The 57,671-nt window shown below is 34.2% G+C and carries 57 protein-coding genes and 1 pseudogene (1 of these 58 running past the window's edge); 49 read left to right on the top strand and 9 right to left on the bottom strand.

Annotated elements, in window-relative coordinates; all coding sequences use genetic code 11:
* The 23 genes from BUB48_RS05865 to BUB48_RS05755 form a co-directional block, all read left to right on the top strand.
* A protein-coding gene (locus BUB48_RS05865; RefSeq protein WP_139249928.1) for a type 2 periplasmic-binding domain-containing protein crosses the window boundary here: on the top strand, positions 1 to 592 show its 3' portion. It extends 68 nt beyond the left edge of the window; the window shows 592 of its 660 coding nt (coding positions 69-660); the start codon falls outside the window, past its left edge; it ends in the stop codon at positions 590 to 592.
* A gap of 421 nt (positions 593 to 1,013) precedes the next feature.
* Positions 1,014 to 3,158 carry an ABC transporter substrate-binding protein gene (locus tag BUB48_RS05860; RefSeq protein ID WP_073025320.1) on the top strand — a complete coding sequence of 715 codons (2,145 nt, stop codon included), beginning with the start codon at positions 1,014 to 1,016 and terminating at the stop codon, positions 3,156 to 3,158.
* A gap of 485 nt (positions 3,159 to 3,643) precedes the next feature.
* A complete protein-coding gene (locus tag BUB48_RS05855) occupies positions 3,644 to 5,203 on the top strand; it encodes an ABC transporter ATP-binding protein (RefSeq protein WP_073025319.1) in 1,560 nt (519 codons plus the stop codon).
* Between the two features lie 143 nt (positions 5,204 to 5,346).
* On the top strand, positions 5,347 to 7,494 hold the full coding sequence (locus BUB48_RS05850; RefSeq protein ID WP_073025318.1) for an extracellular solute-binding protein: 2,148 nt from the start codon (positions 5,347 to 5,349) through the stop codon (positions 7,492 to 7,494).
* 20 nt (positions 7,495 to 7,514) lie between these two features.
* Positions 7,515 to 8,963 (top strand): Cys-rich peptide radical SAM maturase CcpM, encoded by a 1,449-nt coding sequence (ccpM, locus tag BUB48_RS05845; protein WP_084524394.1) that lies wholly within the window; start codon positions 7,515 to 7,517, stop codon positions 8,961 to 8,963.
* Entirely contained in the window at positions 8,963 to 10,081 is a 1,119-nt protein-coding gene (locus BUB48_RS05840) for a TIGR04066 family peptide maturation system protein (RefSeq protein ID WP_084524393.1), read from the top strand. The genes ccpM and BUB48_RS05840 overlap by 1 nt, the downstream gene beginning before the upstream one ends.
* A 459-nt stretch (positions 10,082 to 10,540) precedes the next feature.
* On the top strand, positions 10,541 to 10,858 hold the full coding sequence (locus tag BUB48_RS05830; protein WP_175548373.1) for a hypothetical protein: 318 nt from the start codon (positions 10,541 to 10,543) through the stop codon (positions 10,856 to 10,858).
* Positions 10,859 to 10,908: 50 nt separating this feature from the next.
* On the top strand, positions 10,909 to 11,136 hold the full coding sequence (locus BUB48_RS05825) for a hypothetical protein (RefSeq protein WP_073025314.1): 228 nt from the start codon (positions 10,909 to 10,911) through the stop codon (positions 11,134 to 11,136).
* A gap of 10 nt (positions 11,137 to 11,146) precedes the next feature.
* Positions 11,147 to 11,395: a hypothetical protein gene (locus tag BUB48_RS05820; protein ID WP_139249927.1), complete on the top strand. Its 249-nt coding sequence runs from the start codon at positions 11,147 to 11,149 to the stop codon at positions 11,393 to 11,395.
* A 51-nt stretch (positions 11,396 to 11,446) separates the two neighbouring features.
* On the top strand, positions 11,447 to 11,884 hold the full coding sequence (locus BUB48_RS05815) for a hypothetical protein (protein ID WP_073025312.1): 438 nt from the start codon (positions 11,447 to 11,449) through the stop codon (positions 11,882 to 11,884).
* A gap of 154 nt (positions 11,885 to 12,038) precedes the next feature.
* Positions 12,039 to 12,362, top strand: coding sequence for an extracellular solute-binding protein (locus BUB48_RS05810; protein ID WP_073025311.1), 324 nt, complete (start codon positions 12,039 to 12,041; stop codon positions 12,360 to 12,362).
* 51 nt (positions 12,363 to 12,413) lie between these two features.
* Positions 12,414 to 12,839: a hypothetical protein gene (locus BUB48_RS05805; protein ID WP_207648320.1), complete on the top strand. Its 426-nt coding sequence runs from the start codon at positions 12,414 to 12,416 to the stop codon at positions 12,837 to 12,839.
* Between the two features lie 36 nt (positions 12,840 to 12,875).
* Positions 12,876 to 13,175: a hypothetical protein gene (locus BUB48_RS05800; RefSeq protein WP_073025309.1), complete on the top strand. Its 300-nt coding sequence runs from the start codon at positions 12,876 to 12,878 to the stop codon at positions 13,173 to 13,175.
* 253 nt (positions 13,176 to 13,428) lie between these two features.
* On the top strand, positions 13,429 to 13,890 hold the full coding sequence (locus BUB48_RS05795) for a hypothetical protein (protein WP_139249926.1): 462 nt from the start codon (positions 13,429 to 13,431) through the stop codon (positions 13,888 to 13,890).
* Positions 13,848 to 14,003, top strand: coding sequence for a hypothetical protein (locus BUB48_RS18035; RefSeq protein ID WP_175548372.1), 156 nt, complete (start codon positions 13,848 to 13,850; stop codon positions 14,001 to 14,003). Before BUB48_RS05795 ends, BUB48_RS18035 begins: the two co-directional genes overlap by 43 nt.
* A 3-nt stretch (positions 14,004 to 14,006) precedes the next feature.
* Positions 14,007 to 14,270 (top strand): hypothetical protein, encoded by a 264-nt coding sequence (locus tag BUB48_RS05790; protein WP_073025307.1) that lies wholly within the window; start codon positions 14,007 to 14,009, stop codon positions 14,268 to 14,270.
* A 214-nt stretch (positions 14,271 to 14,484) separates the two neighbouring features.
* On the top strand, positions 14,485 to 14,910 hold the full coding sequence (locus tag BUB48_RS05785; RefSeq protein ID WP_073025306.1) for a type 2 periplasmic-binding domain-containing protein: 426 nt from the start codon (positions 14,485 to 14,487) through the stop codon (positions 14,908 to 14,910).
* 237 nt (positions 14,911 to 15,147) lie between these two features.
* Positions 15,148 to 15,882 (top strand): LytR/AlgR family response regulator transcription factor, encoded by a 735-nt coding sequence (locus tag BUB48_RS05780; RefSeq protein ID WP_073025305.1) that lies wholly within the window; start codon positions 15,148 to 15,150, stop codon positions 15,880 to 15,882.
* Positions 15,883 to 16,180: 298 nt separating this feature from the next.
* Positions 16,181 to 17,164 (top strand): sensor histidine kinase, encoded by a 984-nt coding sequence (locus BUB48_RS05775; RefSeq protein WP_175548370.1) that lies wholly within the window; start codon positions 16,181 to 16,183, stop codon positions 17,162 to 17,164.
* 133 nt (positions 17,165 to 17,297) lie between these two features.
* Complete coding sequence (locus BUB48_RS05770; protein WP_073025303.1) at positions 17,298 to 17,441, top strand: cyclic lactone autoinducer peptide; 144 nt, start codon at positions 17,298 to 17,300, stop codon at positions 17,439 to 17,441.
* Positions 17,442 to 17,452: 11 nt separating this feature from the next.
* Positions 17,453 to 18,019 carry an accessory gene regulator ArgB-like protein gene (locus BUB48_RS05765; RefSeq protein ID WP_073025302.1) on the top strand — a complete coding sequence of 189 codons (567 nt, stop codon included), beginning with the start codon at positions 17,453 to 17,455 and terminating at the stop codon, positions 18,017 to 18,019.
* 534 nt (positions 18,020 to 18,553) lie between these two features.
* Positions 18,554 to 19,327, top strand: coding sequence for a hypothetical protein (locus tag BUB48_RS05760; RefSeq protein WP_073025301.1), 774 nt, complete (start codon positions 18,554 to 18,556; stop codon positions 19,325 to 19,327).
* Between the two features lie 104 nt (positions 19,328 to 19,431).
* Positions 19,432 to 19,896, top strand: coding sequence for a hypothetical protein (locus BUB48_RS05755; RefSeq protein ID WP_139249925.1), 465 nt, complete (start codon positions 19,432 to 19,434; stop codon positions 19,894 to 19,896).
* Between the two features lie 243 nt (positions 19,897 to 20,139).
* On the opposite strand, the gene istB is transcribed toward BUB48_RS05755, so the two are convergent.
* Together istB and istA are read right to left on the bottom strand one after the other, a co-directional pair.
* The gene (gene istB, locus BUB48_RS05750) at positions 20,140 to 20,886 is read right to left on the bottom strand and encodes an IS21-like element helper ATPase IstB (protein ID WP_073025299.1); all 747 of its coding nucleotides are present in this window, start codon (positions 20,884 to 20,886) and stop codon (positions 20,140 to 20,142) included.
* A gap of 1 nt (position 20,887) precedes the next feature.
* Positions 20,888 to 22,348, bottom strand: a pseudogene (gene istA, locus BUB48_RS05745) (IS21 family transposase).
* Positions 22,349 to 22,540: 192 nt separating this feature from the next.
* Here istA and BUB48_RS05740 point away from each other — a divergent pair.
* From BUB48_RS05740 to BUB48_RS05715, 6 genes are all read left to right on the top strand, one after another.
* On the top strand, positions 22,541 to 24,652 hold the full coding sequence (locus tag BUB48_RS05740; protein WP_073025298.1) for an extracellular solute-binding protein: 2,112 nt from the start codon (positions 22,541 to 22,543) through the stop codon (positions 24,650 to 24,652).
* A 153-nt stretch (positions 24,653 to 24,805) separates the two neighbouring features.
* Positions 24,806 to 25,678: a carbohydrate ABC transporter permease gene (locus BUB48_RS05735; protein WP_073025297.1), complete on the top strand. Its 873-nt coding sequence runs from the start codon at positions 24,806 to 24,808 to the stop codon at positions 25,676 to 25,678.
* A gap of 11 nt (positions 25,679 to 25,689) precedes the next feature.
* On the top strand, positions 25,690 to 26,571 hold the full coding sequence (locus tag BUB48_RS05730) for a carbohydrate ABC transporter permease (RefSeq protein WP_073025296.1): 882 nt from the start codon (positions 25,690 to 25,692) through the stop codon (positions 26,569 to 26,571).
* A complete protein-coding gene (locus tag BUB48_RS05725) occupies positions 26,558 to 27,832 on the top strand; it encodes an efflux RND transporter periplasmic adaptor subunit (RefSeq protein ID WP_073025295.1) in 1,275 nt (424 codons plus the stop codon). Before BUB48_RS05730 ends, BUB48_RS05725 begins: the two co-directional genes overlap by 14 nt.
* Positions 27,833 to 27,848: 16 nt before the next feature.
* Positions 27,849 to 29,237 (top strand): ABC transporter permease, encoded by a 1,389-nt coding sequence (locus BUB48_RS05720; RefSeq protein WP_073025294.1) that lies wholly within the window; start codon positions 27,849 to 27,851, stop codon positions 29,235 to 29,237.
* A complete protein-coding gene (locus BUB48_RS05715) occupies positions 29,218 to 30,315 on the top strand; it encodes an ABC transporter ATP-binding protein (protein ID WP_073025293.1) in 1,098 nt (365 codons plus the stop codon). Before BUB48_RS05720 ends, BUB48_RS05715 begins: the two co-directional genes overlap by 20 nt.
* 87 nt (positions 30,316 to 30,402) lie before the next feature.
* Here BUB48_RS05715 and BUB48_RS05710 read toward each other — a convergent pair whose 3' ends face one another.
* Entirely contained in the window at positions 30,403 to 30,609 is a 207-nt protein-coding gene (locus BUB48_RS05710; RefSeq protein ID WP_139249924.1) for a hypothetical protein, read from the bottom strand.
* A 16-nt stretch (positions 30,610 to 30,625) separates the two neighbouring features.
* Positions 30,626 to 30,763: a hypothetical protein gene (locus BUB48_RS18030; protein WP_175548369.1), complete on the bottom strand. Its 138-nt coding sequence runs from the start codon at positions 30,761 to 30,763 to the stop codon at positions 30,626 to 30,628.
* Between the two features lie 202 nt (positions 30,764 to 30,965).
* Between BUB48_RS18030 and htpG the strand changes: the two genes are divergently transcribed.
* Positions 30,966 to 32,843 carry a molecular chaperone HtpG gene (gene htpG / locus BUB48_RS05705; protein ID WP_073025291.1) on the top strand — a complete coding sequence of 626 codons (1,878 nt, stop codon included), beginning with the start codon at positions 30,966 to 30,968 and terminating at the stop codon, positions 32,841 to 32,843.
* A gap of 78 nt (positions 32,844 to 32,921) precedes the next feature.
* Positions 32,922 to 33,548 (top strand): HDIG domain-containing metalloprotein, encoded by a 627-nt coding sequence (locus tag BUB48_RS05700; protein WP_073025475.1) that lies wholly within the window; start codon positions 32,922 to 32,924, stop codon positions 33,546 to 33,548.
* Between the two features lie 434 nt (positions 33,549 to 33,982).
* On the opposite strand, the gene BUB48_RS05695 is transcribed toward BUB48_RS05700, so the two are convergent.
* Both BUB48_RS05695 and BUB48_RS05690 read right to left on the bottom strand, forming a co-directional pair.
* A complete protein-coding gene (locus BUB48_RS05695) occupies positions 33,983 to 34,966 on the bottom strand; it encodes a lipoate--protein ligase (RefSeq protein WP_073025290.1) in 984 nt (327 codons plus the stop codon).
* Between the two features lie 81 nt (positions 34,967 to 35,047).
* A complete protein-coding gene (locus BUB48_RS05690) occupies positions 35,048 to 36,382 on the bottom strand; it encodes a helix-turn-helix domain-containing protein (RefSeq protein WP_073025289.1) in 1,335 nt (444 codons plus the stop codon).
* Between the two features lie 308 nt (positions 36,383 to 36,690).
* On the opposite strand from BUB48_RS05690, the gene BUB48_RS05685 reads away from it, so the two are divergent.
* From BUB48_RS05685 to spoVAE, 9 genes are all read left to right on the top strand, one after another.
* Positions 36,691 to 38,373 carry an ABC transporter ATP-binding protein gene (locus tag BUB48_RS05685; protein ID WP_073025288.1) on the top strand — a complete coding sequence of 561 codons (1,683 nt, stop codon included), beginning with the start codon at positions 36,691 to 36,693 and terminating at the stop codon, positions 38,371 to 38,373.
* A 129-nt stretch (positions 38,374 to 38,502) separates the two neighbouring features.
* Complete coding sequence (locus BUB48_RS05680; protein WP_073025287.1) at positions 38,503 to 38,934, top strand: hypothetical protein; 432 nt, start codon at positions 38,503 to 38,505, stop codon at positions 38,932 to 38,934.
* 121 nt (positions 38,935 to 39,055) lie between these two features.
* Positions 39,056 to 39,925 carry a DegV family protein gene (locus BUB48_RS05675; RefSeq protein WP_073025286.1) on the top strand — a complete coding sequence of 290 codons (870 nt, stop codon included), beginning with the start codon at positions 39,056 to 39,058 and terminating at the stop codon, positions 39,923 to 39,925.
* 236 nt (positions 39,926 to 40,161) lie between these two features.
* The gene (gene splB / locus BUB48_RS05670) at positions 40,162 to 41,178 is read left to right on the top strand and encodes a spore photoproduct lyase (RefSeq protein WP_073025285.1); all 1,017 of its coding nucleotides are present in this window, start codon (positions 40,162 to 40,164) and stop codon (positions 41,176 to 41,178) included.
* Positions 41,179 to 41,280: 102 nt separating this feature from the next.
* On the top strand, positions 41,281 to 42,159 hold the full coding sequence (locus tag BUB48_RS05665; protein WP_073025284.1) for a class I mannose-6-phosphate isomerase: 879 nt from the start codon (positions 41,281 to 41,283) through the stop codon (positions 42,157 to 42,159).
* Between the two features lie 124 nt (positions 42,160 to 42,283).
* Positions 42,284 to 42,475 carry a hypothetical protein gene (locus tag BUB48_RS05660; protein ID WP_073025283.1) on the top strand — a complete coding sequence of 64 codons (192 nt, stop codon included), beginning with the start codon at positions 42,284 to 42,286 and terminating at the stop codon, positions 42,473 to 42,475.
* A 113-nt stretch (positions 42,476 to 42,588) separates the two neighbouring features.
* Complete coding sequence (gene spoVAC, locus BUB48_RS05655; RefSeq protein ID WP_073025282.1) at positions 42,589 to 43,065, top strand: stage V sporulation protein AC; 477 nt, start codon at positions 42,589 to 42,591, stop codon at positions 43,063 to 43,065.
* Positions 43,066 to 44,073, top strand: coding sequence for a stage V sporulation protein AD (gene spoVAD, locus BUB48_RS05650; protein WP_073025281.1), 1,008 nt, complete (start codon positions 43,066 to 43,068; stop codon positions 44,071 to 44,073).
* A gap of 12 nt (positions 44,074 to 44,085) precedes the next feature.
* On the top strand, positions 44,086 to 44,439 hold the full coding sequence (gene spoVAE, locus BUB48_RS05645; RefSeq protein ID WP_073025280.1) for a stage V sporulation protein AE: 354 nt from the start codon (positions 44,086 to 44,088) through the stop codon (positions 44,437 to 44,439).
* Positions 44,440 to 44,445: 6 nt separating this feature from the next.
* Here the strand turns inward: spoVAE and BUB48_RS05640 are convergent, their stop codons facing one another.
* Complete coding sequence (locus BUB48_RS05640; RefSeq protein WP_073025279.1) at positions 44,446 to 45,498, bottom strand: FAD:protein FMN transferase; 1,053 nt, start codon at positions 45,496 to 45,498, stop codon at positions 44,446 to 44,448.
* Between the two features lie 419 nt (positions 45,499 to 45,917).
* On the opposite strand from BUB48_RS05640, the gene BUB48_RS05635 reads away from it, so the two are divergent.
* From BUB48_RS05635 to uppP, 5 genes are all read left to right on the top strand, one after another.
* Positions 45,918 to 47,720 (top strand): FAD-dependent oxidoreductase, encoded by a 1,803-nt coding sequence (locus BUB48_RS05635; RefSeq protein WP_073025278.1) that lies wholly within the window; start codon positions 45,918 to 45,920, stop codon positions 47,718 to 47,720.
* A 270-nt stretch (positions 47,721 to 47,990) separates the two neighbouring features.
* A complete protein-coding gene (locus BUB48_RS05630) occupies positions 47,991 to 48,377 on the top strand; it encodes a NusG domain II-containing protein (RefSeq protein WP_073025277.1) in 387 nt (128 codons plus the stop codon).
* Between the two features lie 3 nt (positions 48,378 to 48,380).
* Entirely contained in the window at positions 48,381 to 48,905 is a 525-nt protein-coding gene (locus BUB48_RS05625) for a Gx transporter family protein (RefSeq protein WP_408631040.1), read from the top strand.
* 3 nt (positions 48,906 to 48,908) lie between these two features.
* Complete coding sequence (locus BUB48_RS05620; RefSeq protein WP_073025276.1) at positions 48,909 to 49,859, top strand: polyprenyl synthetase family protein; 951 nt, start codon at positions 48,909 to 48,911, stop codon at positions 49,857 to 49,859.
* Between the two features lie 111 nt (positions 49,860 to 49,970).
* Complete coding sequence (gene uppP, locus BUB48_RS05615) at positions 49,971 to 50,756, top strand: undecaprenyl-diphosphatase UppP (protein ID WP_073025275.1); 786 nt, start codon at positions 49,971 to 49,973, stop codon at positions 50,754 to 50,756.
* A gap of 29 nt (positions 50,757 to 50,785) precedes the next feature.
* Here uppP and BUB48_RS05610 read toward each other — a convergent pair whose 3' ends face one another.
* A complete protein-coding gene (locus BUB48_RS05610) occupies positions 50,786 to 52,420 on the bottom strand; it encodes a carbon starvation CstA family protein (RefSeq protein ID WP_073025274.1) in 1,635 nt (544 codons plus the stop codon).
* 82 nt (positions 52,421 to 52,502) lie between these two features.
* Complete coding sequence (locus BUB48_RS05605; protein ID WP_073025273.1) at positions 52,503 to 52,997, bottom strand: hypothetical protein; 495 nt, start codon at positions 52,995 to 52,997, stop codon at positions 52,503 to 52,505.
* Positions 52,998 to 53,450: 453 nt separating this feature from the next.
* On the opposite strand from BUB48_RS05605, the gene BUB48_RS05600 reads away from it, so the two are divergent.
* The 4 genes from BUB48_RS05600 to BUB48_RS05585 all read left to right on the top strand — a co-directional run bounded on the left by BUB48_RS05600 (position 53,451) and on the right by BUB48_RS05585 (position 57,409).
* Entirely contained in the window at positions 53,451 to 54,311 is an 861-nt protein-coding gene (locus BUB48_RS05600) for a 2-oxo acid dehydrogenase subunit E2 (protein WP_073025272.1), read from the top strand.
* A 141-nt stretch (positions 54,312 to 54,452) separates the two neighbouring features.
* Complete coding sequence (locus tag BUB48_RS05595; RefSeq protein ID WP_073025271.1) at positions 54,453 to 55,724, top strand: M14 family metallopeptidase; 1,272 nt, start codon at positions 54,453 to 54,455, stop codon at positions 55,722 to 55,724.
* A 141-nt stretch (positions 55,725 to 55,865) separates the two neighbouring features.
* Entirely contained in the window at positions 55,866 to 56,630 is a 765-nt protein-coding gene (gene aroD, locus BUB48_RS05590) for a type I 3-dehydroquinate dehydratase (protein ID WP_073025270.1), read from the top strand.
* Between the two features lie 194 nt (positions 56,631 to 56,824).
* A complete protein-coding gene (locus BUB48_RS05585; RefSeq protein ID WP_073025269.1) occupies positions 56,825 to 57,409 on the top strand; it encodes a hypothetical protein in 585 nt (194 codons plus the stop codon).
* Positions 57,410 to 57,671: the final 262 nt, after the last annotated feature.

Here is a 57,671-nt window from a genome sequence, read left to right as displayed (position 1 = left end):
ATACGAAAAAACAATAAAAAAGCTGAACACGGAGCTTATGGCAGGAAAAGGGACGGATATTATTAACGGTTATTTTCCCATAAACGATCGTAAAGAGAAAGGCATGCTGGTAAATCTGAAGGAATTTATCAATAGGGATAAAAGCTTTGACATAAAAGATTATAATGAAAATATTATAAATTTATCAAAAGCAGAGTATGGATTTTACAGTTTGTCTGTAGATAAGGTGAGGGTTGACAGCAAGGACAACATACATGCACTTAAACTAAACGGAGAAATTGAAATATATGATGAAAACCTTAACAAGACAAAGGTGCTAAATGAAAAGCAATACAAAGATATTGCAAAAGATGAAAAGGACAACCTCATAGCATTATGTCTCGATTGGGAAAAAAGCACTATAGGGTATATAGAAATAAAAAACTATAAAACCAAATGGGAGAAGGAACACCAATATTCTCAAGTCCCCAACATTATATTTTACAACCTCAGTAACAAAACTTTATATGGATTAGTAAACGGTATAATAATGCAGTATGATTCAGAGGGTAATCCGGTAAAAGAGCTGTTGTATTGCACAAAGCTTGAATAAGCTGTGTATTGATACGGATGCCATATATTTACTATTGGAAGAGGAAATCTATTATTATGTAACCGGTCACAGGAGTGCAGAAGATGCAGCCAAGGTCATACAAAACAAGGTGGAATTGTATCTCAATGAGTAAGAAGCTTTAATGCTTGTCATAGTGTAAAATAGATAGATAAAAATGACACAGATCATTTTTATGGATATATGCATTTTGTCCTTAAAACCCTGCATCTTGTCATATAACTATAGACTTTAGCTTTCTATATGCATATAGTTGAATTAAATTAAGGGTTCGTAGACATTTGAACGATGAAATAAAAATTGCTTATGATGAGCCTGAAGTATTTGATGCTATTGTATCTTAAGAATAATTTTGCTTCAGGCATGAATCAATCATAAAATAAATAATGAAAGGTAGGTTAGTATGAAGCGTGTAATTCTATTCCTAATTATCATAAGCATAATATTCACTACATCATGTGGAGTAAAGCCAACAACCGGCACTAATAAGGAACAGGAGCAATTTACCTATGAAGCAAAAGAATTTTATTCAACCAATGGAAGCAAAGGCATATCATCTATTGCCATGGGAAAGAACGGAGAATTGGCTGCATACAACTTTTATGAAAAGAAGATACACATATTTGACAAAGATGGAATAAAAACTGGAGAAATAGAAGTGGGAGAAAACTGGGACGGGATACTAGCCTTTGACAAGGATAATAGGATATATGTGCTTCTTCAATATCGTCAAAAGAATGAAAAAAACGAGAATATATTGCTTAAGAGACAGTTACAGATATATGATACTCAAGGTTATACAATTGAAAATCAAAGTGAAATAGAAGAAATCAAGGGGGGAAGCAACTATCTTACAGGAGAAATCGTGGAAAGAATGGAAGTAGACAGCCAAGGGAATATTTATTGCCTGAAAGTAAGCCAAGGAGTAGAAATAATGGACAAGAAGCTCAATAGCATTTCTAGGCTTCAAGGGAAGAAGTTTCTGGACATAGATAAAGATGAGGAAGACAATATAATAGGACTATGCTATGAAAGCGGTTCCCAATTATACATAGAGAAAATATCCAAGAAGGATCAGAAGACCATATGGAAAAAGGAACATGAAAGCAATGAAGCACCAAAATTAATATATTATAATGAAACCACCAAAACCCTATATGGGTTGAATGACAAGGGAATATTCAAATATGACGACAAAGGCAAAATAAAAGAGTATATAGCAGATGTTATCCAATTATCAGGCTTGAGCGACATATATAGATTCATCGTGGACGAAGGAGAAAAGATATATACCTTCGGGAAGGATGGCAACCAAAGCAAGTTGCTGTCATATGCCAAGACAGAAAAGAAGGAACAAGAAGAAAAAGAAAAGAAGGAGATATTGCTATATTCCTATTATCCGGAAGAGAATTATATTCATCAATATATGGTAAATGTGATAAGAAAGTTTGAGCAAAAATATCCGGATATAAAAATAAAATTTGAAATTCATAACGATTTACAACAAATCAATACGGAGCTTTTGACAGGAAAGGGTCCTGATATATTGTGTGGAATATATCCTGCTACAGCATATATCACAAAAGGTGCATTTCTTGATTTAAACCAAATGATAAACGGAGACAGCGAATTTAATATGGAGGACTATAATGAAGCGGTCATAGAGGGCTCTAAATATGGAGATGGGCTGTATATAATGCCAATAATATATAGCAAACAATTTTGCATAGGCAATAAAAAGCTGCTGGAGGACAATAATTTAAAAATAGATATAGAATGGACATGGAGGGACTTATATGAAATCATGGGCAAAGTGAAGTCAAAAGGCATATATGCTGCTCCCCAATACCCGGATAAATATATATTATATGAGATGTTTAGGAATAGTTTAAACTACTTTATAGATAGGGAGAAGAAGGAGGCAAGGTTTGACGCAAAGGAATTCAGAGAAACTCTGAAGCTTCTTAAGGCTATAAGCAATGGAAACTTTGATCATCCTGAGGCTAAGCCATATCCTAAGAACGGAAGAAACTTAGAGATTATTCAGAATAACACATTGTTCTATTCGAATTTTTACTTAGGAAGATATGATTTCGCCCATGTTCTTAGTCCATATTCAGAAACTTTGCTCCTTCCATGGCCTAAACCTGAATACGGTAATACAGAAGTATTTTTTGCATATAATGCGGCAATAAACAGCAAATCGGAATATAAGGATGAGGCTTGGAAATTTATTAAACATTTATTAAGTGAAGATATTCAATTTTATATAGGCGAAGATGATTTTACGGTAAATAAGAAAGCTGGCGAAAGACTGTTGGAAGTCCAATTGGAGCAATTGAAGAAGAGGGGCTATGATGCATATGCCAACCTTCAGGCCTTTAAGGATATAAATAATAGCTTAAATAAGAATGAAGCTTTGCAAGTGCCTGATGAGTTGTTCAATACCATCTGGGAAGAAATAGATTTATATCTTTCCGGTAGCAAGAATGAAGAAGAGACCATTAAGGTTGTACAGAGCAAGGTTGAGCTGTATCTTAATGAGTAAAATCAAAATTCCTTCACCAAACAGGTGGAGGAATTTTATTATGTTCAAAAGATAAATATGTATAAATTACATTTAGCATATTCTATTACTTTTATGATTTGTACCTCTTATCCTTAAAACTTTGCCTCTTGTCCTGTATATATTGAATTCCCATAATATTTTGATATATTTAAGTTAGATGATGATATTTAATGATCTAGTTAAGGAAAAGTTTAATGTAAATCACATGGCAGAATAAAAAGCTTATTATAACAGCATAAGTAATATCGTTATATACACTTCATCATACAACAAAAACCTATCAAATCATATGAACTTAAAACAAATCCATAGATATGTTCTATATTAGCTATTATTGCAAACTTTAATGTAGTTTGTTTCATACCCCAAAATATGTCCACCATAGCGTTAATAATTATTTATTGAATCCTTATTGGTATAACAATATTTTAAATCAATTGCTTTATATCTAGGATGTGAATAATGTGAAAGAGAATGCGGCTATTGTTAAGAGGCTTCTGAAGGCCCTATATCCCTTTAGAAGGAAAATACTTCTTATTATATTTTTAATGCTGCTTTCTTCAGCAATAAGCTTTATACTACCTTTGGCAAACAAGTATTTGATTGATGAAGGCTTGATAAAAAATGATTTTGGCAATGTTTTTAAGTATTCTATTATAAGTCTTGTGCTAGTTGCAATAGATCAATTGTTTTCTTTACTGAGATCCAAGAATATAGCTTATGTAAATAATAGATATATCTATTATTGGACCAGCCTTTCTATGCGAAAATTGATGAAGCTTAAATTATCATATCTGAATGAAACTAATTATACCGAAATAATTAACAATTCAAAAATGGATATTATGAATATTTCTCAAATCACAGATGAATCCTTTGTTTACAGATTGTTAAGCCTGCTAAAAATAGTTGGTGGTCTGATAGGGCTGACTATCATCAATTATAAATTAACCATAATGATAATAATGATCATACCTATTAAATATTTATCAACAGTTTATTTAACAATGTTGCGAAAAAAATTGCATAAAAGGTATATGGAATATGCAAGAGATTATTCAAAGTGGTACGGAGATAAGATGTCAGGGATTAAAGAGATAAAACTGTCGGGCATAGAAAATATCATTATGAGACAATTTACAAAATTACAAAGGAATATTATAAAAACCGATATCAAATCTCAAATAGTAGATAGTGCAAAAGAGGCATCTGATTTGTTGTTGTTGCAACTAATGGCTTCAATGATATATATAGTAGGCTCGAAGATGATTGTACGAAATGATTTTACAATAGGAGGTTTATTCGCTTTTGCAACTTATAGTACCAATGTGATTATGCCTATTTCATCCTTGATCAACATAAGATACGATATGTCGAAAATATTGCTATCAGCTAAAAGACTGTTTGATTTCTTAGATATGGAGTGTGAAAATACTTCAAAAGATTCCATAAGAATAAAAAAAGATGAAATTAAGGGTAAAATCGAATTCAGAAATGTTAATCATTCTTATAGAAGTGATAGTGAAGTATTAAAAGATGTAAGCTTTGAAATAAACCCAGGAGAAAAAATAGGAATAGTAGGATTGAATGGTTCAGGAAAAACTTCTATATTTAATATACTTTTGAGACTCTATGATAATGAAAAAGGAAATGTCTATATAGATGGTATTGATATCAGAAACATTAATATAAAAGACTTGAGAAAAGCAATAGCTATAGTGAACCAAGATATCTATATTTTTAATGCCACAGTAAAGGAAAATATTTCTATGTTCAATAAGCACTCTGAAAATCAAATAATGCAAGCTGCAGAAATTAGTTGTGCAAATGAGTTAATAAATAGTCTTTCTGTAGAGTGGAAAGCAATGCTTGGGGAAAAAGGCAGTAAGCTTTCTGGCGGAGAAAGGCAGAGAATAGCACTGGCGAGGGCCTTTGTAAAAGGATGTAAAATAATATTACTTGATGAAGCCACATCAAATTTAGATATGAAGCATGAAAAGCAAATATTAGAAACTGATTATTAAAAGTTGTTTGTATCAAGTTTTTAAATCTATCTATATGATGATTGGAATTAATATGAGGCATAGCTGAAGTATATTGCATATTTCGGTTATGCCGAAAATTATATGTATACTTTAAATACTTGAAGGATTTGGAGAGTGTTAAAATGAAGAGAACAATTCTATTCTTCATGGTTATAAGCATAATATTCACAACATCCTGCGGAGCAAATACTGCCACTGTCAATAATATAGAGCAGGAGCAATTCACCTATGAAACCAACGAAATATATTCAGCCAGTGGAAGCAAAGGAGTATCATCCGTCGCCATGGGAAAAAACGGAGAATTGGCTGTATACAACTACTATGAAAAGAAGATATACATATTTGACAAAGACGGTACTAAAGTCGGAGAAACAGAAGTTGGAGAAGACTGGGAAGGATTACTGGCCTTTGACAATGATAATAAGCTTTATGTGCTTCTTCAACACCGTGAAAAGAATGAGAAGAATGAGAATGTATTACTAAAGAGACAGCTACAGATATATGACAATCAAGGCAATGCAGTTGAAACCCAAAGCGGAATATCAGAAATCAAGGGAGAGAGCAGATATCTTACAGATGAAACCGTGGAAAGAATAGAAGTAGACAACCATGGAAATATATATTGCCTAAAGGTAAGCCAAGAAGTAGAAGTATTGGACAATAAGCTCAAAAATATTGCCATGCTTCAAGGGAAGAAGTTTCTGGACATAGCCTTAGATGAAGAGGATAATTTAATAGGATTATGCTATGACAACGGCTCCCAAGTATATATAGAGAAAGTATCAGGCAAAGACCACAAGAGCATATGGAAGAAAGAATATGGCAGCGATGAAGAACCAAAGGCAATTTTCTACAATAAATCTACCAAGACTTTGTATGGGTTCAATGAAAAAGGAATATTCAAATATGACGACAAAGGGAATATAAAAGGATATATAGCAGATGCCGCTCAACTATCAGGCTTGGACAACATATATAGGTTCATCGTAGATGAAGGAGAAAAGATATATATCTTTGGGAAGGACGGAAGCCAGAGTAGGCTTCTGACATATATCAAGACCGAAAAAAAGGAGCAGGAAGAAACAGAAAAGAAGGAGATACGGTTATATTCCTATTATCCAAACGATGATCATATACATCAAAGCATGATAAATGTGATAAGAAAATTTGAACAAAAATATCCGGATATAAAGATAAAGTTTGAAGCTCATGACAACTTGCAGCAAATCAATACGGAGCTTTTGACAGGAAAAGGCCCCGATATATTATGCGGAAAATACCCTGCCATGGGATATATCACAAAAGGAGTATTCCTTGATTTGAACCAGATGATAAATGAAGACAGCGAATTCAATAGGGAAGATTATAATGAAGCTGTCATAGAGGGGTCAAAATACGGAGATGCTCTGTATATAATGCCGATAACATATATTAAGCAATTTTATATAGGCAATAAGAAGCTATTGGAGGACAATAAGATAGAAGTAGATATAGAATGGACCTGGCGAGACTTATATGAAATCATGGAAAAAGTGAAGTCAAAAGGAATATATGCTGCTCCTATATACCCGGAAGAATATATATTATCAAGACTGGTTAAGGATGGCTTGGATTACTATATAGATTGGGAAAAGAAGGAAGCAAGATTTGACTTCAAGGAATTCAGAGAAACCTTGAGGCTTCTTAAAAACATAAAGAGCGGAAACTTTGAACACCCTGAAGCTGAGCCATATCCAAGAAACGGAAGAAACATGGAGCTTCTCCTTAACAACACCTTGTTCTATCCTGATTTTCATTCAGGAAAGTATGAATCTGTATATATTCATAGTCCCTATTCAGATAATATAATACTTCTTCCAAGGCCTAAACCTGAATATGGGGATACCAAAGCATTTATAGCATATAATGCGGGAATAAACAGCAAATCAAAATACAAGGATGAGGCATGGGAGTTTATAAAGTTTCTTTTAAGGGATGATATCCAATCTTACATAGGCGAAAAAGATATACCTGTGAATAAGAGAGCTGGCGAAAAGGTACTGGAAAACCAACTGGAGCGAATGAGAAAATATGGCTTTGATGCAGATGCTAACTTGCAAGCCTTTAAAGATATAAATAGTAGTTTGAATAAGAATGAGGCTTTAGAAGTACCAGATGAATTGTTTAATACAATCTGGGAGGAGATTAAGACATATCTTTCTGGCAACAAGAGCGAAGACGAGGTTGTTAAGGTTATGCAAAACAAGGTTGAGCTATATCTCAATGAGTAATAGAAAAGGAGGGTGAGAAATTGGATATCAAGGATGCTTTTATACATACTTTTAATACAAGGCAAGGATACTATTTATATGATGTCAATACAAATTCTATTTTAAAGATAGATAAAAATCTGTATGAATATATAAACAAAAGGAAAAATGGATCTTCTGAAATTAAGGAAGATTTAGAAGAGAAAATCAATAAAATGAGAGATCAAGGTTTTTTATCATCAAAAAGAGTAGAAAAGATGGAACATTCTTTTAGCTCATTGCTTCCTTATGTGATAAAAAACAGGCTGAGCTCCATAACCTTACAGGTGACTCAGCAATGCAATTTAAGATGTGAATACTGTGTTTACTCTGGTTCATATAAGAATAGGATACACGATGATAAGAGCATGAGCTTCGATATTGCAAAGAAGGGCATTGATTTATTAATAGAGAACTCTTCTGAATCCAATATGATAAACATAGGCTTTTATGGAGGCGAGCCTTTACTGAGACCAGATTTTATCATGCAGTGTGTGGAATATGCAAAAGAGCAGGCAGAGGGACAAAACATACTATTTCATATGACTACTAATGGAACTTTGCTTAAGGGAAAAATTGCTGATTATATGGCCGAAAACGATGTCCAGATATTGGTCAGTTTAGATGGTCCTGAAGAAATACACGATAAAAATCGTAAGTTTGCTTCCAACGGAAAAGGTACATTCAAAGTTATAATGGAAAACATAGCTGAATTAAAGAAAAAGCATCCTGAATATGTAAAGAAAAATATAAGCTTCAATGCGGTACTGGATGGTACCACAGATTTTCATTGTACTACCAAGTTCTTTTGTGAATATGAGGATATAAAGGATTTCAGGATTAATACTGCTTCAGTAAGCAACCAGTATTCCAACAAAGAAATAAGGATGAAAGAAAGCTTTTATATCGATATCAGTTATGAGCGATTCAAATTTCTTCTCTATAAACTGGGAAAGCTGGATAAAAGATATGCTTCCAAATTATATGAAACTGAATTCGCAAAGTCTATAGTTAGTATAAATGAAAGAAAAAATTATAAAAGTGTATCTAAAAAAGAACATCACGGTGGTCCTTGTGTTCCAGGCTTGAACCGACTTTTCATGGATACTGACGGTACATTTTATCCTTGTGAGAGAGTTAGTGAATTATCTGAGCATATGAAAATTGGCAATATATATGATGGCTTTGATTTGGATAAAATGGATAAAATCCTTAATATAGGAAGACTGACAGAGGATAAATGTAGGAACTGCTGGGCTTATAGGTTTTGTTATTTATGCGCTGCTTTTGCAGATAATATTGAAGGATTATCCAAAGAGAAAAAGCTTTCCAATTGTGTCAGAGTAAGGAACGATATCGAAGAGCGGATGAAAAACTACTGCATGATGAGAGAAATGGGATATGCTTTCAACGATGAAGCAGCATATGCTTTGGAAGGGGAGGTACTGTGATGGATAGGAAAAGAGCGTTGATATATCCATATGACAGTGAATCTGCTTTTTTGTTAAGATTTAATCATCTCAACAAAGTTTTTAACTCTGTAGGAGTTGTTTCCCCAAGAGGATGGGCATTAGTGGGCAAGGATGCAGGAACTGCTGATGGCGGAGGAGAGATTGGGCTTATAGTAGCAAAAGATTTTGAAGAATATAATGATAAGGATTATGATGCTGTTGTTTTGGTAGATTCATTTAAGGAGCTTGATTTCGAAAAAATAGTTTATCCAAAGCTAGAGCTTCAAGTTTCCAAAGGCAAAGGTATCATTAGCCTCACAAAAATTGAATCTTATCACTTAAAACTTTTAGAGGATTTATGTAACAGCAATAATGTGTCATTTCAAAGTTTTGTCGATGATAAAAAGCCGAACATGCCCAAGCTTACCAATATTTTAGATATAGATGTTCCAGTCATATTTGTTTTAGGGCTTGGAGATAGGACTCAAAAATTCAATATTCAGCTTTCGCTATGGGAAGGATTAAAAAGATTAGGTTATAATGTAAGCCAAATTGGGAGTAAAAGTTATGGCAGTATTTTTGGTTTTCATTCTTTCCCGGATTTTATGCTTAGCGATGATATCTCAGAACAGAATAAAGTAATTTTGTTCAATAGGATGGTTAAAAGAATAGAAATTAATGAGAAGCCGGATGTGATAATCATAGGAGTGCCAGGAGGTATTATGGCGATAAACAAAGATATTGCACAGGGATTTGGTATAATTCCCTATATGATTTCTCAGGCGGTAAAAGCAGATGCCTCCATATTGAGCATATATTATGAAGAATATAGTGAAGATTTTTTCAAGGAGATAGAATTATTGGCCAAATATAGATTTAGAGCTACTATAGATTGTTTTAACCTATCTAATATAAAGATAGATTATGCAGAGGTGGAACAGTCTAAGCAAATGAGCTATCTCATGGTTGATAAAGCTTTTATAGACGATAAAAAGAATAAATATAAAGGAGTTAATAAACCATTTTTCAACATTTTCAATGAAAATGATCAAAGAGATATAGTCCAATATATTGTTGATGTGCTTTCTGGAGAAGAAGCAATTGAAGATGTGTTATAAATTAGTTGAGAGATTCAGATAATCGCTTTTTAGCTTTTTGTATTGTGAATGCAGTTCATAAAATATATTTAGTGTGGACATATTAGAATCTTATGCTGATGACAAAGTAAATAAATTAGTTTTTTAAACAATGTAATTTGATATTAATTCATGGTTAATAATTCAGTGGTAAGTCCAAATAAACATAAGGGGTTAAGTTAGAAAGTGATTATTTAAAATTAAATAAATGTAGAAATTCAATTAACTATTTGATCAAGGAGTAATAAAGCATAGCTGAAGTATTGGTCATACTTCAGCTATGTCTCAAATTAAATGATTGATTCAAAGTATCAAAGAAACTTGGAGAGTGTTAGAGTGAAGCTATAACTCTAATCTTTATGGTTATAAGTATAATATTCACTACATCCTGCGGAGTAAAGACTGCAAAAAGCACCTATAGAGAGCCAGATCAATTCACCTATGAAGCCAATGAGATATATTCGACCAATGGAAGCAAAGGCATATCATCAATTGCTTTGGGAAAGAACGGAGAATTGGTTGCATACAACTTTTTATGAAAAGAAGATACACATATTTGACAAGGACGGAATAAAAACTGGAGAAACAGAAGTGGGAGAAAGCTGGGACGGGATATTAGCCTTTAACAAGGATAATAGGCTATATGTGATTCTTCAATATCGTGAAAAGAATGAAAAAAAAACGAGAATATATTGTTTAAGGGACAGTTGCAGATATATGATATTCAAGAAAATGCAATTGAAAATCAAAGTTAAATAGCAGAAATCTAAGGGGAAAGCAATTACATTACGGGAGAAATTGCAGAAAGAATGGAAGTAGACAGCCAAGAGAATATATACTGTTTGAAAGTAAGTGAAGGGGTAGAAATACTGGACAATAAGCTGAAAAATATCGCTACGCTTCAAGGGAAGAAATTTCTGGATATAGCCATAGATGAAGAAAACAATATAATAGGATTATGCTATGACAGCGGTTCACAATCTTACATAGAGAAAATATCCACGAAGGATAAGAAGAACATATGGAATGAAGATTGAAGGTGAAAATATGAAAAGCACAACCATGGCTAGGTTTTCAATTGTTTTATTGTTGTTCTATATTCTATCCATGGTATCAGGATGTAAATATAATGTTGTAGATGATAATTCAGGATTAAAAGAGAACATGAAATATTTTAAAATCGTGGATATAAATGAAGAATTAAGATCGGTCAGCATTTCTGAGATATGCAAAAACAGTAAAGATGAGATTGCTTTTTATGATAAAGAAAATGCAAAAACTGTTGTGATAAACTAGAACAATGAGCTTATAAGGGAGATATCAGATGAATTTAGAGGAGATGTCCATATGAATTTCAGGGCTAATGATAACCTCTATGTAATTGTAGAAAACTTAAGAAAAAATGATAGCGGCGGTATAAACGGATTAATAAGAAAGCTTATAGTATTTGATAGTCAAGGAAATAGATTAGATAATAAATGTTTTACCAGTGAAATAGAGGGAGATCGGGAAACTGTAAAGGGCGATTTTATACGGAAAATATATGTTACTGATAATGACGAAATATACATGCGTAAAGCAGATGGTACTATCGAAGTTTATGACATATTTCTGAATGGAAAAGGAAAATGGGAAACAGCTCAATACAGGGACATATGCTTGGATGAAGCTGATAACTTGATATTGCTATACACTAATAATACTTCAAGTACGGTAGAAAAAATTGATCCCAGAAGAAATAATACTATTTATAAAGTGGAAATGGCTCATAATGATAGTCCTTAGTCCATATATACTGATCAGGCGACCGGGTTCACCTATGGAATTAGAGATGGAATAATATATAAATGTGACTTCGCTCGAAAAACAAAAGAAAAATTATTGAATTGCAGGGACTTATGGCCTATAGAAGATGTATACGGCTTTCTGGTGAGTTCAGATGAATGAGAAAAAATATACAAATACTAAGGTTATTGTAGAAAGATATGATGAGCTGGAGTATGAGCAATATTTACAGAGAATTAATACTGAATTGATGGCTGGAAAAGGTCCAGACCTGATTTATAGTTATTTTCCTTTTGATGAGTATCAAGAAAAAGGAATGCTGTTAAAACTGGATGATATGATAAATAATGATCCTGAATTTGATATGACCGATTACGACCAGACAATAATTAATGTTTATAGAAGCAAAGATGGGTTTTATGTTATGCCGGTTAGCTATATTGTAGATAGCTTTTTAGTCAATAGTACATTGGTGTGAGACAAAGGCATGGAGCTAAATGATAATTGGACATGGTTGGATCTATATAACATGGCAAAAAAAGCAAATGAAAAGCAAAGCCCGAAATGCTATGCCATACCTAAAACACCTGAAGGTTACTTGTTTAGAGAAGTAATTTTCAAAGATATAGACTATTATGTGGATAAAAATGAAAAGTATGCTTTTGATACAAAGGAATTTACTGATGCATTAAAACTCTTAAAAAGAATAATGGATGAGCAAATAGAGCATCCGGATATAGATTTACGTACTGTCATAAAACCTGACGGGGAAATCGAACTTGATGACATTTTATTTCTTCCTATTCAGCTTTTTTCGTATGACAATATAGTAACTTATAATGTCTACTTTAAAAGTATAAATATTTTGCCTGTCCCAAAGGGATTGTATACGGGTGCAAAAGAAATTTGGGATGATTATATTGCTATAAATAAAAGTACGTCAAAGAAAAATTAGGCTTGGCTTTTTATAAAATTTCTTCTTTCGGAGGAAATGCAGTTCAAGATGGGAGAGGATGGCTTTCGTGTAAATCTAAAAGCAAGAGACAATTATATTGAGCAGATTTTTGATAATCAAAATTTATATTCTAATTCAAATGTTTATAGGATTACTTCAGAATATATCCAAAGGCTGCAAGGTATAATAAAAGATTGCAACAAGAACTCTTGGGATAGAGGAGAACTCTTTGATATTATATGCGATGGGGTTAAAGCTTATCTCAATAACGAAAGAAGTGCAGAGGAGGCGGCTAAGATCATACAAAACAAGGCGGAGTTGTATCTTAATGAGTAGAAAGTTTTAATTTTTGCTGTTGAGTGAAATATATTGATAACTTTCAAACCGAAAATATGGGCAGAGATGAAACTATATCAAATTTAAATATGAAGGTCACTGTTGAGGAATTTACTTGTGATGCTGTTTGCATCATGTGTTTTGATGATGATTGGAATTAATATAAGGCATGGCTGAAGTATATAGCATATTCAGCTATGCCAAAATTATGTGTCTATTTCAAAAAATGTATAAGATATGGGAGAGTATTAAAGTGAAACGTATAATTCTATCCTTTATTATCATAAGCTTAATATTCACTATATCTTATGGAACAACTCCTGCTACTGGCACCAATAAGGAGAAAGAGCAATTCACCTATGAAGTCAACGAAATATATTCGGCCACTGGAAGCAAAGGAATATCCTCAATTACCATGGGAAACAACGGAGAATTGGCTCTATACAACTATTATGAAAAGAATATATGCATATTTGATAAAGAAGGAACTAAAATCAGAGAGATAGAAGTAGGAGAAAACTGGGACGGGGTATTGACCTTTGACAAGTATAATAAGCTTTATGTACTGCTACAATCTCTTGAAAAGAAAGACAGACAAGAAAATGCATTGTTTAAAAGACAACTTAGGATATATGACACTCAGAGCAATATACTTTTAGACAGAGCAGTATTGTGGAAACTAAAGGGAACAGTAAAGAACTTATTGGAGAAGTAATAGGTAAGATTGAAGCAGTCGCTCAAGGAAATATATACTGTTTGAAAGCAAGCGGAGAAATAGAAATATTGGACAAGAAGCTGAAAAATATTGATATGCTTAAAGGCAGATAATGTTTGGATATTGAATTGGACGAAGAAGATAATATATTGATCCTAGGCTATGGCAGCAACTTGGAAGCATATATAGAGAAAATATCGGGAAAGATTCAAAAATCCATTTGGAAGAGGACTTATAAACAAACTGATATGCCGGAATCCATATACTATAATCCGAAGAGTAAAACTTTATACTGCTTAACTTCACAAGGCATAGCATGGCTCAATGATGAAGGAAGCATAAAGGGAAATATTGCTGGAAGAGAGCAGCTTGGATATTAGGATAATATATTCCTGCTTATTGTGGATGAAGAAGAAAACATATATGTCCAAGGAAGAAGCAATAATACTCAAAAAATATTGAAGCTTACAAGGACAAAAAATAATGAAGAAGGTATCAACAATAAAAAGAAATAGTTGTATATTCTTATTATCCTTCTGATAGCGATGTCAGCAAAAACATCAGCTAAATATCACCAATCCCTTTGATAAAGGCATGAAGCTTTTACCATGGCCCTGGGGAGAGTATACAGATATCAGGCCCTTTGATGCTTATAATGTATCCATAAACAGCAGATCCCAAGTTAAAGAAGAAGCATGGGAGTTTGTGAAATTCCTTCTTGCTGAAGATACACAATTCTATTTAAGCGAAAGAAATTTTGCTGTAAATAGGAAAGCTGATGAAAAGAGAATTGCTGTTTTTGATGAAGAGTTAGAAAAATATAATCTGTTGGGCGAGGATAATATAAAGGCTATAAGCTATATTAAAAATAGCATAAATAAGAATAGAGCTTTAGGCGTACCCGATGAATTGTTCAATACTATCTGGAATGAAATCAAGATATATCTTCCCGGCAGCAGAAGTATAGAAGAAACTGCTAAGGTAATACAAAATAAAGTTGAGTTGTATCTCAATGAGTAAGTTAAAAAGAGAGGAGCAAAATGCAGCAAATGCAGAAGCTAAGGAGAATTTTAAAGGTTGAGTTAAATAAACATCGAGGGCGATCTACTTATTAAAAAAGATATCAAATTGGTGCTACCTTCTGCTAATTGCAAGTTGAGATATAAAAAAGCTGTATGCTATAATTAAACATAATAGGTGAATTATGTTTAATTAACATTAAATTTGTTATATTTTCTTTATAGAGGTGGTCTTCATATGCTTAATATAGCTATATGTGATGATGAGAAGGAAGTATGTGCCTATATGGAAGATGTATTGATGAAGATTGGACAAGCATTTTGTCAGGAAATCTCTATAGAGATATTCTATTCCGGAGAAAGATTATGTAAATCATTATATAAAGGTATATATTATGATATGATTTTTTTAGATATTGACTTAAAAACTATGAATGGTATAGAAATTGGAGAATTTATAAGAGAAACAATAGCTAACCAAAGTACCCATATAGTTTATATATCAGGAAAAGATAGCTATGCCATGGAGCTTTTTGATATAAGGCCTCTCAATTTCTTAATCAAGCCTCTTAAATATGAAAAAATCCAAAAAGTATTTAGAACAGCTTTAAAGCTTATACATCATAATAATGACCTAATTTTTGAATATCAAAAAGGGCACTGTTTTTATAGAATACCATTATATAATATATTATATTTTGAAAGCATAGGTAAAAAAGTTCGAATTGTTATGAAAGATGGTGTAGAAGAATATTATTCAAAATTATCAATAATTCAAAATCAGATTAAAGGAGCTATTTTTATACCTATTCATAAATCATATTTAGTCAACTATGATCACATAATTGAAGCACAGTATGATAAGGTGAGAATATCAAATAATGTTGTACTTCCAATTAGTCAACGTAACAGAAAGGCTGTACGTCAAAAACTACTCCAGATAAGACAGAGTGAGGTAAATAATAATGCTTGATAGTTATGATATTATTTACCTTCTGTCTAATACCTTTGGTACTTATACAATTTTCAAATTTATGACTTTTTTCTTTGAAACTGATACAGCTAATAAAAAAATAGAATTTATTTCCTATGTATTTTATTACTTAACAATAGCCATTATTTATATTATTTTTAATGACCCAACTATTAACTTAATTTCAAACCTAATTCTATTTTTCTTGTTGACACTTAACTATCCATCCTCATTGAAATCAAGATTGGTTGCAATAGTCTACATTTATGCAATACTGTTATCTGTTGAGGTTTTAGTTGTGTTTGGGTTAAGATTTATAAATTTAAATCAATTAAGCGATAATGCAGATATAGAATTAATAACTTCATTGATTTGCACCAAAATATTTTCATACATGGTTATGCTTGCTTTATCAAATTTTAAAATGATAACAAATGATATATATATTCCTCCTATACACTGGATTGCAATAGTTTTAATACCTATAGGAACTATGTTTTCAACCTTTATGTTGATAACCATAGAAACTCAATACAAAATACAATTAATTCTGATAAGCATTTCAATATTGTTCATTATCAATGTATTTGTTTTTTATTTATATGATGCCTTGATTAAATCTTATCATGAAAGAATAGAAAAAGAATTGCTTCATCAACAGAATAATGCCTATAAAAAACAACTGGACATTATAAATCAATCTAATGAGAATATTAGAATTCTTAGACATGATATAAAAAACCATATATCTGTTTTGCAGATTTTAATAGAAAGAAATGATAATAAAGGAGCTTTAGAGTATTTACATAGGATTTTTTATTATATCAGGGAATCAGATAATCACATAAAATCCGGAAACATGATGGTAGATAGCATATTAAATTATAAAATAGATGAAGCACAAAAGCGTGGCATAAAAGTAGATTTAGAATTAAGTGTACCTAAAGAGCTTAATATACAGCCCTTTGACTTAAGCATAGTTCTCGGTAATTTGCTTGATAACGCTATAGAAGCAGTATCAAAATTGGAAAATAACAAAGTGATTAAAGCTTCTGTTAAGTTAGACAGAAATGTTTTTTATATAAACATTTCAAATCCATTTGATGGAAAACTTATATATGAGAACAAAAATCTTAAAACAACTCATGAAGATAAAGAAAATCACGGATTTGGCTTAAAAAGCGTGAAAAAGGCCATTGGCAAATATAACGGTATAATGAATATACATCATACAGACTCCATGTTTAACGTAGATGTGCTTTTATATAATAATTTGTCATAGTTTTTCGAGATAAAAAGCAAATTATAAGTTTTACCAAGAACATATATGAGTTTTACCATTTTTATATATAAAGTATATTTTTGATGTAAGTTAAAGATAAAGAAATTATTTATTTTATTGGGAGGTAATAGTAATGAGGAAAGCATTAATAAAGTTTAGTGGTGTGATTGCTTGCCTTGCCTTGTTTGTAACAAAAATGAATGTAAATACAGCATGTACATTCCTAATTCATCAACCTAAACTGCCAAAAGGCGCAGAGAAACTTCGAAAGTTCTAATTGCTGTGAACATGAGTTATAAAGTTATAGGCGAGCTTATTGTAAGCGGAACCATAAACGCTGAAGAAAGAGATCTATATGAATATGGTTTGCAGCAAGGATTACTCATAGTTCTTAATATACTTACTATAATAATAATTGGCTTTTTACTCAAAATGATTTGGCAAAGTATTATATTTATGATTGTATATATGCCGTTGCGGTCATATGCAGGAGGTTATCATGCAAGGACACAATCAAGATGTTACTTTTTTTCCATATTATTAACTATATCAGTGCTTTTGGCAATACAACTTATTCCTAGTACAAGGTTTAATATTTTATGTATTGCAATGATTGCAGCAATAATCATCTATGTTCTTGCTCCTGTGGAGGATGCCAACAAGCCCTTAGATAAAAAGGAAGTAGAAATATATAAAAAGCGAACAAGGATAATTCTTGTGCTAGAGTTATGTGCTACGATCTTGATGATGGGGTTGAGAGTCAATGGGGGTTCGTTATGTATATCCGTATCAATGTTTGCATTAAGTATTCTGTTGGTTATTGGAAAGGTAAAGAATATTATAAGTATAGGTTAAGCACTTTTGACTCCCTCAATGCTGCTTTTGCATTCTTCTCGTGTTTCAGATATCCTTGTGTTCATTTCGATTCTTACTCTTCATACTCAATAATTCCTTCACCAAATAGGTGGGGAAATTTTATTTTACAATGGAAATTGTAAGTTATACCAAAAACATGTACAAGTTTTGCAATCTTACTCCATAAAGGATTTTTCTCATATAAGATAAAGTTAATAATTGAAACTATATTTACTCATGGATATCAAGTTTTTTTGCAACATTTGAAGCACTATGTTCCTATTCTAAAATTAGACAGGTAATTTCAATCTTAAAACTTTTATTAATTTGTATGCATTAATGAAGATAAAGTATAACAAAAGCCCTATATAAGCTAGACATATAAGTATTGTAGCCTTATTTTAAAGGCAAAGCAAGTTTATAAGAAATGGGGGTGACTCCATTGGATATGGTATATTGACTTATTTATTAATCACAAATGACAGATAGGTTACAGGACTGACAATGCTAAAAATTAAAATTGGAGGTAGAGCTATGTTAAAAAAAATAGTATTATTTCTTTTAATTATAGTAATTATGAGTAATACTCTTATTTTGAGTGCTGATGTCACATCAAAGAATAATTATAAAAATTCCTATACGACAAGTGATAATTGTAAAATAGTAATACCTTTTAGTAGTGAAAAGGCAAATAGATATGAAATTGAAGCTGCAGAAAAATATAGACGAGAAAGATATAATGAGAATGAAAAAATACAACTATATGGTCCAATTATTGAAGATGGAACCGTAAATATAGTTACTTCAACTCCATGGACAAGTGGAGTATTATATGAAGATGGCTCAAAATCTAGTAATATTCTATCTTCGATATTAAATATTACATTAACAATATCATCTTATTTCACAAAAACTGTTTACAATATAGTGAAGGATGTAGCGCTTATTATGTTCCAAACTAGCTGGTCTGAAGTAGTTACTACAGCTCCTGGTTCTGCAAAACTTTCTCATTCGTACAGTTATATTGATAAGCTAGGTTATGTATATAATGAACCATTGAAAGAATGGATCTTAAAAGTTGATATACAAAAAAGACAATGGTTCAGGCATGAATACGCTTCTTTCAAATGTACCGATGGATATACTCGTTCAGGAACGGTAGACTGTATTCCTACAAATGGCTATTCTCCAATAAAAGAAGATTTGAAATACAATTATAATAATGACAGTTATATTAAAGCTGAAGCATCATATAGATATAAATACAACCTAGGGCCATATAGAGATGTTTTTGTGCCGTTATATTAATGATTATGATAAATAATGATTCAATAAAAACATATAAATTTATATTATTTGCTTTTCTTTTTTTATTACCAATGATGCTTTGGTTATTTAGCATAAATAAGGATATGAAATCAAACAATATTATTATGTACGATGAAAAAGAAATCGATGAGAATCTGCTTATTGATAGCAATAAAAGCGATAATTTTGATTATCATTTATATGTTTATTTGAAAAAAGAAAAAGATGAACATGGTTTTATGAATGTTATTTATAAGTTAAGAATTACTCCAAAGACTGGTAAAATTTATAATAATGTAATGGTTACTGCTTTTTTGGATGAGTCATTAAAAAGTGCATTTGCAGTTCAGAACTTCCTTGGTTTCGGAACCGACGTATCTGAGAATATAACATTTGATTCTTTTAATAAAGGACTTGAAGTCGGACGTTCAACATTGCTGACAGACTATTATGATATCGATACTTTGAAGTACTTTTTGATTAAAGATATTAAGGTTAAAGTTATATGGAAGACAGGGGAAGAATATGTTATACTTTCTCCAGAAAATGTTGAATTAATTTGCGATTAGTAGATATGTTAGTGCTTAATCAAGCCCCTATCTATCTTAGTGTATAAGAAAACAACTTTTACACTAAGATAGATAGGGGCTTTTTATATGTTCATGTACTTAAGGAGCCTTTGTGGTTAAGGGATAAGCTACATTGCATGTAAAGTTGAGAAGATATTGCTATTTTTATATACTATTATTGTTATTGTCAATAAAAATCCCGCAAAAATGGGAAAGAAAATCCACCACTTTGGGTAAAAAAATTTAGTTGGAATCGAATCTTTCTTTTTGTTCTTTCATTCTAAAACTTTCACCTTTAATTAAGACTAAATGGCAATGATGAACAATTCTATCTAGAATAGCTAATGCTAAAATTGAATCATAGAATATATTTCCCCATTCATCAAAAGATTTATTTGAAGTAATGATAACTGAACCTTTTTCATATCTTTTGGAGATAATTTCATAAAAAAGGTCAACAATATGCTCATTTAGCTTCCTAAATCCCAGTTCATCTAGTATAAGTAAGTCTGGAGATAAATAGTACTTTAGCTTTTGATGATATGAGTTATCTGCCTTAGATTCAAATAATACACTCATCATCTCAGATACAGTTGTAAAAATAACTTTATATCCTTGCCTTAGAGCATTAACTCCAAGGCTTATGGCTAAATGGGTTTTACCGGTGCCTGGAGGACCTATAAAAACCACATTTTCTTTTTTTCGTATATATTCACATGTAGCAAGGTTATATATTTCTTGCCTATTTAGAGATGGTTGGAAATTAAAATCATATTCTTCTAATGTCTTAAAAGCCGGAAAGTGAGCTTTTAGTGTGCGTTTTTTATAGCTGTTTTCTTTACGGTTTGACAGCTCATCATCAATAAGTAATTCTAAAAATTCTATGTATGATAAATTTTCTTTTATTGCCTGCTGGTTTCTGGTTTCAAGGGTCTTAATTACACCGGAAAGCTTTAAGTTTTTTAAGTTTTTAATGATCGAAGTATTCATGCTATCTCACCTCCTTCAGACTTAATAGTTTCACATACTCTGAAAGAGGTCTTGATAAATCATCCATATTATCTTTTGTTACAAGGCTTTCAGTATTATCTAGCGCAAGAATATATAAACCTTTTTCATATATACTTTTTATTGTTTGATATTTTAATGAATTAAAGATTAATGCTCTTTTACATGCTTTTTCTATAACTTCATAGCCGTAGTTTTCTGCTAGTTTAAGTACACCATATATTGGTTTGCCCCAGTGATTTTTTTACTCATCTAAAATACAGTCGAAAAATTTTAAAGCATTTGGCCCTATTATCTCCATTTTTTGTCTATACTCTAACTGCAGCTGTATTTTAGTTTTTACTTTATAGTCAGGGTAATAGACAGTATTAGTTGAAAATTGACTTTTACCCTCCATTTTTAGGTGGGTAGCTATTAGTTCATAATTGCTGTATATTTTGTTTAATTTATTACAAACCCATAGAGTAACTTCGCTATTAATAAATCTATACGGAACCGAATAAAAGTTACTTTCATAACATATATGACAATTTGTATTTACTTTTCTTGTAGCCCATACAGAAAAATCATATTTTTCAATAGGAAGTGGCATTAATGCTAGCTTTTCTTCACCTTCAAACACTTCCTTGGGAATTTTTTTAGTAGTACCATGTATTCTAACATTACATATATCGTCTAACCAAGACTTTAATTTATCTGTATATTCTTCATATGTCTTAAAGCTAAGCCCTTTAAAGAAATTATTCTTTACATATTTAACACCAGATTCAATTTTAGCTTTATCAGTAGGGGTCTTTACTCTACATGGTATAGAAGAAAAGCCATGGTATTTACCAAACTCCTTATATTCTCTTTGATATATAGGTTCATAAAAATTAGCTTCAAGTATAGCAGCTTTAAGGTTATCTATCTTAACTATTTTAGGTACTCCACCAAAATATTTAAAGGCATTTTCATGGCATCTAATGAATGTTTCAACTTCTTGATTAAATACTATTTCACAGTACATAAGTCTTGAATAGGAAAGTATCATGCAAAATACCCATGCTTTTTTAAACTTACCCGTAGGGTCAGGTATTTTCCCGATATATCCAAAATCAACTTGAGCTTCTTCACCTGGTAGAGTATTATTTACCATATACACTTTTGTATGTGATTTTTTATATTTACCAACATATTTCTTTACAGTATCATAGGAGCCTGTATATCCATATTCCTGTATATCTTGAAATATTCTTTTTGCACTTAACTCTTGATTAATTTTTGTTTTAATTATTTCTTTATAGGGATCTAAGATAGATGAAACTGGTTTCCTTTTAATTTCTTCTCCCTTTTCGATTCTTATTAATACATTTCTAACAGTTCCTCTATCTATCCCTAACATATTAGCAATTTGAGTTTTGTTATATCCTTTATCAAAAAGGGTTTTTATTGTTGTATACATAGCTTCCCTCAGCACCTTTCTTTCCTCCTTTTAGCTCAGAATCTATATTTTCATTCTTAACTAAAAGGAATTTTTTAGTATCCCTACTGAGGGATTTTCTTTCCCTTTTTTGATGCTTTTATTTTACCATTAACATAATCAGAATTATATGTATATTTTCAATGCTGTTTTCCATGACAGGCTGTAGAGCTGTTGGGTACATCCAATTCCAAGGATACCATGGAAGAAAGACCATACTATTATGAGGCTTTTGATTTAAGTAATGCTATGGATTTGCAATACTTCTCCAGCCTATGTATCAATAGCAAAGGAGAGGTTGCAGTATTTGATGAAGAAAAGGAGAAGATACGTATATTTGATAATAAAGGAGCATTACTGCGAGAAATTCCTGACACCTTTAAAGGAATCATGGCTCTTGCATACGATGATGAGGACAAGCTATATACCCTTTTTCAAAATCAAAATAGAAACGGCAGTGAAGTGACTGGAATGATAATGGAGCTGGCAATATACGACCAACAGGGTCAGAGATTAGGAGATGAGATTGTAAGGGAAATAAAGGGAAACGCAGAATCTTTAAAAGGAAAATATATAAACAAGATGATGATAGATAAAAAAGGAGACATCTATGTTCTTAAAGGTGATGGGACGGTTGAGGTGCTGGACAAAAACTTGAATACTACAAGAAACTGGGATAGAGCTGAATATTCAGATTTTGCTATAGATTATATGGATAATATTATATTGCTGCAAAGAAATACAGGGGGAAAAAGCTATTTACAAAAAATAAATCTCCAAAATGATAAATTTGTATGGGAGAAGGAATTAAAAAATGTGGATGCGCCGGAACATATATATTGCAACTTGGGCACAGGCAAGCTATATGGCATTCAAAACGGTGTCATTTTTACCTATGATTTTAATGGTGATATAGAGGAAAGACTTTTGGATATCAAAGAACTGTCAGCCTTCGATTATATAGATGGATTCATAGTAGATGATGAGGAAGTGATATATGTTCAAAACTATAATGGTAAAAAGTCAAGTATCATCAGCTTCATAAAGCAGGATAAAAACCAGAAGAGCGCCTCAGAGGTAGATAAGAAGAGATTGACCATATACGTAACTTATTATGCTGATAATATTTTTTCAAATGTAGCCTTACAATATGAGAAAGAACATCCAGATGTTGATATAGAGATTAATGTTATCAGTGAGATGTCAGATAAAGAAACTATAAAAAAGTTGAATACAGAGCTGATGGCAGGAAAAGGACCAGATATTATATTTAGTGACTTTCTTCTAACAGATTACATAGAGAAAGGCATTCTTGTGAATCTGGAGGAATTTATCAATAAGAATGAAAGCTTTAATATAGAAGATTATAATGAAAATCTCATAAATGCATCAAAAGCAGAGTATGGGTTTTACTGTCTACCTGTTGATTACAGTATAAATTGTTTTTTGGTGAATACCAAGCTCATGGAGCAAAAGGGAATTGTTTTAAAGGAAGATATGACTTGGGAGCAGCTTTATAATATAGTTGTAAAGGCTAACAGCAGCTCTAAGGAAAAGTTCTATATACTTCCTAAGATGGAGCATGAAGAGTTATATTATTATATAATTTACGAAGATATTAACTACTATATTGATAAAGAAAACAAGGTTGCCAGATTTGACAGTCAGGAATTTATGCAGGCACTGGAGCTTATGAGGCGCATGGTTGATGGGAAATTACTGCATCCTGATTTAGATGTTAAGAAAATTATACGTTCTGACGGTGAGCTTGCACCTGAAGATATATTATTTATTCCTATTTCGTTTTATAGCTATAAGCATATATGGACATATGGTATGTATTATGATGGCTTTCATATAATTCCTGAGATCAGAGGATTAAGCACCGATATAAGAGAAGTGAATGCCCGAAGCATAGCCATCAACAGCAATTCCCAATACAAGGGGGAGGCATGTGAATTCATAAAACTGTTTTTATCTGAAGAAGTACAGTATAAGCTTAGTGAGAGCAATGATTTACCTGTTAATAAAAAAGCAGATGAAAAATCCATGGCAGATATGCTTAGGGAGACGAATGAAATACCTCCCGAATGGTACAGGCCTACAGAGAAGGATATAGGACATCTTAAAGGCTATATGGCAAAAATAAACAAGATTTCCTCCTATGATCAAGAACTGGATAAGCTAATATGGAATGAAATAGAGAAATATATGAAAAATGAAAAAAGTGTGGAAGAAACAGCCAAGGCTGTTCAGAACAAGGTAGAGCTGTATCTTAATGAGTAATCTTATCATTTATTGTCCTATATGGTAAAATTTGATATAATGATTCTGTATAAAGTGAAAAATTCTAGAGGAATAATGTTATCAGTCAGTATGATGGATATGCGGAATACTTAATGCGTTGTGCATAATCATAATACAATGAGGAAGATTATTATGTTTTCGAAATATAGAAAAAAGGAAACTATAATGGCTCTGATTCTTATTGCGCCAAGCCTTATAGGCTTATTGATATTTTATATAATCCCATTTATATGGATGATAATATATTCTTTCTTTGACAGCCCTATAAATGGAAATTTCGTAGGTTTGCAAAACTACATAAATCTGATTAATAATGAAGCTTATAAGCAAGCAGTAAAAAATACAGCTATATTTACAGGAATAAGTGTTCCACTTATCGTTGTCATTTCTTTGTTGCTATCGTTGCTTTTAAATAGCAAAATACATTTCTCCCATGGCTTCAGGACTGCCTTTATTGTGCCGCTGGTAGTGCCTGTGGCTTCTGTCATAATATTCTTTGAGCTGTTATTTGACTACAGAGGATTTCTAAACAGCTTTTTCAAACTATTTGATATAGCTCCCATTGATTGGTTGAATTCATCTTATGCCATGATAGCCGTTATTATAATATATGTATGGAAGAATGTGGGATATAATATAGTTCTATTTCTTGCCGGACTTCAAGGTATACCCAAGGAATACTATGAAGCAGCCAGCATAGACGGGGCAGGACCTGTGGCCAAATTTTTCAATATCACACTGGTATATCTTATGTCTACCACATTTTTTGTAATAATTATATCCATCATCAATTCCTTTAAGGTATTCAGAGAGGTATATCTTCTGGCAGGAGATTATCCGCATCAAAGCATATATATGCTTCAGCATTACATGAATAATGCTTTCAGGAAGCTGGATTATCACAAGCTGGTGACTGCCGCCATATTGATGACTTTGGTGATTTATATATTTGTCTTCATTCTGTTCAAGGTGCAAAAGAAAATTAATGATGCCATAGGCAATTAGGGGGTGGAAGTATGAAAGGATTGAAGCCCAAGATGACAACTGCATTTCTCATGCTTATGGCTCTGCTGATGCTGTTTCCTCTGATTGTCACAGTGACAAACTCTTTTATGAGCAGTTCAGAGATAGCAGATAACTACAGCAGTTACGATGGGGAAACAGAGGAGAATAAGTTTTTTTCCATAAAGTTAATACCCAGATCTGTAACCATAAGACAATATTATGATGTGCTAATCGCTAAATCTAAGTTTTTGAGAATGTTTTGGAATTCTGTTTTTGTAGTTTTGCCTATTGTAGCAGGACAGGTCATCATATCCTCCATGGCCGCCTTTGTTTTTGCCAAGGTGAAATTCAAAGGCAGGGATTTTTTGTTTTTTATCTATATCATCATCATGATGATGCCTTTTCAGGTGACTTTGGTGCCCAATTACATTACCTTGGATTTGTTAGGTCTTATAGATAGATACTCAGCAATAATTTTTCCGGGAGTCTTCGGGGCTTTTGGAGTATTTTTGCTGAGACAGTTTATGATGACAATTCCCAATGAATATATAGAAGCAGCAAGAATAGACGGCTGTTCATTGATGCAGATTTTTTTCAAAATAGTTCTACCCATATCAAAAGGAGGCATTGCATCACTAGCCATATTATCCTTTATTGACAACTGGAACATGGTGGAGCAGCCTTTGATATTTTTGAAGGATGCCAATAAATATCCCCTTTCTATATATCTTGCCAATGTAAACAAAGGGGAACTAGGCATTGCTTTTGCTGCCGCATTAATATATATGCTTCCTATGCTGCTCATGTTTTTATACGGAGAAAATTATCTGGTGGAAGGTATTTCACATTCTGTCATAAATGATAAAGGAGTGGACCAGGTTGAACACATCTGAAATAAAAAAGCCTATATTGGACAGAAAGAAAAGAATATTGGATTTAGCCAAAGTTTTCTTTGGTGTCATCATATTTCTCACTTTTTTCTCCAAAAGCTTTTACAGCTGGACATTGCCTAAAGTCAGAACCGAGACCATAAGCTCCGGCAGTCTGGCTAAAGAAATAACGGGTAATGGCATTATCACAGCTAAGGAAAGGATAGAGCACTATGTGTCCGTAAGAGCTCAGGTAAAGGACATAAGGGTTAGCGTAGGCGATGAAGTAAAAAAAGGCGACGTTATTATGGTGATTGATAAAGGGGACTTGGAGAAGGAACTTGAGAGAAATAATATTGAACTATTAGAGCTTAAGCTTCAGTATGACAGGCTGGTATCTCATAGGGATTCATACTTGGTTAAAGACTATGAGAAAAGGATGAAGGAGCTGGAGGATGACATCTATTACAAAGAAAAGGATTATCTATTGTATAAGGAATTATATGAAAAGGGATTAGAGTCAAGGTACAACTATGAATTAAAGGAAAAAGATTATAATGATGTAAAGTCAAAGCTTGAGAATCTGAAAGAAGAATTGGAACGGGAGATGGAGAATAGCAGCAGGGATATTGAGGCTGCAAAGCTGGATATAATCAAGAAGGAACTGGATATACGAGATATAGAGGAAGATATTAAGAATTGCATTATTGTGGCTCCATCAGATGGCATTGTAAAAGAAATTAACTTCAAAAAAGGCATGATGGCATATGATTCAGTACCTGCGTATGTAATGGATAATATGAAGAGCGGTTTTGAGATGAAAGTGGATTTGAACAGTGAACTTTGCAAGTATATAAGCCTGGGAGATCAGGTTGAGATAAGGATTAAAAACCAGGGGAACAAGATCATAGATGGTGAAATAAAAGCCATAAGTGATAAGCAGAATGATTACCGCATAAAAATTGTGACAGTGGAATTGGAAGATGCAGATTTATCCGGGGGAGAAGCGGGGGAGCTGTATCTAAGGAAGAAAGTTGGTTCCTATGATGTTATAGTGCCCAGGTCTGCAGTTAAAAAGGACAGCCAGGGAGAATTTGTGTATGTATTGGAAGAGAAGGAAGGGCCCTTGGGCGTGGAATATTATGTGTTGAGGAAAAGTGTTACCATTGGGGATTCGGATAACAACTATGTTGGTTTGCGTTCAGGTTTGCTGGGAAATGAAACCGTGGTAGTTTACAGCAATAAGAGCCTGGATGATGGATGCCAAGTAATACTGGAAAAATAAAGCGAGGTGGAGGTGAATGAAAAAACAGGGTTCATATGCAATCATATTTGCTTTTATCTTTTGTATGATTCTTACAAGATCCATATATTTAAAATCTCAGGACGTTCATGGCAGTGTAGGATATGATTGCTTCACCATAAGGCTTAAGGGAGATTCACTGATAGAAAATGCTTTTGATGTAAGTGATATAGAAGAATTGGAAAGGACATTGAATCCGGAGCTTATGACTTGTTATGCCCTTGATAAAGGACAGGTGGCATGGGAGAAATCAAGAAAAGAAGCTGTCATATGCGGCATAAAAGGTGACTTCAACGAATTTTATAATATGAGAGTAAAAAGAGGCTCTTTTCTAAATGAAATTGATTATGACAATGAAAGCTATGTTGCAGTATTAGATGAAGAACTGGCAGCAAGCATCTTTGGTTCAGATGACATTATAGGCTTAGATGTAAAAATATTTGATAAAAAGTTTAAAGTCATTGGAATTACAGGTAATGATACTTCCATAGCCGGCAGGCTTATTGAGAAAGATTTAACATATGCATACATACCTTTGAACACAATGGATGATGCAAATGGAAGCTATAGTATTGCAAATATTGAGCTTAAAGCAGAGAAGGGTTCATTGGATAGATCCGTCATAGAGGATAAAATTACTTTGACTGGCAGAAATACTGATGATTTTTATATTGAGGATTGGAACAGCATAGGCATAATAAGCAGGCAGAGGTTTGACATATTGCTGTTTATCACAGGTATATATTTGATATGGAATCTGTTGCTTGTAATTTATGATATATCTGGAAAGTTTATAGCTCTTATAAAAAGCTATTTGAAAGAAAACTATTTTTCCGATGTAATCAAAATCATATGGGTAAAGTTTTTAATAGCCTTTGGAAAAACGGCAGGAATTTTAACCGCCATAATATTTATATGGAAAGAAATATCTTTTGATTTATATATATTACCGGAAAGATTTCCAGAAGATCCAACCAGCATAAGTGAAATTTTGGGGATTGGGAAAAAAGCCTTAATGGAAACTATCAGGACGGATTATTCTTATATGCATCATAATAACTTGATCATTAGCTTCTTGAATAAGCAGGGAAGCATGATTTTCCTTGTGGCTTTAATTTGCGAGATTTACATATTATTCTTTATGTTGAAAAACATAAGAGCTCATTATGGTAGTATGTTGGAAGCTGTGAAAGGATTGGGATTATGTTATGCAGTTTCAATTCTGCTGTCTTATCTTATCATTTATAGCATGGGTCTTCCTGTAGAGCTTTCTATTAAATCAATGATATTATTGTGGGCAGGATTTTTTACTATAGCTGTGGTTAAAGGAAGCAAATTTGTGGAGTCAGAAAGTGTGGGGGTAAAAAATGAGCAAGGTTGTGCTTAATAATGTAAATAAGATATTTGGCAATGGCTTTCATGCTGTTAAGAATCTGAACCTGAGCATAGATTCTCAGGAATTTGTGGTGCTGGTAGGACCTTCAGGCTGTGGTAAAACAACTATTCTCAGGATGATAGCGGGACTTGAGAAGATAACAGAAGGAGAGCTTTATATAGATGATAAACTGATGAATAATATTGAAGCTAAAGATAGAGATATTGCTATGGTTTTTCAGAATTATGCTCTTTATCCCCATATGTCCGTTTATGATAATATGGCTTTCGGATTGAAAATGAGGAAGGTAAACAAGAAGGAGATATATAATAAGGTCACTGAAACAGCAAAATCACTTGGAATAGATGACCTGCTTACGAGAAAGCCCCATGAGCTTTCAGGAGGACAGAGACAAAGAGTGGCTCTGGGGCGAGCTATCGTCAGAAACCCCAGAATATTTCTAATGGACGAGCCTTTATCAAATCTTGATGCCAAGCTGAGAGTACAGATGAGGGCAGAGATTGTAAAGCTTTACCATAAGTTGAACACAACATTTATATATGTTACTCACGATCAAACGGAAGCCATGACTATGGGGACTAAGATAGTAGTTATGAATGAAGGTGTTGTACAGCAGGTTGCTGATCCCCAGACCATATATGACAAGCCTGCCAATGTGTTTGTAGCTTCTACCATAGGAAATCCTCAAATGAATTTTATTGATGCCCGTGTGGCTAAAGAAGAGGGTGGCATATATCTGAGATTTGGAACCTTTAAGGTGAAGATGTCTGCTGATGTATCAGAATTGCTGCTGAAATCAGGATATATAGATAAAGAGGTAATAATGGGTATTAGACCTGAGAACATAATGCTTGATCAAGAAAACAAGAGAGAAGCTTTGTCATTGAAGTTAGAGCTTATGGAAAATTTGGGTTCTGAGAACATATTATATTTTGAAATTATGGACAGCAGCTTGGTGGTGAAGGCAGAGCCTAAATATAGGGGTGCCATAGGAAGTTATATGAATTTATACTTTGATGTGGATAAAATCCACATCTTTGATAAGGAAACAAAGGAAGCGGTCATTTGAAAATTTGACCAAAAATTATCCAAAGCAGCTTCATAATATGGCTAAAAACACAAGTGCAGCCTGATGCTGCACTTGTTTGTATGGAACTTATTGGGGGAAAATGTCTCTCCACATTCTTCTGTTGAATCTTATGCCTTCATAATCATCATTAAATACTTCGTCATCAAATTTTGTGAAGCTTGGATCGAAATCCAGGGTATAGAAATCTGCATCAAAAATTCTTTTCATGTGAGGATATTTGCTTTCATCATTTTCATCATATAGAATTTCATCTTCAAAATCCTTATACTTCAAGTCAACACCCCACTTTCTACTTATTGACATCATTATCCAAAACATCTCTTTTTGGTTTGGCATCATTTTTTAACTTTGCCATTACTAGGTCGCTATGACTTACTGCTTTTAAAGCTCCGTCAGGTAGCACATTGGGCAAGTTTTTCTGATCCATAATACCCCTCTTTCATTTTTTCAGTCGTTGGAGATATAATTAAAATCATATACTTTTTAACATCAAAATTTGTTATGCTATTCTGTACAGATTATTTTTTGCATCAAGAATCTCAATATACAATGTATTTTTTGATATGATTTGACAGTTGCAAAAAAATACTAAAATATTTAATGCAAAGAACTTTTTCGGAGGGGTGTATATGAACAGAGAGAGTGGAAGCATTTCAATTCAGACAGAGAACATATTTCCAATTATAAAGAAGTGGCTATACTCCGATAAGGATATATTTGTAAGGGAGCTTATAAGCAACGGAGTAGATGCTATAAATAAGCTCAAAAGACTGGCATCCATCGGAGAAGCGGAGATTTCTTCCGAGGAGAAGTTTGAAGTCAAAGTATCCTTCAATAAAGATGAGAAGACTATAAAGTTCATAGATAATGGTATAGGAATGACTGCCGAGGAGGTAAAGAAATATATCAATCAAGTAGCTTTCTCGGGAGCAAAGGAGTTCATAGAGAAATATAAGGACAAGATGGGAGAAGAGGCAGAAATAATAGGACATTTCGGACTAGGATTCTATTCAGCTTTTATGGTGTCCAAGAAAGTAGAGGTTGATACCCTGTCTTACCAATCCGGAGCAGAAGCTGTAAAGTGGATAAGCGAAGGTGGAACAGAATATGAGTTGACATCTTCAGAAAGAGCTTCAAGAGGGACCACCGTAACTCTTTATATAGATGAAGAGAGCGAAGAATTTCTTGATGAATATAAATTGAGGGGAATCATACAAAAACATTGTGCCTTTCTTCCTGTAAAGATATATCTGGAAGATGAGAAATTTAAAAAAGAAGGTGAAGACAGAAAACCTCTTAATGATATTAATCCTCTATGGCTTAAGAATCCTAAGGATTGCACCGAGGAAGAATATAAGGCATTTTATAGAAAAGTGTTTAATGATTTTAACGATCCATTGTTCTGGATACATCTATCGGTAGATTATCCTTTTAATCTCAAAGGAATACTTTATTTTCCCAAGCTTCGCCATGAGTATGAAATCAGCGAAGGGCAGATAAAGCTTTATAATAATCAGGTATTTGTAGCAGATAATATAAAGGAAATAATTCCGGAATTCTTAATGCTTCTGAAAGGTACAATAGATTGTGCAGATTTGCCTTTAAATGTATCCAGAAGCTTTTTGCAAAAGGACAGCAATGTAATTAAGCTCTCAAAACATATCACTAAGAAGGTTGCGGATAAGCTGACAGAGCTATTTGAAAAGGAAAGAGAAAAATACGAAGGCTTCTGGAAGGATATAAGCCCATTTATCAAATATGGTTCAATAAAGGATAGAAATTTCTATGACAAGATTAAAGATGTATTAATATTTAAGTCCATAAACGGAAATTATCTCACGCTGAATGAATACTTTGAAAAGACAGGCGGCAAAAAAGAAGGAGATAAGGAAGAAAACAAGATATTCTATGCCAGCGATGAGAAAAAGCAGCATCAATATATTAAGCTATTTAAGGATCAAGGTTTGGAGGCTGTTGTATTAGACTCGGTCATAGACAATCATTTCATAAGCTATCTGGAAATGTATGAGTTGAATGTGAAATTTTATAGGATAGATTCGGATTTGGCAGATAGCTTAAAGGATATAGAAACGGAAGGTAAAGAAGATAAAGCCAAAGAAGAAAAGCTTGTCGAAGAGGTAAAGAAAGCCTTAAACATTGAGAAATTGGAAGTAAAGCTTGAGAGGCTTAAAAATGATGAAACCCAGGCAGTGCTCTTAATGGCAGAACATGAAAGAAGACTCCAGGAAATGAGTGCCATGTTTGGCGCTGAGGAAATGAACAAAATGTTCAAGGGTGAAGAAACATTGATACTCAATAAGTCCAACAACCTTGTAAAAGCTTTGGGAAGCTTGATGGATAAAGAGGAAAAGAAAGAAGATTTCCAAATGATATGCAGCCATATATATGATTTGGCTCTTATGGGCAGCAGAGGATTAGATGGAGATAAGCTGGAAGCATTCCTAAAAAGAAGCGGTATGATCTTAGAAAGACTGGCAAACATATAATATGTAGAAACTTGCCTATTTGTGTTCTATTAAATATCAGGAGTTGATTTTTTGTATATTGCCTGGGAAATATTCAAAATGCTAGAAGAGCACTTGTTATTGGATGATAAGCCGTCGAAATTCTTGTCATATGAAGCAGAAGAAGCAGGCTATTTCGACAGACATCCTTTTACAATGTTGAAAAAATTAAAAGATATACCTCAATCACCGGAGCATCATCCTGAGGGAAATGTATGGAACCATACTTTGTTGGTGGTGGATGAAGCAGCAAAGAGGAAGGATGAAAGTGAAGATAAAAGGGCTTTCATGTGGGCGGCTTTGCTTCATGACATAGGAAAGGCTCCTGCCACCAGAATGAAGAAGGGTAGAATAGTTGCATATGACCATGACAAGATGGGGGCGAAGATGGCAGTTGAGTTCCTTGAAGCTCTGACAGATGACAGGGAATTGATTGGTAAGGTTTCAAAACTGGTCCGATGGCACATGCAGATTCTTTTTGTGGTGAAGGATTTGCCCTTTGCTGATTTGGAGAATATGATGAAGCAGGTTTCGTATAAGGAAGTGGCTCTGCTAGGAATCTGCGACAGATTGGGAAGAGGAGAATTGACCCAAGAGCGCATACAAAAAGAAAAGGAAACTGTGGAATTATTTGTCCGCAAATGCGAGGAAAGGTTGCGGTATAGCGGTTGTAGCTGTATGGAATAAGCATATGTGCAGTTGCACATATGCTTATTCTTTGGTTAGTGCAGTTTCCTAAAGTATAATAGTTGTTATCCTGAGCGTTAAGCTAAAGACCTTATTTGCAGAAGGAATATACTAATTCCTGTAGCAGGGTAGAAAACTTAAAGCCATGCGGCAATACGATAAAATCAAAGGGATATATGAGAGAGCATTAGAGTCACCAAAGTTAATAACCTGATGCGATATTATATATCCATTTCATTGGCTTTAGTCTCTACGATGGGTATATCGGATCCTTTAGTGTCTTTTAGTGTCCTCAATAAAGAACCCTCTGCGCTAATCCGTGGATACGGCCGTGCTAACTTGTGTTCCTCAAAGCGACCCAAAAGAATACCCTAATGCCAGAGACCAGCGGCTGGTGACTAGAGACAAGACCTAAGATGAATACACTAGGCTTGCTATAATATACAACTTACCAACTCATCCAGACTAATATTCTTGAAATAATTATCTATATTGACATCTTTCAGAGCATCTCTTATTTGGCTTTCTTCATATCGTTTGCCTTTGAGCAAGTTTTCTATTTCTTCCAGATTGTCGCTGCCGAAGAAGTCACCATAGAATTTAATGCTTTGGATTATACCATCCTTAACATTTGATAAAGTTTCTATTTTGCCATTGGCAAATCTTTTGGAGCGTCTTACATTGAACTCCGGTGATTCACCATAGTTCCATTCCCAAGTAATATACTTATTTTTCATTAAGGAATTTATGTTATTCAAATCCTTTTCAGTAAGTTGACCTTCTTTTAAATAAGTGTCTTCATCAAACATGTACTTTAGAAGCAGCTCTTTAAACTCCAAGACTGTTATGTCTCGGGGCAGATAATCTTTTATATTAGTGACTCTGGCTCTCACGGATTTAACACTTTTAGACTCAAACTTATCTTCAGATACCTTTAATGCTTTAGACAACACATCCATATTTGAGTTGAAAAGCAAGGTGCCATGATGAAGAAGTTTTCCGTGTTTTACCAATTGGGCGTTGCCGGAGAATTTCTTGCCATCTATAGTTATATCATTTCTACCGGATAATTCCGATTCTACCCCTAATTTTCTCAATGCCTTTATGATAGGTATAGTGAATTTGCTGAAATCATAATCAGCCTTTTCAATGCCTTTTATTATGAAGCTGTAATTAAGATTTCCCAGGTCGTGGTATACGGCACCGCCTCCTGTGATTCTCCTGACTATATTTATATTCTTTTCCTTAACATATTCGGAGTTTATTTCTTCTGACGTATTCTGATGTTTCCCTACAACTATTGTATTGTCATTCTGCCATAGGAGAACATAATTCTCATTATCATCTAGATTAAATAGATACTCTTCTAAAGCCAGGTTGAAATAAGGATTATTGCTTTCGTTTTTTATGTAAATCATATAATTCTCCTTTCCATAATTTTGTAATATTATAGCATAAGATATTATTCCTTTTGAACAATAAAAAAGCAGCACAAGCTGCTAAAAATAGATTTTGTTTTTTATTATGTCATTTTTCATATGGTTGGCTTCTTTCAGATAATTATATGCTTTTTCAAATTCTCCCATTTGATAATATATATCAGATGCAGATTCTAAAGCAAAAGCTAAAAGCCTTGAACTGCCAAACTTTTTCATTTTTTCTATGGCTGTAAGTATAGGATCAATTGATTTATTCAACTGTCCCAATTTGGAATATATAAGACCTTCATATACCTTGGTGCTCCACATCATAAGATAATCAAGTTTATGAGAGGCATAATCAGGATAAAATACATGTTTGATATTTTCTAAAGCTTCATCATACTTGCCTAAATAATATAATGCTTTTGCTTTTTCTCTATAATAGAAATATTCATGATGAGGAGCATTTACCTTTTTCATCTGTTCAAGATATTCCAATGCCTTATCATAATTTCCTATTGCATTTTCATGTACTACTTTTACAGAATATATATACTTCATGATCACCTTGTTTTCTGTAAAAACTGCAAATTGCTCTGCTTTTTCAATATTTATTTTGTAGTTCTCGTGATCACCTTGAATGTAGTTCATTACAGCTTTAGATCTATATAGCTCATCAGCCTTATAATAAACACCGGTAGTTTTTGAAATTTCCAATGCATCATCTAGGTACTTTGAGGTGACATCAAAATCTCCTATTGCGGAATAAAAGACAGATAGACCATGAAGCAACTCTATTTCAAAATGTATATCTCTGTTAGGGGATTTATCATATATTTCCTTTGCCTTTAGATATATATCTATGCATTTTCCATATTCAAAGTTTCTCCAATGCTCAGTTGTTGTTTCGGCATAAGATTTTGCTGCTTCTATATAAAAGTTGTTATTGAGGTATATTTCATATGCTCTGTAGAATAGCTTTACAGCTTCTGCAAGCTTATCCAATTCCATCATGCATTGGCCTTTTTTATATAATATGTCTCCCATAAGCTTGCTATTGTCGTACAGGGATGTTAAATGCTCCAATTCTTCTATACAGACCAATGCCTCTTTAAAAGCGTTGCTTTTTATTAATTCGTCTATTTTTTTCAGTTCATTTACAATATGATCATAGCTATCTTTATCATCATTATCATTTTTAACTAAATGGTCCGAGGATTCATCAATAAAGTATGATACAGGTTTATTTAACTTTTTTGCAATAAATTGAAGGCTTTTCATTGAGGGCATGGCAAGGCCGTTCTCAATTTGGCTCAACATGCTTTTTGTCATTTCCGGCTCAGCCAATTGAGCTTGAGTCATTTTTAGTTCTTTTCTAAGTTTTTTTATTTTGCTTCCTAAACTGGAATCCATATTATCACTCACTTTGCTTATTGTAGTTAAATTATATTATATTATTTGCGATATTGCAATAAACATGGCATTTGAGAAACTGTATAGCAAAGAAAGATTCAAAATAGTTAAACTCATATATTGACTTAAGCATATACTAAGAATATAATGAAGTAAAGTTTAATATTATTAAATATATATTTTAATATAATTTAATAATTAATTAAGGAAGTAGTCCTTGATATAATAAAAGGATTCTCAGTGAGAACGTATTTTTAAACATCAGGGAAAAGTTTAATATAATATGAAAATAACAGGGGGGCATTATAATGTATAAATATATGCTGAAACATAAGCTTTTGACTGTGTTTAATATAGCATTCACAATAATAGATTCTGCGTTAAATGTTGCATTAGCTTTAGTATTAAAACTATTGTTTGAGGCCGGTTCCTCTGGAAGTATTATAGAGCTTAGAAATGCAATTGTAGTATTTTCATTATATATTTTTGTATCTTCTATTGTCTGGATGATATTAAAAGCATTAAGGGCCAGTTTGTTAAGAAAATGCCTTACAGATTTAAAAAATCAGATTTTCACCAAAATAATTTATCGAAGTATAAATGTATTCAATGAAGAAAACAGTGCAAAGAGCATATCTTTATTGACGAATGATATAAACATACTGGAACAGGATTATTATACAAATCTGTTTGAATTGCTCACTAATCTGGTTGGTTTCATTATTGCTACTATAGCTTTGATAAGATTGAACATATACATAGCATTATTTATCTTTATTTTGGAATTGATTCCTTTAAGCATGCCCGTTGTATTTGGCAAATCATTAAGCAAGCATAAGAATAAATATTCTGATTCCATAGGATTGTTTACAGTAAAAATCAAGGATATTTTTTCCGGATTTGAGGTAGTTAAGGGTTTTAATATTGAAAAAAGGATATTGAAGGATTACAGTATATCTAACGGTGAAGCAGAGTTAGCAAGGTACAGATATAATATATTTGCCGGAATAACAGATTCTTTAGCTTTAGCTTTTGGTTTGATTATGTTTTTAGGCACTATTGGATTGAGCAGATATTTTGTAATAAATGGGAAGATGACCATAGGATATATGATCGCAGCGACACAATTGATGAATAACATTGTGAATCCTCTTGTAGCACTATCTTCAAGACTTAACCGATTAAAATCCACAAAACTAATTGAGGACAAAATAAATGATATTCTCAATAAAGAAGATGGAAGCGTTGAAGGAATAAGCAAGAATTCTTTTGATGATAAAATATGTTTTAATAATGTTTCTTTTTCCTATGACGGAGAAAAGAATGTATTAAAGAATGTCAACTTTACCATTGAGAAGGGCAGGAAATATGCAATCGTAGGAAACAGCGGCGGAGGGAAGTCCACTGTATTGAAACTTCTTTTGAGGTATTATGATAATTTTTCAGGAGACATACTAATTGACGGCATAGACAATAGGAACATAAAGGCTGAAGATTTATATAAGCTTGTAACCATCATTCATCAAAACATATACATGTTTGATAGCAGTATAAAAGATAATATTACCCTATTTGAAGGGTATGATGATACAGATGTAGAAAATGCCATCAAAAAAGCTGGTTTGGGTGCTTTGATTAATAAATTGGATCACGGAATAAACAGTGCTGTGGGTGAAAATGGTTGCAATCTGTCAGGAGGAGAAAAGCAGAGAATAGCCATTGCCAGAGCCATAATCAAGAATACACCTATACTTGTAATTGATGAGGCAACATCATCATTGGATAATGAAACGTCCTACAACATAGAAAATTCTATTTTGAACATACCTGATCTTACTTGTATTGTTGTTACTCATAAGCTGAATGAGGATATACTGAAAAGATATGATGAGATATTGGTTTTAAAAGACGGAACCTTGAGCGAGAAAGGTACTTTCGGTGAGCTGATGGGGAAAAAAGGTTTTTTCTACAACTTATATAATGTGGCATGAAGAAGTAACAAATGGGCCGTAGAGGAGTTGCAGATGATTCCCATACAAAATGATTATATTGAATGAAAAGTAACATGTTTTATACCACCTGAATAATATGATACTAAATGATTAATAAGGTGGGATAACATGTATAAAGAGTATGAAGATGATTTCGACAGATATGAAGAACTTGAGGATAACGTGGATGAATTTGTCTGCCCTCTGATGAGGCAGGGACCCTTTGGACAGTTTATGCCTCCCTTTGGGCCAGGCTTCCAAGGACCTACGCAAGGCGGACCTTTCCAAGGACCTGCTTCGGGGCCACCATCAGGACCTCCGCCGAACTTTACGCCACAACAATCCGCTGCCGGGGGAGTCGGGACATTTGCCGTAGATGCAGGCGCAATCAGAAGATGTACATTTAGATTTGTATATATATGGCCTGATAGAGGAAGAGGCTTCTGGGCATTTCTGGTATTCGTAGGACCTCGTTCTGTAGCGGGTTGGAGATGGAATGGGCGAAGATGGGTATATTTTGGAATGGATCTAAGAAGAATTGAGAGCTTCCAATGCTTCTGATTTTGAAAGGCGGAGAAAAGTCTCCGCTTTTTTGTGTATTTGTTGAAATCGGAAAAATACTGAATTATTCTATATATAGAGAGAATAAGAAATTATTGTAATATTATAGGAGGTCTTGTAAATGACTAGGATAATAGTTGATAGTACATGCGATTTGCCGGATGAATTGATGGAAAGCTACGGCATAAGCATGTTGCCTCTAACGGTTAGCATAGATGGAAAAGAATATTTTGATAAGGTGGATATAAAGGTGGATGAGGTGTATGAATCCATGAGAAAAGGAATATGTCCTAAAACATCTCAACCTAACCCATCAAATGCTTATAGTTTATTTCAGGAATGCATTTCCAAAGGTGAAGATTTTATATTTCTATCTTTTTCGTCCAAACTGTCAGGCACATATCAGACTATCTGTTCAATAGTAGAGGAGCTAAAAGAAAAGTATAATAATATAAAAATGGAAGTCATTGATACCAAATCCGGTTCTTTGGCTACAGGTTTGATCGCATTGCAGGCATCAAAACTTGTGAAAGCTGGAAAAAGCTTTGAAAATGTCATTGATGCTGTAAAGAATATGATTCTGCATATTGAGCATGTTTTTACCATAACGGATTTAAGCTGGCTTATAAAGGGCGGGAGGATAAGCAAGACTGAAGGAATAATTGGCAATATGCTTAGCATAAAGCCAATCCTCCATGTAAATGACGGTGTAATGGAAGTTATACAGAAGGTTAGAGGAAAGAAAAAAGCTTTAAAGGAATTATTGGATATTGTGGAAGAGAGAATGAGCAAATTCCCTGATCAGATTATAGGAATAAGCCACGCTGATGATATTGATACTGCTAAGGAGTTACAGGCCATGCTTCAATCGAGAATGGGAGAAGCTAAAGTTATTGTCAGCAAGATAGGAAGTGTGTTAGGTTCCCATCTAGGAATTGGAGGAGTAGGAGTATTCTTTTTCAATGATAAGATTGAATCATACATAGATTAAATGCTATACCATTGATGGACCTTAGAAATGGTTTTGGTATAAATATATGGAAGACCTAAAATAATATATTATTAATTATGGAATCGAGAGCTCAAGGAGTTGTCTTAATTATAAGGGATTATTATTTGAGTTAACGATTCTATTTTTTACTGAATGAAATGAGCATGATTTTTTTAAAAGTGCTTATAATATATGATACTAAAGAGTATGAGGAACCAAGATTATGAGGTATTGTCATGTTTATCCCAGATAGAGTGATTTTTGAAAAAGATGCATTTCAATATAAAAAGGCTGTAGAGCTTTTTGATTATTTTCGCAGCAAAGGTATAGAAATCATAAGCCTAAGCTCAAATAGAGTTCAGGGTATACCGGGAGATAGTCCGGCAGAAAAATATGCAGAAGGGAAAAGGACCTTGGTCATTGGCGTCAGGAAAACCTTGAAATTTCAGACATGCAAACCTTCTGCTCATTTTCAGCTTCCCTTGGTATCGGGCTGTGTTGGACAATGTGAGTATTGCTATTTAAATACTCAGTTGGGGGATAAGCCGTATATAAGAGCATATGTAAATATAGAAGAGATTCTTGCTCAGGCAGATAAGTATATTAAGGAAAGGAGAGATGATATAACCATATTTGAAGGATCTGCAACATCTGATCCCCTTCCCGTTGAGCCTTATACCAAGGGGCTAACTAAAGCAATTGAATTTTTTGCCGAGAGGCCTAATGCAAGATTTAGGTTTGTGACGAAATTTTCAAATGTTGAAGACTTTATTGATGCAGAGCATAGAGGTAATACATCTGTCAGATTCAGTTTAAACATAGATGAGGTAATTAATAACTATGAACATAAGACACCATCAGCAAGGAAGAGAATAGAAGCTGCTGCAAAGGTGATAGAAAAGGGGTATCCTACAGGCTTTCTTATTGCTCCTGTGTTTTTGGAAGAAGATTGGAAAAAAGAATATGATGCTCTTTTGAAAATGTTAAAAGATAATATTTGCCATATATCAAATAAGGATATAAGTTTTGAAATCATATCCCATAGATTCACTGCTAAAGCTAAAAATAAAATTCTTCAAGTATTTCCAGGGACTACTTTACCTATGAATGAAGGAAACAGGAGCTATAGATTTGGACAATTTGGATATGGCAAATATATATATAATAAAGAGCAGATAGAAGATATGAAAGAATTTTTTCAAAAAGCCATAAGAAACTACTTCCCTGAGAGCAGAATACTGTACATTATATAATTCATAATTATTCAAATAATTAAATCATATTAGTAGCAGGGAAAAGCCACCATTAATAGATTGTAATAGAGAAGTGCAATCTGATTAATCGGGGGTTTTTTTATGTTTCCATATAAAACCGTACCAGAATTATGTGAAAAAATTTGGGGTGGATATAGATTAAAGGATTATAATAAATATTTCTCTGGGAAAATTGGGGAAAGTATAGAATTTGACGGTCGGAAACAAGCTATGCCCATTACAATAAAGTTAATAGATGCATGGGATAATCTTTCCATACAAGTACATCCCGATAAGGAAACAGCATTGGAACTTAATGATGGAAACAGCGGAAAAGATGAGCTATGGGTGGTTTTGGACTGTGAAAAAGACTCATTAATTTTCTATGGATTTAATGATTTTTATGACAAAAAAATTATACATGAAGCTGCTTTAGATGGTTCCATAATAAATTTGATGAATAGGATAAATGTAAAGAAGGGTGATTGCATTTTCATCCCCTCCGGAACAGTTCATGCTTTGGGAAAGGGAGTATTGGTTTATGAACTTCAGCAGGCTTCCAATGTAACGTATAGGTTATATGACTGGAACAGAGTGGAGAATGGAAAACAGAGAGAGCTTCATATAGACAAAGCTATAAGAACTATAAAAATTGATAATTATATAACTGCTGAAAACATCATAAACATATATAGTAAGTCCAGTGAAGATTCCAGATTGGTCACTATTGGACAATACGAGCATTTTGGAGCAAGATTTGTAACTTTGAAAGATGAAGAATCTATTATGCAAAGATGCGATGAACCGAGGATAATAACTGTAATTTCCGGCAGAGGATTATTGTGCTTTAAAGGTAAAGAATCATGTTTGGAGAAAGGAGAGATATTTGTAATACCGGCTAATATTGATGAATGCATATCTATAATAGGAATTGATGTATTAAATTACATTGAAAGTTGGCCACGAAATGCAAATCTTTAGATTTGACATAGAACATTATGCTATGGTAGCATTTAAAATATAACAAGGCAAGGTGTTAACATCTGTCTTAACTTCAACAAACATTGTTTCATAAGTGAGAAGGTATCGGAAAGAGGTGTTGCATATGTCTGAAGACATGAGATATGAAGCAAAAACAATGAAAGATGACGGATTTATTGATTGGAATAAGCTTAATTGTAAAAAATTAGTTTATAATAAGAGATTATCAGGAAAGTTCAGATTATATTTGAGCGACAAAGGAGCTTATAAAAAAGCCTTTGAAATAATAGCGAAAAAAAGATATATCAATCATTAATGAAAATAGGCCGTAGAGCCTATTTTTTTTAATTTTTTGAGCAAACTATATTTATGCTACTGACAACTTAATTTAATATTGCAGAAGTTATTTAGTAATGGGGAGGTTTTACAATGTCTAGCAATAAAAACAACTTGAACCTTGAACAGCAAAAATATAAGGATTTTGCACAGCAGCGAGAGCCTAAAAGACCTGTTGTAGCAAACTGCATAAAAGCTTTCATTGTAGGTGGAAGCATATGTGCTTTTGGTCAAATACTTCAATTTTTCTTTATAAAGTATTTTGGATATACTGAAAAGAATGCCGGCGATCCTACAGCAGCAACATTGATAATAATATCAATTCTGCTTACGGGTTTGGGAGTATATGACACCATTGCGCAATGGGCGGGAGCAGGTACTGCGGTGCCAATAACAGGTTTTGCAAATACTATTTCCTCAGCTGCTATAGAACATAGAAGTGAAGGATATGTTTTAGGAGTAGGAGGAAATATGTTTAAGGTGGCAGGGCCTGTAATTGTTTTTGGAACTGTATCTGCTTTTGCTGTTGCTGTAGTAAAAATGGTGATTAACTATATAGGAGGGATGTAAATGGTTAAAGGCAATCAAAGCTTCGTTTTTGAGTCTAAGCCTGTAATTATTTCTTCTGCAACCGTTGGAGGTCCATTAGAGGCAGAGGGTCCCTTGAGTGAGGATATAGATATTTTGCATGATGACCCATATATTGGTCAGGATAGCTTCGAGAAAGCAGAAAAGCTCATGCTGGAGCAGGCAGCCACAAAGGCTTTGGAAAAAGCTGGAGTAAGCAAATATGACGTAGGCATTTTTATCAGCGGAGATCTAATAAATCAAATCATATCAAGCAGTTTTGCTGCAAGAACCATAGGAATACCTTATTTAGGCATATATGGAGCATGTTCCAGTTCCATGGAAGGCCTTACCATAGCAGCATCTTTTGTAGATGGACAAAAAGTTAAATATGTACTTACAGGAGCATGTAGCCACAATAATTGTGCAGAAAAGCAGTATAGATATCCGAATGAATACGGAGCACAGAAACCGCCTACATCGCAATGGACTGTCACCGGAGCGGGAGCATGCCTGTTAGCTTCTGAAGGCAAAGGTCCCAAGGTTACTGCTGCAACCGTAGGAAGAATAGTGGATATGGGACTTACTGATCCATTTAACATGGGAGCGGCCATGGCGCCGGCAGCGGTTGATACCATAGAAGCTCATCTGAGGGACTTAGGAATAGAACCGGATTATTATGACATAATAGTTACTGGTGATTTGGGAGCTGTAGGTCACAAAATCGCTCTGGATAAGTTCAAAGAAGATGGAATTAATATAGACGAGAAAAAATTTATGGATTGCGGAATGATGATTTATGACAGGGAAAAGCAACCTCAGGTTTTTGCTGGAGGAAGCGGTTGTGCCAGTTCCGCTGTAACTGTATATGGCCATTTGCTTAAAAAGATGAGGGAAGGTCATATCAAAAAGATGCTGGCAGTGGCAACAGGAGCTCTTCATTCACCCTTATCCTATCAGCAAAAGGAAAGCATACCCTGCATAGCTCATGCAGTAGCAATTGAAATGTAAGGAGGTTTTATTTTGGAAAAGATTATTTGGGCTTTTATAGTGGGCGGAGCCATATGCGTTATAGGCCAGATAATGATGGATGTTTTTAGGCTCACTCCTGCCCATACTATGAGCACTCTTGTAGTAGCAGGTGCTATTTTAAGTGGTCTTGGTTTATATGAACCTCTTGTGAAATTTGCTGGTGCTGGAGCCACTGTTCCAATATCAAACTTTGGTAATGCCCTTTTAAAAGGAGCACTGGAAGAGCTAAATGAACACGGAGCCATAGGAGTATTGATAGGAATTTTTAAGCTTACCAGTGCCGGTATATCATCGGCTATCATATTTGGGTTTATAGCTTCCATTATATTTAAGCCCAAGGGGTAATATATATTAGTTCATTATCGTGTATTCCTTATTTACAAGTGTAAAGTTACTTTTAAGTCCTGAGGATAAATACACCTTTTTGTCTGTAGTTATAAATATGGCTTCTGTATTATCCAAACTCTCGATAAGCTCCAGCCCCTTATCTACACCTAAAAGGAATATAGAAGTAGAAAGACCATCGGCATCAATGGATTTATCGGTAATTATTGATACACCGGCTAAACCATTATCCGCAGGATAACCGGTTTTGGGATCCAGTATATGGTGGTATCTTTTTCCGTCGACTTCGAAATATCTTTCGTATATTCCTGAAGTGACTACAGCCTTATCAATGACTTCAACTATTCCCATGTAGTCGTTGCGAGGATAAAAAGGATCCTGAATGCCTATTTTCCATGGCTGCTTATTAACATTGGCGCCGAGAGCAAGTATATTTCCGCCAAGATTGATGATGGCATGATTAACGCCATGTTTCTTTAGTATGGTTGCAACTTCATCGGCTGCATAGCCTTTGGCTATTCCTCCCAAGTCTACTATCATGCCGCTTAACTCAAGCTTTGCAGTGAGATTATCCTTATTTAAAGACAGCTTATTATAATCAACCAGCTTTAATTTCTCTACCAATAAGTTATTGTCTGGGATGGCGGCATTTGAAGTGCCTATGTTCCAAAGCTTGACTAGGGGACCTATTGTTATATCGAATTTTCCATCTGATAATTTGGAATAATATCGCCCTTTTTCTAAAACATAAAATGTATCTTCACTTAATTTTACATCTTGTGTACCTGAGGCTTCATTCAATTTTGTAATTTCACTTGGGTTTTCGTTGTTTATGCTCATTTTGGATTCAATTTCACTGATTCGCTTGAAGGCTTCATCAATGATTCTTTCATTCTGGCTGTCATAAAGGGTTATACTAACCTGGGTGCCTAACAGGTAGTTGGATTTTGTCAAAGGGGTATTAGATTGATTCTCTTTAGGAATACATCCAATTGATAAAGAGCAAAATATGGAGAGAATCAATAGTAATATAATATTTTTTTTATTTATAAATTTCATACTATACCTCCATATATTAGATAAAAAGAGTTTTCACAATAGAATTTTATCATAGTATTTAACAATAAACAAATGAATATTATTGGTTTACATATGAATATAATTTGAATAAAATAAGAATTATTTTTATCACAAAATATTTATTGAAATATATCATAAATAATTATATACTATATTAAGCAAGCTACTAATTGACTCAGGTTGTTAGATATTTCTCAAACAACCTAAAGCAATAAATTAGTATAACAGAGTAAGGCTAAAGCCAAATGTTACCAAAAAAATGCATAAAATTTGAGCATAAAGTAATTAAATAATGCATACGCATTCATAAGTGTGGTACTAGGACATTATACAGGTCAGTTATCATTGGAGGCTTTTATTGTCTTTTCTGTTAAGAAAAATATCATAGGAGGGTTAAAATGGAAGCTAAGACTAAGATTGTTATTCTTGGCGCTGGATATGCAGGGGTAGAAGCTGCTAAAGTCTTAAACAAAAGATTTAGAAATGATGACAGTGTAAAGATAACACTGATTGATCGAAATCCATACCACACTCTGCTTACCGAACTTCATGAGATTGCTGGACATAGAACTGAAAAAGAGAGTGTTATGGTAGACCTATATCAGGTTTTTAAGGCTACAAAGGTTGAGTTGGTTACAGATGAAATTGTTAAGGTTGACAAAGAAAAACAGTTAGTTATATCTGAAAGGACAAGCTACGAGTATGATTATCTTGTTCTTGGTGTAGGAAGTGAACCTGCATTTTTCGGTGTTCCCGGAGTAAAAGAACATGGCTTTACTATCTGGTCCTTAAAGGATGCCCTTAAGATTAGACATCACATAGAAGATATTTTCAGAAGAGCAAGAGAAGAAAAGGATCCTGTGAAGAGGAAGAAACTGCTGACAATAGTTGTTGCAGGTTCGGGTTTTACAGGGGTAGAAGTTGTGGGAGAGCTCATGGAATGGAAGAAGCTTCTCTGCGCTCAACATGATATTCCGGAATCGGAGGTTTCATTATATAATATTGAGGCTATGCCCAATATACTTCCCATATTGAAACCCAAGATGCAGGAAAAAGCCAAAAGATATATGCAGAAAAAGGGTGTTAAGGTTCTTACAGGCTCTGCCATAGTGAAAGCCACTGAAGATGGCATAGAGCTTAAGGATGGAACAAAGATTGACACAGAAACATTGATTTGGACTTGTGGTGTACAGGGAAATTCCTTCAATATGGAAACAGGTTTTACCGAAGGAAAGAGAAATAGGGTACAAGTAAATGATTTCTTGCAGACTGCTGACAAGGATAATATATATGCGGTAGGCGATAATGCATATTACGAAATTAACGGAAAACCAATCCCTCAAATAGTTGAAACCGCTATACAAAGTGGTGCATGTGCGGCAAAGAATATTATAGCAGACATAGAAAAGAAGGAAAAACAAAAATTTGAGTTAAAGACCCATGGTTTCATGGTTTCCGTAGGAAGTCATTACTGTGTAGCTGAGTTGATGGGAGTTCAATTAAGCGGTTTCTTTGCTATGTTGATGAAGCATTTGGTTAACTTGCATTATCTCTGGGGTGTAGGCGGAATAAGATTAATATGGAACTATTTACGACATGAATTCTTCCATATGCAGGACAGAAGATCCTTTGTTGGAGGTCATTTATCATTTAGGACTCAGACTCTATGGCTTATACCATTAAGAATATATGTAGGAATACTATGGCTTATAGAAGGATTAAACAAGGTAAAAGATGGCTGGTTGGAACCTGGTAACATCAAGATTGTGCAAATAGCAGGCGGTTCAGGAGCTACCCAGATGGCGGAAGCTACTTCAAGCGCTACTACGGCTGCAGCTTCAGGAGTTACACCCATATTGTCGGCACCTCCCGCAATATATCAGTGGTTTATGGATACAGTGGTTGCACCTAATGCAATGTTGTTCCAGACTATGGTGGTAATCACAGAAATAGGCATTGGTTTGGCATTGATAGCCGGATTATTTACATTCCTTGCTTCAGCAGCATCTATAGGTTTGGCTGCCAACTTTATATTATCTGCCATGGCTGGATACGATATTCTCTGGTATGTGTTTGCTGCTATTGCACTTATGGGTGGAGCAGGCAGGTCATTTGGTTTGGATCACTATGTAATACCATGGATTAAAAAATGGTGGGCTAATACCAATTTCGCACGAAGGCACAATTTATACTTTGATTGATGTTTAAATCCCGTTACCTCAAATGAGACTTCATTCAGAAGAATTATTCCATATAACGGATATATGAAAAACCCCCGCTGAATGCTAGTCGAGTCCATGCTGGAATAAACCGCCCTATGATACCCGTCTTGTAAAATGACGGGAACTTAGGGCGGTTTGGTTCAGTGACGTTGATGGGTAACGGGATTTTTTAAGAGTATTGAAATATGACTCGTATTAGAATAAAATGGTATAAAGTTTATATTTTAGAGAAACAACAGGTCGGTGGTTATGGTGAAATTTAAGAAAGGTGATATGCTGTTGCTATTGATAGTATTAATAGCAGCCATATCATATTTTGGACTCAATTATATATACAAGGAAACGGGAGAAAAGACAGCTGTTATATCCGTAAATGGGAAAGAATATGACAGGATAGATATGAACAAATTAAAAGAAGAAAAGTATGTTCATATAGATTTGGAAGAAGGAAGGCATATTGATATTGTCATAAATGCGGAAGGCGCCTATGTGTCTGATGTAATTTGTCCTGACAAAATATGCGTAAAAACAGGCATCATAAATAAAGTAGGAGAGAGCATAGTGTGTTTGCCCAATAGAGTCCAAATATTCATAGAAGGTAATGAAAAACCCGAAGTAGACAGTGTTTCTCAGTAGGAAGTGTTGATATTGACCAAAGTAAAAAAAATGGTATTATTGAGCATACTGGTTTCACAGGCATTGGTTCTTTATGTTATAGAGAGAGCAATACCTGTTCCTGTACCTGTGCCTGGCGTAAAGCTGGGTCTTGCAAATATAATAAGCCTTATAACAATTATTCTATTTGGATTTAAAGAGGCTGTTCTGGTGGTGACATTAAGGACACTGTTGGGGTCTATGTTCGGTGGAGGTTTATCCGGTTTTTTATATAGCTTGGCAGGAGGAGTTCTGAGTACCGCCGTAATGGCTTACTTGTATTTAAGGCATAAAAATTCATTTAGCATACCTACAATAAGCACTGTTGGAGCAGTTTTTCACAATATTGGCCAAATTGGAGTTGCAAGCCTTGTAATATCTAATGTTCGATTATTCTACTATCTTCCGGTGCTGCTAATATCAGGAGTCATAACAGGAATTCTGATAGGCTTCATTGTTCAATTTACTGTTGAACCTGTAAAGAAGATTCTAAAGATAGGGGGTGCATAACCCGTGAAGGATAAAGATTTTTTGGCCCTGGAGCTTAGCAAAGTAGAGGATCATTTAATTAAGACTTTAAAAACTAGAAGCAAAATGGTGGAGGAAGCTTTAGAAAGGTTTGTAAAAAGCGGAGGGAAAAGGCTAAGGCCGACCTTGACCATAATAGGAGCTACTTTTGGTGATTATAAAAGCGAGATAATAATACCCCTTGCTACATCTATAGAAATAATGCATATGGCTACTTTGATACATGATGATATAATAGACGATGCGGAAACCCGCAGAGGCACCAAGACCATACAAGCTACATTGGGCAAAAATACCGCAGTATATTGTGGAGATTTCCTATTTACAAGGGCTTTTATGCTTGTGGCTGATATGGCTGAAGTGGATATGATGAAGGATATGTCGAAGGCTATTGCTTTTATATGTGATAGTGAAATAGATCAAAATGAGCAAAGATACGATCAAACTGTAAGTGTGAGAAAATATCTAAAAAGAATAGGAGGTAAAACAGCAGTCCTATTCTCACTGAGCATTGCTGTAGGAGCCCATAAGGCTGGTTGTGATAGGAATTTGACAAAAAAGCTGACGAATATTGGGAAAAATATTGGAATGGCTTTTCAGATAGTAGATGACATATTGGATTTTACCGGCAATGAGAAAACAGTCGGCAAGCCTTTATTAAGCGATGCCAAACAAGGAATATTCACACTACCCATCATATATTCATTGAACAGTCCTTATAAGGAAAAAACAATTAAAGCTATAGATATGATTGAGGAAGATGGAGGGGAAAGCCTTCTGAAATGCGTCATAGAAAGCGGAGGCCTTGACAGGACAAAGGGCCTGGCAAGAAAGTTCATCAAAAAAGCTTTAGATATCAGGAACACATTGCCAGATGGGTATGGGAAAGAAGCTATTACGGAAATCATTGAAAAGCAGCTGGAGAGAAAATTTTAACGGACAGGATTTGCTTCTGTCCGTTAATTTTATTGAAGAATAATTAACCTTACATCGTCTAAAGATGATATAATGTATAATGATTATATTACTGGAAAAGGAGTTGACGAAATGAATCTAATTCAAGCAATATTGCTGGGTATCATACAAGGCATAACGGAGTTCTTGCCTATAAGCAGTTCTGGGCATTTGGTGCTTTTTCAGAAGATATTAGGGGTGACAGAACCTACCTTAACTTTTGACATAGTGGTACACTTAGGAACTTTAGTGGCAGTTATTGCTGTATTTTGGAAGGATATAGTTTCTATATTAAGAAAACCATTTCAGAAGTTGACGCTGTTATTGATAGCAGGTACTATACCCACTGGAATCATTGGAGTTGTGTTTAAGGATTTTTTTGAAGAGTTGTTTGCCAGTGGGAAGACATTGGGATTTGAGTTTTTAGTTACTGGCTTAGTTTTATTTTTTGCAGAAAATCTAAGCAGAGGATATAAGGATGTGGAAGAAACCACTTACCTGGATGCTGCATTTGTAGGAGTGATGCAGGGTGCTGCCATACTGCCTGCTGTTTCCAGATCAGGTCTCACCATATCGGGAGCTTTGTTTAGAAACATGGATAAGGATTTTGCTGCAAGATTTTCTTTTTTATTATCTATACCAGCCATACTTGGGGCAGCTGTGTTTGACATGAAGGATATTCTTGAAGCGGGAGTTGGAAATCTTTATCCTGCAAGCTTAGGAGCGGGCTTTATATTTGCAGCCATATTTGGATACATATCCATTAAATATTTTATAGGAATGCTGAAGAAGGGCAAAATGCGAGTCTTTTCCTATTATGTATTTGTTATAGCAGCTCTTGTATTAATAGATCAGTATCTGACTCATATATTTTTTTAAATAAGAAAGGGGGCTTTCGCCCCCTTTCTTTATGCGCTCAAATCTTTTGATTTTCTGTTCTTCATGATAGTAGCAGCAGTATATATGAGAACTATTGCAAGGATGAAAAGCAAAACTGCTATTACGCACAATATGATGTTTCCTGCTTTTAAGAAGTTTCTTATAAGCAGATACAAAGCAGACAATGTAACTGCAAACATGAATATCATGGGTATTAAGGTCATCTTGTAATTCTTGCCTGAATTTGCAAGCCATACGGTTACAGCCAGCAATGCAAGACCTGCTAGAAGCTGGTTTGCTGATCCGAATATAGGCCATATCTTGGTGTAACCATACATTAGAAGTATGCAGGAAGCACCTACAGTTACTAAAGTAGCTACATACATGTTAGAACCTATTGATTTTGTTGAAGTGCCATCGGCTTTATCAAAGAATTCTTGGAATACATATCTGCCGATTCTTGTAGCAGTATCAAGGCTAGTTAAAGCAAATGCAGAGAATGCAAGTATGATAAATACTTTTCCTACTTCTACAGGTATACCGAAGCTGCTCATCAAGGTAGCAATACCGGATGAGAAGATAGCAGCTGGAGTTCCGGAAGCGCCTTGGAAAGCACCGACGGATATTAAAGCCAGTATGGCTACTAGACCTTCAATCAACATGCCGCCATAACCTATGAGTTTGGTATCCTTTTCATTGTCTACCTGTTTTGATGATGTTCCTGAGCCAACAAGGGAATGGAAGCCGGATATTGCGCCGCAAGCTACAGTAACAAACAATATCGGGAATAAGTATGAAGTGCTGTTGCCTGAAACTACAGCAAACCCATTGGATGCATTTATTACCATATCAGGTCTGACAATAATTACACCAAGGAATCCGCCTATCAACATGGCATACAGCAAGTATGAGCATAAGTAATCTCTAGGTTGTAAAAGTAGCCAAACAGGTAGAGTAGATGCTGCACAGATATATATTATAAGTATTATGTTCCAACCCATTTTGGAAAGCTTGATAAATGGGAATGTGTAGCCTAGATAAATGCAGAAGAATAAAAGTGCAACGCCAAAGATAGAAGAAATAGCCAGGTTTGCTCCTTTTCTGTATACAAGATAACCGAATGCCATAGCCAAAATGATGAACAGTACAGATGCAGTACCCGCCCTGGCTCCTGTCAGATCTCCTGTAGCAGGATCGTAAGCGAAAGTACCTGCACAGATGTCAGTAAAAGCTGCAACTATAAGAATTATCGTGAGCCATGCATAGATGTTAAAAAGTGTTTTAGCTTTTTGACCAAGGTTTTCTCTTATTATTTCTCCAATTGAACTACCTTTGTGCCTTACTGATGCAAAGAGAGCACCCCAGTCGTGAACACCACCAAAGAATATACTTCCTACAACTATCCAAAGATAGACAGGAAGCCATCCGAATATGGCTGCTTGTATAGGACCTGTTATAGGGCCTGCACCGGCAATTGATGAAAAGTGGTGTCCCAACAGGACATTGGCATTGGAGGGGCAGTAGTCAATATCATCCCTCATGGTGTGAGCCGGTGTTTTTCTTGAGGGATCTATACCCCAGGATTTTGCCAAGTAAGCGCCATAAGTAGTATAGGCGATGAGAAACAATATCGCCCCTATTAATAGAAGTACTAATGAGTTCATATAAAACCCCCCATAAGATTTATTTAATATACTCAGCTCAATTTGAGTTGAGTATATTGCCAGATAACAGCGCAAGTTTTAATTAAAACTTGTAGAACTTTATTACTTTTTTACCGGGTCTATTAGCTATAATCTTCTCAATGTCGGGGTTAATGACCAGAAGTCTGATTTCACTCCAACCATGGAGTGAGAATAAATAAGATTTGCTATACTTGAATTTCTGAACAAATCTCGTAATATCTTCATTTAAGGGGCATTCTGTTACTAGAACTCCTGTTATGTAGGTGCACATATGATCTCTTTTTGGTTGTACAAAAGTATCAATAGCTTTTTTTAAAAATTCTGTGAAAGCTGTTAAGGATGATATATCCATGTTATCAATTTTTTTAATATAGCATATCTCATTAGTTTCAAATGAATCTATTATATCCTTCTGAGTAAGCAATGTTCTCCCCTGTATGTCCTTATATTGCGCTAAGATGTCAATAGATTCATTTAGAATATTTACATTTCTACTGGTATTATAATATATGCTAAACCTGTCATACAAATTGCCAATATACGATAATGAATCCATTTTATGCATCTCCATACATTATTGTTACATTATATGAAAATTTCGCCAGCTATTTAAAAATTCCTTCTTTTTTCTAAAAAATATATAAATGATATTGAATATTTAATCAAGATAAAGTTTAATGTAAACCATTGTCATATATGCGCTAATAATGTAGAAACAAGCTTAAAGACACTAAAGACTTTTATGATGCATAAAATGTTATTAGTATTTTAATGCAGTATTTTTGGATATTGGTATATAATTGGAATTGGGGATATTAGAGGGAAGAAGCAAAACTCCTCCTCATAAAGTGGTTCAAGCTGTAGAATGTAATTGTTCACAAAATATCAATGGCATAGTTCTGCATATCTGATATAGTCGCAGATGAATGAATCTTTCATACAATAACCGTAATGAAAAATGGAAAGCTTTATGTTAAAATTATACTATCTATGAATAAGGCGGTGTACTATGAACATTTTTACAAACAGATATGACGGACGAAGACTGAAAACTATAAGCCCATATGTCAAAATTATACCTTACATAATGACAAAAAGAAGCGATGCACATGTTTTTAGCAAAATGACAATTCCTACTGATACCATCAACGAGTATATCAAAGAAAAGCAAAAACAGGGATTTAAAATAACTTATTTGCATCTATTTATAGCAGTATTCGTACGTGTTATAGCACAAAGGCCTCAATTGAACAGATTTGTAATGAACAACAGGCTATATGCAAGAAACCGTATCTGGATATCCTTGACTGTAAAAAGAACTTTAAAGGATTATGGAGAAGAAACCACTATGAAGTTTACCTTTACAGGTCACGAAAATATTTATGAAGTTGCAGAGATTATAGAGAAAAGTATTGCTGAGAGCATAAAGGTAGGCACAAATAATAAAGTTGACAGGATTGCAGACAGGCTCATGTCTCTACCCAATATTATTGTGAAGATTTTGATAGGAACGTTAAAGCAGATGGATAAGCTGAATATATTGCCAAGCTTCATAATAGAAGCCAGTCCGTTTCATACCACATTATTTTTTACCTACCTGAAATCCATAAAACTGGACTATGTATATCATCACATATATGATTTTGGAAATACGGGCATGTTTATTTCATTGGGTAAGGAAAAGAAAGTTCCGGTTGTAGAAAATGATGAGGTCAAAATAAGAAATGTATGCGAAATTGGAGCTGCCATAGATGAAAGGATATGTGACGGCCTTTATTTTGCAAACTCACTTAAACTTGTGAGAAAGTACATTGATAATCCTTATTTGCTGGAAGAAAAGCTGGAGGAAGTAGTACAGGATGTAGAATAATTAATATCACACATAACCAAAGGCTGCATAAAATGATAATAGTATTTATGCAGTCTTTGGTTATTTTTTGCCAGGGAATCCACTTGGCAAGATTTCTTAGCCAAAAGAATTGAAGCAAGCTTTTTATTGTGAGGTGATGTAATGAGAACATTGAGAACAGGTTCCAGGGGTACAGATGTTAAGGAAGTTCAGTCTTTGCTGCAAAGATTAGGTTATTATAGAGGTTCAATAGACGGCATATTCGGATCAGGCACTGCAAATGCAGTAAGAGCCTTTCAAAGGGATTATGGACTTGCTGCCGATGGAATAGTAGGACCTATAACCTTTGGTGTTATGGAACCTTTGTTTATGGGCTATTCTGTTTATACCATAAAACCAGGAGATACATTATATAAAATAGCACAAAACTACGGAACCAGTGTGGCCAGGATAATGGCTGCAAATCCGGGTTTGATTCCCGAAAGCTTGCAAGTGGCCAGGAGAATTTTAGTACCTTGGCTGGATGTTGTAGATACTCGCATTGATTATACCTATGAAATAATGGAGAGGGATATAGATGCCTTTAGAAGACTATACCCATTTTTGGAATTTGGCTCTGCTGGGCAAAGCATTTTAGGTAAGGAACTTTATTATATTAAGCTTGGAACAGGACCAAATAAGGTGTTTTATAATGGTGCCCATCATGCTTTGGAGTGGATTACGACACCTCTGTTGATGAAATTTGTAGAGAATTATGCAAAGGCTTATGCGGAGGGTCGTGCCATAAGAGGATATGATATAAGGAGGTTGTTCGAGAGAAGCACCATATATATTCTTCCTATGGTGAATCCTGATGGAGTTGACCTTGTACTCAATGGATTGGATAGAAACAATCCCTATTATAATCAGCTGTTACAGTGGAATACGACAGGAAGACCATTTTCCCAAGTATGGCAAGCCAATATCAGAGGTGTGGATCTTAACCACAACTATGATGCAGCATGGCAAGAATCCAAGGAAGCGGAAGCCCAATACGGCATCACAGGTCCAGGCCCAACCAGGTATTCCGGTCCTGAGCCCTTTTCTGAACCTGAGACTAGGGCTGTAAGAGATATTACCTATGCCATAGATCCAAGACTTGTATTGGCATATCATAGCCAAGGAGAAGTAATATACTGGAATTTCATGAATCTGGCTCCTCCGGAAAGTCTTAGAATCGGTCAGGCCTTGTCCGGAGCCAGCGGTTATGTATTGGATCAAGCTGTAGGAATAGCTTCATATGCAGGTTATAAAGACTGGTTCATACAAGAATATAGAAGACCGGGTTACACCATAGAAGTAGGAAGAGGAACTAATCCGTTACCCATATCCCAATTCCCCAGAATCTATGAAGACAATGAGGGATTGCTGCTTTTGGCAGCAGTTATACAATAGCCGTTGGAATTCCAACGGTTATTTTGATACTGTTTTAACATGTGCTATGTGATATATAATAAGCATATGGGATTGTCATAATTATGAAAATAATGCTATAATATTGTAATTCTGAGAATATAATAAATTGGAGGAATATGCATGAGATTACAAGCCCCAAACCCTATAAAACTTAGAAGTAAGTTATTAGGAGGGGAAAAACCTCTTATTTGCGTACCGTTGGCTTCTGTAGATGAAGTATCAATTTTAACTGAAATTGATGAAGTAATAAATATGAAACCGGATGTAATTGAATGGCGCGCTGATTATTTTGAAAGTATCTTGGATGTTTCCAAGGTAAAGAATATATTGGAGATTATCAGATCAAAAAATGAGAGCATACCAATAATATTTACCTGCAGAAGCCATGATGAAGGCGGTTACAGGAACATCGATGATGAGACAAGACTGAAATTGTTCACAGATGTTGTTGATACAGGATTCATTGATGTAATGGATGTGGAGTTGGCTTTTGGCAATGAGAGAATTGAGAAGATAAAGTCCCTGGCGATACAGAAGGATGTAAAGCTTATATTATCATATCATAGTTTTACGGATACTCCTTCAGAAAACTTTATAGTTGAAAAGATAAAAGAGCAGATTAAAAATGGCGCAGACATATCTAAAATAGCTGTGATGCCTAAGGATCAGGGAGATGTATTGAAGCTTCTCAATGCTACTTACAGAGCCAGAAAAGAAATATCAAATCCTATAATTGGAATATCTATGGGACCTATAGGAAGTATCACTCGATTGACAGCTTTTGTTTTTGGTTCGGACATGACTTTTGCCGCAGGAGTCAATGCGTCAGCTCCCGGGCAGTTGCCCATAGAAGTAATGAGGAAGTATATAGATACTATCATATAAAAGGGCATAAAAACACATTTATGTTACAAATGACACCACGCTAGTGCAATCTTTACATAAATATATTGACTTATATGGGTTGTATTATAAAATATAGAAATATAATGTAAGTTGTATTGCTAAAATTATAATATGATATTTAAAGTTATGGTGGACAAGATATATGATTTTAAGAAAAGTGGTGTTAAGCGACTATGAGCTCAAGAAAGAAAAACATAGCAAAACTGATCATACTAGCATTAGTGTTCTGCTTTGCAATTCAATTTGATGATTACGGAGTATATGCTTCAAGCAATTATCTAAAGCCTGACAATATATATCATCTGTGTCATTTGGGAGAACAACATGAAGAATGTGAGGTTGTTACATCAGAGACGAAAGAATGTGGTTGTGTATATGCTTCAGCTCGTTGCTGTTGCGGTAAGACCGTTTCTGATATGAAGTTGTTCTGCGATGAACATGGTTACGAGCCATATGAACAATACAATTTTGAATTATCCAAGCCTACTGTGAACAGAAACAACAACAGTTTAGCAAAAGAAAAGCAAATTCTATCTAGAATTAAGCAATTAAGAAAAAGTATAGAAAAATGTAAAGTTGATTTGCGTGATGGTTCCTTGAGCCAAGAATTTGAGAGTAGGTTGCTGAAGGAATCTGATGATTTGAGCAATGAGATAAAAAGCAAAATAATGATAAATGAATCAGAAAAGGATAAGCCCAAAAAAATGGGCTTATCTTTTTTTCATGTGCGCCCAGCATGGGCGCAAGCTAGTCGGTGAAAGTCCGATACGGGGGTTGATAGCGCCAACCGTTAGCTTAAGACAAGGGTGTCCATCGTGAGGTGGAATCTGAAGGAAGTCGGCGGCAAAACTCCGGTCTGAGGAACACGAACTACATATAAGGCTTAAGTCTGTGGGTGAGTTTGCATGACAAAACAAAGCCCAATAGCTATCCGAAACAGGCAAAGTAAATGTAGCAGATATATGGAGGGAAAGCTTGTGCTCTTACCTGGGGAGGTCTCATGGACGTGAAGAAATGAAA

This window comes from Lutispora thermophila DSM 19022 (assembly GCF_900142105.1).
GTDB classification, from domain to species: Bacteria; Bacillota; Clostridia; order Lutisporales; family Lutisporaceae; genus Lutispora; species Lutispora thermophila.
The sequence above is the reverse complement of the archived record's forward strand: the minus strand, read 5'-3'. Positions and strand labels throughout refer to the sequence as shown.

Coding starts and splice junctions, on each gene's coding strand:
- BUB48_RS05630 (WP_073025277.1), top strand. CDS start 47,991: ATGGTGAAATTTAAGAAAGGTGATATGCTGTTGCTATTGATAGTATTA.
- splB (WP_073025285.1), top strand. CDS start 40,162: ATGTTTATCCCAGATAGAGTGATTTTTGAAAAAGATGCATTTCAATAT.
- BUB48_RS05690 (WP_073025289.1), bottom strand. CDS start 36,382: ATGGATTCCAGTTTAGGAAGCAAAATAAAAAAACTTAGAAAAGAACTA.
- BUB48_RS05685 (WP_073025288.1), top strand. CDS start 36,691: ATGTATAAATATATGCTGAAACATAAGCTTTTGACTGTGTTTAATATA.
- BUB48_RS05850 (WP_073025318.1), top strand. CDS start 5,347: ATGAAGAGAACAATTCTATTCTTCATGGTTATAAGCATAATATTCACA.
- BUB48_RS05755 (WP_139249925.1), top strand. CDS start 19,432: ATGAAATCAAACAATATTATTATGTACGATGAAAAAGAAATCGATGAG.
- BUB48_RS05695 (WP_073025290.1), bottom strand. CDS start 34,966: ATGATTTACATAAAAAACGAAAGCAATAATCCTTATTTCAACCTGGCT.
- BUB48_RS05770 (WP_073025303.1), top strand. CDS start 17,298: ATGAGGAAAGCATTAATAAAGTTTAGTGGTGTGATTGCTTGCCTTGCC.
- BUB48_RS05605 (WP_073025273.1), bottom strand. CDS start 52,997: ATGGATTCATTATCGTATATTGGCAATTTGTATGACAGGTTTAGCATA.
- istB (WP_073025299.1), bottom strand. CDS start 20,886: ATGAATACTTCGATCATTAAAAACTTAAAAAACTTAAAGCTTTCCGGT.
- BUB48_RS05610 (WP_073025274.1), bottom strand. CDS start 52,420: ATGAACTCATTAGTACTTCTATTAATAGGGGCGATATTGTTTCTCATC.
- htpG (WP_073025291.1), top strand. CDS start 30,966: ATGAACAGAGAGAGTGGAAGCATTTCAATTCAGACAGAGAACATATTT.
- spoVAD (WP_073025281.1), top strand. CDS start 43,066: ATGGTTAAAGGCAATCAAAGCTTCGTTTTTGAGTCTAAGCCTGTAATT.
- BUB48_RS05665 (WP_073025284.1), top strand. CDS start 41,281: ATGTTTCCATATAAAACCGTACCAGAATTATGTGAAAAAATTTGGGGT.
- BUB48_RS05840 (WP_084524393.1), top strand. CDS start 8,963: ATGGATAGGAAAAGAGCGTTGATATATCCATATGACAGTGAATCTGCT.
- BUB48_RS05820 (WP_139249927.1), top strand. CDS start 11,147: ATGAAAAGCACAACCATGGCTAGGTTTTCAATTGTTTTATTGTTGTTC.
- BUB48_RS05595 (WP_073025271.1), top strand. CDS start 54,453: ATGAGAACATTGAGAACAGGTTCCAGGGGTACAGATGTTAAGGAAGTT.
- BUB48_RS05680 (WP_073025287.1), top strand. CDS start 38,503: ATGTATAAAGAGTATGAAGATGATTTCGACAGATATGAAGAACTTGAG.
- BUB48_RS05585 (WP_073025269.1), top strand. CDS start 56,825: ATGAGCTCAAGAAAGAAAAACATAGCAAAACTGATCATACTAGCATTA.
- BUB48_RS05635 (WP_073025278.1), top strand. CDS start 45,918: ATGGAAGCTAAGACTAAGATTGTTATTCTTGGCGCTGGATATGCAGGG.
- BUB48_RS05720 (WP_073025294.1), top strand. CDS start 27,849: ATGAAAAAACAGGGTTCATATGCAATCATATTTGCTTTTATCTTTTGT.
- BUB48_RS05860 (WP_073025320.1), top strand. CDS start 1,014: ATGAAGCGTGTAATTCTATTCCTAATTATCATAAGCATAATATTCACT.
- spoVAC (WP_073025282.1), top strand. CDS start 42,589: ATGTCTAGCAATAAAAACAACTTGAACCTTGAACAGCAAAAATATAAG.
- BUB48_RS05815 (WP_073025312.1), top strand. CDS start 11,447: ATGAATTTCAGGGCTAATGATAACCTCTATGTAATTGTAGAAAACTTA.
- BUB48_RS05830 (WP_175548373.1), top strand. CDS start 10,541: ATGAAGCCAATGAGATATATTCGACCAATGGAAGCAAAGGCATATCAT.
- BUB48_RS05765 (WP_073025302.1), top strand. CDS start 17,453: ATGAGTTATAAAGTTATAGGCGAGCTTATTGTAAGCGGAACCATAAAC.
- BUB48_RS05780 (WP_073025305.1), top strand. CDS start 15,148: ATGCTTAATATAGCTATATGTGATGATGAGAAGGAAGTATGTGCCTAT.
- BUB48_RS05805 (WP_207648320.1), top strand. CDS start 12,414: ATGGCAAAAAAAGCAAATGAAAAGCAAAGCCCGAAATGCTATGCCATA.
- BUB48_RS18030 (WP_175548369.1), bottom strand. CDS start 30,763: ATGGATCAGAAAAACTTGCCCAATGTGCTACCTGACGGAGCTTTAAAA.
- BUB48_RS05700 (WP_073025475.1), top strand. CDS start 32,922: ATGCTAGAAGAGCACTTGTTATTGGATGATAAGCCGTCGAAATTCTTG.
- BUB48_RS05600 (WP_073025272.1), top strand. CDS start 53,451: ATGAACATTTTTACAAACAGATATGACGGACGAAGACTGAAAACTATA.
- BUB48_RS05660 (WP_073025283.1), top strand. CDS start 42,284: ATGTCTGAAGACATGAGATATGAAGCAAAAACAATGAAAGATGACGGA.
- aroD (WP_073025270.1), top strand. CDS start 55,866: ATGAGATTACAAGCCCCAAACCCTATAAAACTTAGAAGTAAGTTATTA.
- BUB48_RS05800 (WP_073025309.1), top strand. CDS start 12,876: ATGCAGTTCAAGATGGGAGAGGATGGCTTTCGTGTAAATCTAAAAGCA.
- BUB48_RS05810 (WP_073025311.1), top strand. CDS start 12,039: ATGAATGAGAAAAAATATACAAATACTAAGGTTATTGTAGAAAGATAT.
- BUB48_RS05785 (WP_073025306.1), top strand. CDS start 14,485: ATGAAGCTTTTACCATGGCCCTGGGGAGAGTATACAGATATCAGGCCC.
- uppP (WP_073025275.1), top strand. CDS start 49,971: ATGAATCTAATTCAAGCAATATTGCTGGGTATCATACAAGGCATAACG.
- BUB48_RS05675 (WP_073025286.1), top strand. CDS start 39,056: ATGACTAGGATAATAGTTGATAGTACATGCGATTTGCCGGATGAATTG.
- BUB48_RS05640 (WP_073025279.1), bottom strand. CDS start 45,498: ATGAAATTTATAAATAAAAAAAATATTATATTACTATTGATTCTCTCC.
- BUB48_RS05730 (WP_073025296.1), top strand. CDS start 25,690: ATGAAAGGATTGAAGCCCAAGATGACAACTGCATTTCTCATGCTTATG.
- BUB48_RS05760 (WP_073025301.1), top strand. CDS start 18,554: ATGTTAAAAAAAATAGTATTATTTCTTTTAATTATAGTAATTATGAGT.
- BUB48_RS05715 (WP_073025293.1), top strand. CDS start 29,218: ATGAGCAAGGTTGTGCTTAATAATGTAAATAAGATATTTGGCAATGGC.
- BUB48_RS05735 (WP_073025297.1), top strand. CDS start 24,806: ATGTTTTCGAAATATAGAAAAAAGGAAACTATAATGGCTCTGATTCTT.
- BUB48_RS05825 (WP_073025314.1), top strand. CDS start 10,909: ATGGAAGTAGACAGCCAAGAGAATATATACTGTTTGAAAGTAAGTGAA.